Source organism: Paracoccus angustae, from assembly GCF_042648745.1.
GTDB lineage: Bacteria > Pseudomonadota > Alphaproteobacteria > Rhodobacterales > Rhodobacteraceae > Paracoccus > Paracoccus angustae.
This window is the reverse complement of the sequence record NZ_JBHRXY010000009.1, coordinates 1-55,282: the sequence shown is the minus strand read 5'-3', so window position 1 is coordinate 55,282 and position 55,282 is coordinate 1. Positions and strand designations below refer to the sequence as shown.

General features: G+C 66.9%; 52 protein-coding genes and 2 pseudogenes (1 of these 54 cut by a window edge). 21 read left to right on the top strand and 33 right to left on the bottom strand.

Annotated features, from left to right (window positions below; genetic code table 11):
• The 6 genes from fhuB to ACFOM8_RS12490 form a co-directional block, all read right to left on the bottom strand.
• Positions 1-1,699: the 5' portion of a Fe(3+)-hydroxamate ABC transporter permease FhuB gene (gene fhuB, locus ACFOM8_RS12515; protein WP_377761796.1), read on the bottom strand. 263 nt of this gene lie to the left of the window's left edge; 1,699 of the gene's 1,962 nt are visible here — the first part of the coding sequence; it begins with the start codon at positions 1,697-1,699; its stop codon lies beyond the left edge, outside the window.
• Complete coding sequence (locus ACFOM8_RS12510; RefSeq protein WP_377761794.1) at positions 1,696-2,628, bottom strand: ABC transporter substrate-binding protein; 933 nt, start codon at positions 2,626-2,628, stop codon at positions 1,696-1,698. The genes fhuB and ACFOM8_RS12510 overlap by 4 nt, the downstream gene beginning before the upstream one ends.
• Positions 2,622-4,736, bottom strand: a complete 2,115-nt coding sequence (locus ACFOM8_RS12505; RefSeq protein ID WP_377761792.1) for a TonB-dependent siderophore receptor — start codon at positions 4,734-4,736, stop codon at positions 2,622-2,624. Before ACFOM8_RS12505 ends, ACFOM8_RS12510 begins: the two co-directional genes overlap by 7 nt.
• 121 nt (positions 4,737-4,857) lie before the next feature.
• Positions 4,858-6,153 carry a glycolate oxidase subunit GlcF gene (glcF, locus tag ACFOM8_RS12500; RefSeq protein WP_377761790.1) on the bottom strand — a complete coding sequence of 432 codons (1,296 nt, stop codon included), beginning with the start codon at positions 6,151-6,153 and terminating at the stop codon, positions 4,858-4,860.
• 1 nt (position 6,154) lies between these two features.
• Positions 6,155-7,231 carry an FAD-binding protein gene (locus ACFOM8_RS12495; protein ID WP_377761928.1) on the bottom strand — a complete coding sequence of 359 codons (1,077 nt, stop codon included), beginning with the start codon at positions 7,229-7,231 and terminating at the stop codon, positions 6,155-6,157.
• 14 nt (positions 7,232-7,245) lie between these two features.
• A complete protein-coding gene (locus tag ACFOM8_RS12490; protein ID WP_377761926.1) occupies positions 7,246-8,688 on the bottom strand; it encodes an FAD-linked oxidase C-terminal domain-containing protein in 1,443 nt (480 codons plus the stop codon).
• A gap of 95 nt (positions 8,689-8,783) precedes the next feature.
• Between ACFOM8_RS12490 and ACFOM8_RS12485 the strand changes: the two genes are divergently transcribed.
• The 3 genes from ACFOM8_RS12485 (at position 8,784) to ACFOM8_RS12475 (ending at position 11,764) form a co-directional block, all read left to right on the top strand.
• A complete protein-coding gene (locus ACFOM8_RS12485; protein ID WP_377761788.1) occupies positions 8,784-9,563 on the top strand; it encodes an FCD domain-containing protein in 780 nt (259 codons plus the stop codon).
• Positions 9,560-10,819 (top strand): glycerate kinase type-2 family protein, encoded by a 1,260-nt coding sequence (locus tag ACFOM8_RS12480; protein ID WP_377761786.1) that lies wholly within the window; start codon positions 9,560-9,562, stop codon positions 10,817-10,819. The genes ACFOM8_RS12485 and ACFOM8_RS12480 overlap by 4 nt, the downstream gene beginning before the upstream one ends.
• Positions 10,820-11,092: 273 nt before the next feature.
• Positions 11,093-11,764, top strand: coding sequence for a Crp/Fnr family transcriptional regulator (locus ACFOM8_RS12475; RefSeq protein ID WP_377761784.1), 672 nt, complete (start codon positions 11,093-11,095; stop codon positions 11,762-11,764).
• On the opposite strand, the gene ACFOM8_RS12470 is transcribed toward ACFOM8_RS12475, so the two are convergent.
• From ACFOM8_RS12470 to ACFOM8_RS12440, 7 genes are read right to left on the bottom strand one after another with little or no spacing between them, the layout of a single operon-like run.
• A complete protein-coding gene (locus tag ACFOM8_RS12470; protein WP_377761782.1) occupies positions 11,765-12,931 on the bottom strand; it encodes a phenylacetate--CoA ligase family protein in 1,167 nt (388 codons plus the stop codon).
• Positions 12,932-12,941: 10 nt separating this feature from the next.
• The gene (locus ACFOM8_RS12465; RefSeq protein WP_377761780.1) at positions 12,942-13,730 is read right to left on the bottom strand and encodes an ABC transporter ATP-binding protein; all 789 of its coding nucleotides are present in this window, start codon (positions 13,728-13,730) and stop codon (positions 12,942-12,944) included.
• 4 nt (positions 13,731-13,734) lie between these two features.
• Complete coding sequence (locus ACFOM8_RS12460; protein WP_377761778.1) at positions 13,735-14,964, bottom strand: ABC transporter substrate-binding protein; 1,230 nt, start codon at positions 14,962-14,964, stop codon at positions 13,735-13,737.
• A 42-nt stretch (positions 14,965-15,006) separates the two neighbouring features.
• Positions 15,007-16,080 carry a branched-chain amino acid ABC transporter permease gene (locus ACFOM8_RS12455; RefSeq protein WP_377761777.1) on the bottom strand — a complete coding sequence of 358 codons (1,074 nt, stop codon included), beginning with the start codon at positions 16,078-16,080 and terminating at the stop codon, positions 15,007-15,009.
• A gap of 4 nt (positions 16,081-16,084) precedes the next feature.
• Positions 16,085-16,963 carry a branched-chain amino acid ABC transporter permease gene (locus ACFOM8_RS12450; RefSeq protein WP_377761775.1) on the bottom strand — a complete coding sequence of 293 codons (879 nt, stop codon included), beginning with the start codon at positions 16,961-16,963 and terminating at the stop codon, positions 16,085-16,087.
• Positions 16,963-18,912 (bottom strand): AMP-dependent synthetase/ligase, encoded by a 1,950-nt coding sequence (locus ACFOM8_RS12445; protein WP_377761774.1) that lies wholly within the window; start codon positions 18,910-18,912, stop codon positions 16,963-16,965. The genes ACFOM8_RS12450 and ACFOM8_RS12445 overlap by 1 nt, the downstream gene beginning before the upstream one ends.
• Positions 18,902-19,684 carry an ABC transporter ATP-binding protein gene (locus tag ACFOM8_RS12440; protein ID WP_377761772.1) on the bottom strand — a complete coding sequence of 261 codons (783 nt, stop codon included), beginning with the start codon at positions 19,682-19,684 and terminating at the stop codon, positions 18,902-18,904. Before ACFOM8_RS12440 ends, ACFOM8_RS12445 begins: the two co-directional genes overlap by 11 nt.
• Before the next feature lie 168 nt (positions 19,685-19,852).
• Between ACFOM8_RS12440 and ACFOM8_RS12435 the strand changes: the two genes are divergently transcribed.
• Positions 19,853-20,770, top strand: coding sequence for a LysR family transcriptional regulator (locus tag ACFOM8_RS12435; protein ID WP_377761770.1), 918 nt, complete (start codon positions 19,853-19,855; stop codon positions 20,768-20,770).
• Between the two features lie 50 nt (positions 20,771-20,820).
• Here the strand turns inward: ACFOM8_RS12435 and ACFOM8_RS12430 are convergent, their stop codons facing one another.
• A complete protein-coding gene (locus ACFOM8_RS12430) occupies positions 20,821-21,066 on the bottom strand; it encodes a hypothetical protein (protein ID WP_377761768.1) in 246 nt (81 codons plus the stop codon).
• Here ACFOM8_RS12430 and ACFOM8_RS12425 point away from each other — a divergent pair.
• Positions 21,065-21,226: a hypothetical protein gene (locus ACFOM8_RS12425; RefSeq protein WP_377761766.1), complete on the top strand. Its 162-nt coding sequence runs from the start codon at positions 21,065-21,067 to the stop codon at positions 21,224-21,226. The genes ACFOM8_RS12430 and ACFOM8_RS12425 overlap by 2 nt on opposite strands.
• Before the next feature lie 31 nt (positions 21,227-21,257).
• Here ACFOM8_RS12425 and ACFOM8_RS12420 read toward each other — a convergent pair whose 3' ends face one another.
• The 9 genes from ACFOM8_RS12420 to ACFOM8_RS12380 all read right to left on the bottom strand — a co-directional run bounded on the left by ACFOM8_RS12420 (position 21,258) and on the right by ACFOM8_RS12380 (position 32,606).
• Positions 21,258-22,037 carry an SDR family NAD(P)-dependent oxidoreductase gene (locus ACFOM8_RS12420; RefSeq protein WP_377761764.1) on the bottom strand — a complete coding sequence of 260 codons (780 nt, stop codon included), beginning with the start codon at positions 22,035-22,037 and terminating at the stop codon, positions 21,258-21,260.
• Complete coding sequence (locus ACFOM8_RS12415; RefSeq protein ID WP_377761762.1) at positions 22,034-22,837, bottom strand: PCC domain-containing protein; 804 nt, start codon at positions 22,835-22,837, stop codon at positions 22,034-22,036. Before ACFOM8_RS12415 ends, ACFOM8_RS12420 begins: the two co-directional genes overlap by 4 nt.
• Positions 22,838-22,884: 47 nt before the next feature.
• Positions 22,885-24,462: an acyl-CoA synthetase gene (locus tag ACFOM8_RS12410; protein ID WP_377761760.1), complete on the bottom strand. Its 1,578-nt coding sequence runs from the start codon at positions 24,460-24,462 to the stop codon at positions 22,885-22,887.
• Positions 24,459-25,628 carry an acetyl-CoA acetyltransferase gene (locus tag ACFOM8_RS12405; protein WP_377761758.1) on the bottom strand — a complete coding sequence of 390 codons (1,170 nt, stop codon included), beginning with the start codon at positions 25,626-25,628 and terminating at the stop codon, positions 24,459-24,461. Before ACFOM8_RS12405 ends, ACFOM8_RS12410 begins: the two co-directional genes overlap by 4 nt.
• The gene (locus tag ACFOM8_RS12400) at positions 25,625-26,413 is read right to left on the bottom strand and encodes an IclR family transcriptional regulator (protein WP_377761757.1); all 789 of its coding nucleotides are present in this window, start codon (positions 26,411-26,413) and stop codon (positions 25,625-25,627) included. The genes ACFOM8_RS12405 and ACFOM8_RS12400 overlap by 4 nt, the downstream gene beginning before the upstream one ends.
• Positions 26,413-27,429, bottom strand: a complete 1,017-nt coding sequence (locus tag ACFOM8_RS12395) for a TRAP transporter substrate-binding protein (protein ID WP_377761755.1) — start codon at positions 27,427-27,429, stop codon at positions 26,413-26,415. Before ACFOM8_RS12395 ends, ACFOM8_RS12400 begins: the two co-directional genes overlap by 1 nt.
• A gap of 29 nt (positions 27,430-27,458) precedes the next feature.
• A complete protein-coding gene (locus ACFOM8_RS12390) occupies positions 27,459-29,336 on the bottom strand; it encodes a TRAP transporter large permease (protein ID WP_377761754.1) in 1,878 nt (625 codons plus the stop codon).
• Between the two features lie 299 nt (positions 29,337-29,635).
• A complete protein-coding gene (locus tag ACFOM8_RS12385) occupies positions 29,636-31,216 on the bottom strand; it encodes a PAS-domain containing protein (RefSeq protein ID WP_377761752.1) in 1,581 nt (526 codons plus the stop codon).
• A 61-nt stretch (positions 31,217-31,277) separates the two neighbouring features.
• Positions 31,278-32,606: an ActS/PrrB/RegB family redox-sensitive histidine kinase gene (locus ACFOM8_RS12380; RefSeq protein WP_377761750.1), complete on the bottom strand. Its 1,329-nt coding sequence runs from the start codon at positions 32,604-32,606 to the stop codon at positions 31,278-31,280.
• Positions 32,607-32,696: 90 nt separating this feature from the next.
• On the opposite strand from ACFOM8_RS12380, the gene ACFOM8_RS12375 reads away from it, so the two are divergent.
• The 3 genes from ACFOM8_RS12375 to ACFOM8_RS12365 all read left to right on the top strand — a co-directional run bounded on the left by ACFOM8_RS12375 (position 32,697) and on the right by ACFOM8_RS12365 (position 34,370).
• Positions 32,697-33,326 (top strand): SCO family protein, encoded by a 630-nt coding sequence (locus ACFOM8_RS12375; RefSeq protein WP_377761748.1) that lies wholly within the window; start codon positions 32,697-32,699, stop codon positions 33,324-33,326.
• Positions 33,327-33,421: 95 nt separating this feature from the next.
• A complete protein-coding gene (locus tag ACFOM8_RS12370; protein ID WP_377761746.1) occupies positions 33,422-33,982 on the top strand; it encodes an ActR/PrrA/RegA family redox response regulator transcription factor in 561 nt (186 codons plus the stop codon).
• Between the two features lie 76 nt (positions 33,983-34,058).
• Complete coding sequence (locus tag ACFOM8_RS12365) at positions 34,059-34,370, top strand: H-NS histone family protein (protein WP_377761744.1); 312 nt, start codon at positions 34,059-34,061, stop codon at positions 34,368-34,370.
• A 42-nt stretch (positions 34,371-34,412) separates the two neighbouring features.
• Here ACFOM8_RS12365 and ACFOM8_RS12360 read toward each other — a convergent pair whose 3' ends face one another.
• From ACFOM8_RS12360 to ACFOM8_RS12350, 3 genes are read right to left on the bottom strand one after another with little or no spacing between them, the layout of a single operon-like run.
• Positions 34,413-35,021 carry an HD domain-containing protein gene (locus tag ACFOM8_RS12360; RefSeq protein WP_377761742.1) on the bottom strand — a complete coding sequence of 203 codons (609 nt, stop codon included), beginning with the start codon at positions 35,019-35,021 and terminating at the stop codon, positions 34,413-34,415.
• 6 nt (positions 35,022-35,027) lie between these two features.
• Positions 35,028-35,543 carry a protein-export chaperone SecB gene (gene secB / locus ACFOM8_RS12355; RefSeq protein ID WP_377761740.1) on the bottom strand — a complete coding sequence of 172 codons (516 nt, stop codon included), beginning with the start codon at positions 35,541-35,543 and terminating at the stop codon, positions 35,028-35,030.
• A gap of 58 nt (positions 35,544-35,601) precedes the next feature.
• Complete coding sequence (locus tag ACFOM8_RS12350; protein WP_377761739.1) at positions 35,602-36,132, bottom strand: FxsA family protein; 531 nt, start codon at positions 36,130-36,132, stop codon at positions 35,602-35,604.
• A 105-nt stretch (positions 36,133-36,237) separates the two neighbouring features.
• Between ACFOM8_RS12350 and ACFOM8_RS12345 the strand changes: the two genes are divergently transcribed.
• Together ACFOM8_RS12345 and ACFOM8_RS12340 are read left to right on the top strand one after the other, a co-directional pair.
• Positions 36,238-36,894 carry a Tim44/TimA family putative adaptor protein gene (locus tag ACFOM8_RS12345; protein WP_377761737.1) on the top strand — a complete coding sequence of 219 codons (657 nt, stop codon included), beginning with the start codon at positions 36,238-36,240 and terminating at the stop codon, positions 36,892-36,894.
• Positions 36,894-37,487: a Smr/MutS family protein gene (locus ACFOM8_RS12340; protein ID WP_377761735.1), complete on the top strand. Its 594-nt coding sequence runs from the start codon at positions 36,894-36,896 to the stop codon at positions 37,485-37,487. The genes ACFOM8_RS12345 and ACFOM8_RS12340 overlap by 1 nt, the downstream gene beginning before the upstream one ends.
• 27 nt (positions 37,488-37,514) lie before the next feature.
• Here the strand turns inward: ACFOM8_RS12340 and ACFOM8_RS12335 are convergent, their stop codons facing one another.
• The 3 genes from ACFOM8_RS12335 to hslU all read right to left on the bottom strand — a co-directional run bounded on the left by ACFOM8_RS12335 (position 37,515) and on the right by hslU (position 40,269).
• On the bottom strand, positions 37,515-38,582 hold the full coding sequence (locus ACFOM8_RS12335; protein ID WP_377761733.1) for an alpha/beta hydrolase: 1,068 nt from the start codon (positions 38,580-38,582) through the stop codon (positions 37,515-37,517).
• Between the two features lie 137 nt (positions 38,583-38,719).
• On the bottom strand, positions 38,720-38,905 hold the full coding sequence (locus tag ACFOM8_RS12330; protein WP_377761731.1) for a PLD nuclease N-terminal domain-containing protein: 186 nt from the start codon (positions 38,903-38,905) through the stop codon (positions 38,720-38,722).
• 56 nt (positions 38,906-38,961) lie between these two features.
• On the bottom strand, positions 38,962-40,269 hold the full coding sequence (hslU, locus tag ACFOM8_RS12325) for an ATP-dependent protease ATPase subunit HslU (RefSeq protein WP_377761730.1): 1,308 nt from the start codon (positions 40,267-40,269) through the stop codon (positions 38,962-38,964).
• Positions 40,270-40,478: 209 nt separating this feature from the next.
• Here hslU and ACFOM8_RS12320 point away from each other — a divergent pair, with 209 nt between their 5' ends.
• Together ACFOM8_RS12320 and ACFOM8_RS12315 are read left to right on the top strand one after the other, a co-directional pair.
• A complete protein-coding gene (locus ACFOM8_RS12320; RefSeq protein ID WP_377761728.1) occupies positions 40,479-41,063 on the top strand; it encodes a GNAT family N-acetyltransferase in 585 nt (194 codons plus the stop codon).
• 16 nt (positions 41,064-41,079) lie between these two features.
• Positions 41,080-41,574, top strand: coding sequence for a pyridoxamine 5'-phosphate oxidase family protein (locus tag ACFOM8_RS12315; RefSeq protein ID WP_377761727.1), 495 nt, complete (start codon positions 41,080-41,082; stop codon positions 41,572-41,574).
• Between the two features lie 45 nt (positions 41,575-41,619).
• Here ACFOM8_RS12315 and hslV read toward each other — a convergent pair whose 3' ends face one another.
• Both hslV and ACFOM8_RS12305 read right to left on the bottom strand, forming a co-directional pair.
• A complete protein-coding gene (gene hslV / locus ACFOM8_RS12310) occupies positions 41,620-42,177 on the bottom strand; it encodes an ATP-dependent protease subunit HslV (RefSeq protein ID WP_377761725.1) in 558 nt (185 codons plus the stop codon).
• A gap of 107 nt (positions 42,178-42,284) precedes the next feature.
• A pseudogene (locus ACFOM8_RS12305) lies at positions 42,285-43,036 on the bottom strand (IS5 family transposase).
• A gap of 79 nt (positions 43,037-43,115) precedes the next feature.
• On the opposite strand from ACFOM8_RS12305, the pseudogene ACFOM8_RS12300 reads away from it, so the two are divergent.
• From ACFOM8_RS12300 to uxuA, 7 genes and pseudogenes are all read left to right on the top strand, one after another.
• Positions 43,116-44,422: pseudogene (locus tag ACFOM8_RS12300) on the top strand (BCCT family transporter); the annotation flags it as partial.
• 977 nt (positions 44,423-45,399) lie between these two features.
• On the top strand, positions 45,400-46,050 hold the full coding sequence (locus ACFOM8_RS12295) for a GntR family transcriptional regulator (RefSeq protein ID WP_377761723.1): 651 nt from the start codon (positions 45,400-45,402) through the stop codon (positions 46,048-46,050).
• 94 nt (positions 46,051-46,144) lie between these two features.
• The gene (locus tag ACFOM8_RS12290) at positions 46,145-47,065 is read left to right on the top strand and encodes a TRAP transporter substrate-binding protein (protein ID WP_377761924.1); all 921 of its coding nucleotides are present in this window, start codon (positions 46,145-46,147) and stop codon (positions 47,063-47,065) included.
• A gap of 46 nt (positions 47,066-47,111) precedes the next feature.
• Positions 47,112-47,612 (top strand): TRAP transporter small permease, encoded by a 501-nt coding sequence (locus ACFOM8_RS12285; protein WP_377761721.1) that lies wholly within the window; start codon positions 47,112-47,114, stop codon positions 47,610-47,612.
• Positions 47,612-48,889 (top strand): TRAP transporter large permease, encoded by a 1,278-nt coding sequence (locus ACFOM8_RS12280; protein ID WP_377761922.1) that lies wholly within the window; start codon positions 47,612-47,614, stop codon positions 48,887-48,889. The genes ACFOM8_RS12285 and ACFOM8_RS12280 overlap by 1 nt, the downstream gene beginning before the upstream one ends.
• A gap of 7 nt (positions 48,890-48,896) precedes the next feature.
• The gene (locus ACFOM8_RS12275) at positions 48,897-49,967 is read left to right on the top strand and encodes an L-idonate 5-dehydrogenase (protein ID WP_377761719.1); all 1,071 of its coding nucleotides are present in this window, start codon (positions 48,897-48,899) and stop codon (positions 49,965-49,967) included.
• A 30-nt stretch (positions 49,968-49,997) separates the two neighbouring features.
• A complete protein-coding gene (uxuA, locus tag ACFOM8_RS12270; RefSeq protein WP_377761717.1) occupies positions 49,998-51,212 on the top strand; it encodes a mannonate dehydratase in 1,215 nt (404 codons plus the stop codon).
• 108 nt (positions 51,213-51,320) lie between these two features.
• Here uxuA and ACFOM8_RS12265 read toward each other — a convergent pair whose 3' ends face one another.
• Positions 51,321-51,761 (bottom strand): IS3 family transposase, encoded by a 441-nt coding sequence (locus ACFOM8_RS12265; protein WP_377761715.1) that lies wholly within the window; start codon positions 51,759-51,761, stop codon positions 51,321-51,323.
• Positions 51,746-52,042, bottom strand: coding sequence for a transposase (locus ACFOM8_RS12260; protein ID WP_377761714.1), 297 nt, complete (start codon positions 52,040-52,042; stop codon positions 51,746-51,748). The genes ACFOM8_RS12265 and ACFOM8_RS12260 overlap by 16 nt, the downstream gene beginning before the upstream one ends.
• A gap of 387 nt (positions 52,043-52,429) precedes the next feature.
• Between ACFOM8_RS12260 and ACFOM8_RS12255 the strand changes: the two genes are divergently transcribed.
• Both ACFOM8_RS12255 and ACFOM8_RS12250 read left to right on the top strand, forming a co-directional pair.
• Positions 52,430-53,815 (top strand): SLC13 family permease, encoded by a 1,386-nt coding sequence (locus ACFOM8_RS12255; protein ID WP_377761712.1) that lies wholly within the window; start codon positions 52,430-52,432, stop codon positions 53,813-53,815.
• Between the two features lie 141 nt (positions 53,816-53,956).
• Positions 53,957-55,144 (top strand): pyridoxal-phosphate-dependent aminotransferase family protein, encoded by a 1,188-nt coding sequence (locus ACFOM8_RS12250; protein ID WP_377761710.1) that lies wholly within the window; start codon positions 53,957-53,959, stop codon positions 55,142-55,144.
• Positions 55,145-55,282 lie beyond the last annotated feature (138 nt).

Here is a 55,282-nt window from a genome sequence, read left to right as displayed (position 1 = left end):
CGGCCAGGGCGATCAGCAGCAGCCGCGCCAGCCGCAGCGGCAGGCCCAGGCCGCCCGCGACCTCCGGGCCAAGGGGCAGCACCGCCAGCCAGCGGCGCGCCAGCAGCGCCCCGGTCCACAGCAGCGCCGCGACCGCCGCAAGGGCCAGCGCGCCGGGCATGGTCACGGCGGAGGACGACCCCGACACCCAGGCGAGGATCTGGAAGGACCGCGTGTCGCCCACCGCCATCGCCCCCGACAGCACCGCCGAGGCGAGCGCCGAAACCGCGATCCCCGCCAGCAGCACCCGTTCGGCGGGCATGTCGCGGCGGCTGACAAAGGCGGCGATCAGCACCAGGGCCAGGGCGCCGCCCGCCATGGTGCCCCCCGTCAGCGCCACCGCCGAGGGCGCGGCCAGCAGATAAACCGCGGCCGCATAGCCCATCGCCCCGCCGCCCGAAACGCCCAGCACCTCGGGCGAGGCCAGCGGGTTCGCGGTCAGCCGTTGCAGGATCGCCCCGGCCAGCGCCAGCGCGGCCCCCGCGGCGGCGGCGGCGATCAGGCGCGGCAGGCGCATCGGCAGGAACGCGGCGAAGCTTTGGGCATCCAGCACCGCCCAACCCCCGGGCACGCGGCCGATCCAGACCAGCGCAAGGGCGGCCATGACCAGGGCCAGGGCCAGCCCGGCCAGCAGCGGCGCCGGGCGGTCGCGGCGCGGCGCGGGGCCTTCGGCGCGTTCCGTGCCCGGCGGGGTCGATCCGCGCAGGCGCGGCAAAAGCCAGATCAGCAGCGGCCCGCCGATCAGCCCGGTCAGCGCGCCGGTCGGAAACATCTCGCCCAGGCGGTTCGCCACCAGCAGCACCAGACCGTCGCACAGCGACAGGATCAGCGCGCCGATCACCGGCGACAAGGCCAGCAGGCGGGGGATCGACTGCGCGCCCAAGGTGCGCGCCAGGGCGGGCGCGGCCAGCCCGACAAAGGCGATCAGCCCCAGTTCGGCGGACACGGCGGCGGCCAGGGTCACCGCCACCGCCACCGCCAGCAGCCGCACCCCGGTCACGTTCAGGCCCAGGCCCTGCGCGCCCTCGATCCCCAGCGACAGCACGCGCAGGGGGCGGGCCAGCAAGGCCGCCGCGAAGCCGCCCAAAGCCAGCACCCCCGCCAGCGCGCGCACGCCCGACCAGTCCCCCTGCACCAGCGAGCCGCCGTTCCAGATCACCAGCGACAGCAGATATTGGCCTTGCGCCAGCGTCATGGCCGTGGCGACCGCGCTGGCGGTCATGCCCACCAGCATCCCGGCGATCACCATCGTCACCGGCGCAAAGCCCCGCCGCGCGCCGATCAGCAGCACCAGCCCCGCGGCCAGCCCCGCCCCGGCCCCAGCCACCGGCCAGCGGCCCCCTTCCAGCAGTTCCGGCGCCAGCATGGTGGCCACAACCAGGGCCAGCTGCGCCCCCGCCGAGATCCCCAGCGTGGTCGGATCGGCGACGGGGTTTCTCAGCACCACTTGCAGGATCGCGCCCGACAGGCCCAGCACCGCCCCCGCCAGCAGCGCCACCGCGCCGCGCGGCATCAGGCCGAAGCCCAGCAGGATCTGGGGAATGTCCATCCGCGCCGGGTCCAGCGGCCAGGCGGGCCATTCGGCCAGGGGCAGCAGATGCAGCGCCGCCGCCAGCCACAGGGCGGCGGCCAGCAGGGCAAAGGGCAGCAGGCGGATCATGCGACGGCCTTTGGCCCTGCCTCGAAGGCCTGGGCCAGCAGCGTGGCAAAGCGCAGCGCGGCGGGAACGGCGCCAAAGGCATTGGTGTCGGGCAGCAGATAGCTGCGGTTCTCGGCCACCGGGGGCAGGGCGCGCCACAGGATGCTGCGCCCCAAGGCGCGTTCCGCCGCCGGGGGCAGGGCGCCGATGTTGACCAGCCGGGCATCGGGCATGGCGGCCAGCCGCTCGATCGGAACGGGGGCGAGAAAGCTGAAGGCGGTCGCCTCGGCCCAGGCGTTCCGCAGGCCCAGCCGGTCCAGCGTGCTGCCGAACAGGCTGTCGAAGCCGAAGGCCCGCATGTGCCGCCCGTCGCCGATGTTGACAAGCGCCACGGGCCGGTCGCGGAACGGCGCCAGCCGCGCGGCCAGGCGGTCCAGCCTGTTCCCGGTTTCCGCCGCCGCGCGCGCGCCCGCCGTCGGATCGCCGATGGCGTCCGCAAGCGCCGTCAGGGCGGCCAGCGCCTTGGGCAACGGCGGCTCTCCTGGCACAAAGAAGGGCAGGGACAGGACCGGGGCGATCCCACGCAGCCGATCCTCGTAGCGGGCGTAAAAAGGCGAGGACAGGATCAGATCCGGGCGGACCAGTTGCAGCAGTTCGAAGTTCGGGGCGCCGCGCAGGCCCAGGTCGGTGACATCCGGGGGGATCGCGGGCGTGATCGCATCGGCGCGGAAGCGGACCAGTTCGGCGGCGGCGACGGGCATGTGGCCGATCGCAGCGGCGGTTTCCAGCATCGCCCAGTCGATGGCGGCCAGCCGGGGCGCGGGCTGCCCCGTCGGGGACTGCCGGATCGGGGATGGGGCGGCCCGCAAAGGCAAGCCCGCCGCCAGGAGGGCCCCGGCGGCGGTCAGAAAGGCGCGGCGGTGAGGCGTGAGGGCCTCCGGGCCTACCACTTGTAGGCGACCTTCGCCGTTACGGTCCGGCCTTCGCCATACGAGCAGTACGAGAACCCGCAGGCGCCCACGTAAACCTCGTCGGTGAGGTTGGAAAGGTTCAGCGACGCCTCGACGTTGTCGCGGGTGTAGCTGCCGCCCAGATCGACCAGCGTCACGCTGTCCAGTTCGGCAGAATTGCTGTCATTGATGAAGCGAGTACCGATGTAACGGATGCCGCCACCGATGCGAAGGCCGATGCCGAAGTCACGGTCGATCCACAGGCTGGCAAGGTGGTTCGGCGCATCGGCCAGTTCCTTGCCATCGAAGATCAGCCCAGTACTGGAATCGATCGAGCGGGTAGGATCGTCCTGCTCGGTTTTGTTGTAGGCGTACCCGCCACGCAGCCTCCAGCCCTCGGCCAACTCAGCCGTAGCCTCAAGCTCGACGCCCTGCGACTTCACCTCGTCGATCTGGCGAATGACGCTTCCTGGCTGACCATCCGGGCGTTGAATCGACCGGTTCACGTCCGAAAGGGTCAGGTCATAGACAGATACGGTAATAAGCCCGTTGAATACGCTCGGGCTATACTTGACGCCGACTTCCCACTGCTTCGCTTCGGTTGGCCTGAGGATCTCATTGTTGAGATCGAAACCGGCATTAGGATCGAAGGACGTCGAATAGCTGACATAGGGCGCGACGCCGTTCGCCATGACATAGCCAAGCCCGGCACGCCCGGTCACCTTGTTGTCCTTGTATTCGGACGGGCTGCCGTACCGTTCGCCCGTCTGTTCGACCCAGTCGTAGCGCAGGCCGAGCGAGCCGCGCCAGTTGCCGTACTCGACCTCGTCCTGGGCATAGATGCCGACCTGGCGCAGGGTGGAATCGCCGGCATTGGCGGGGGCGAAGGGGGTCTGGCCGCCCGCGTAATAGTCCGGGTCGGCCAGGTCCAGATTGGCGGCCGTGCCGAACTGGCTGCTTTCGAAGGCGTCATATTTGCGCGCGTCCACCCCGAACAGCAGCGTGTGGACGGCCTGCCCGGTCGTGACCTCGCCCGTCAGGCGGGTGTCGAGGCTGATCGTGTCGCTGTCCTCGCGCTGCTCGCTCGAACCGCGGCTGATGGTGTCGGCGTCGATGACCGTGCTGGCATAGGTGCCGCGATAATCCCAGTCCAGTCCCTCGTAGCGGAAGCCCTGGCTGAGGGTCCAACCGTTCTCCAGCTCGTGGCTGACCTCGACCCCGATCGAATAGGCGGTGCGGTCGCTGTCGTCCCAGTCCTTCTGGCCGGTGTAAAGGTCGCGCAGGTCATCCCCGTCGCCCGACTGCGTCAGCGCGAAGGGCACCCCCGTCGGCGAGATGGGGGCGTCCTTGGTGTAGGTCGCCAGGAAGTCGATGGTGGTCGCCTCGGACGGCGCCCAGCGGACGGCGCCCGCCAGATAGCCGCCCTTGTTGGTCAGGTCGTCGATCTGGGTGCTTTCGTCGCGGCCGATGCCGGTGACGCGGAAGGACAGATCCTCGGACGGCGCGCGGTTCACGTCGAAGAACAGGCTGGGGCTGTCGTTGCTGTCATAGCCCAGGCCGACCTCTCCGAAGTCGAAGGACCGGGCGCGCTTCTGCACCATGTTGATGACGCCCAGGGGCGAGCCCGCGCCGTACAGCGACGAGGACGGACCGCGCAGCACCTCGATCTGCTGGAGGCCGTAGATTTCCTGGCTGATCGCGCCGAAATAGCGGCCCTGGCGCAGGCCGTTCACGTATTGGGCGTTGTCGGCGCGGAAGCCGCGGATATAGGGCGTGTCGAAGCGCGGGTCGATGCCGAACGGTTCGGCCAGGACACCGGCGGTATAGCCAAGCGCCTGCCCCAGGTTCTGCGCCCCCTGCTGGTCGATCTGGTCCTCGGTCACGACCGAGACCGATTGCTGCGATTCGGCGATGGGGGTCGAGGATTTGGTGGTCTGCGCGCCGCTGGCGACATAGCCCAACACGTCGTCGGCGGTCAGGGTGATGTCGCCCAGCACGAAGACCGAGTCGTCGGCGCCGGTCGTGGCGGCATCCTGCGCGGCGGCGGCACAAGCCATGGCCAGCGCGCTGACGCTGGCCAGAAACAGGGAACGGGGCAAGAGGGACATGGGGGGCACCTGTCGAAGGGTCACGGGCATCTGAGATTTCCCGTGAGCCTTTACCTTCGCCCGTTAGCGCGTCAACAATTTCCGACAGAAATGCTGCGACATTAACCTTTGTGTGGCATTTTCACGCCACGTCCCGCAGCGCGGGGGGTTTCGGCCCCCCGGTGGCCCAGTCCAGCAGTTCGGCGGTGTGGACGACCGGCACGCCGGTGCCCGATCCGATCTGCATCATGCAGCCGATATTGCCCGCGCTGATCACCTGGGGGCGGGTGGCCTCGAGCGTGGCGACCTTTCGGGCCTTCAGTTCGGCGCTGATGGCGGGCTGCATCAGGTTGTAGGTGCCCGCCGATCCGCAGCAGATGTGGCTGTCCTTGGGTTCCAGCACGGTGAAGCCCGCATCCGCCAGCAATTCCTTGGGGGTGGCCTTGATCCCCTGGCCGTGCTGCAAGGAGCAGGCGGCGTGATAGCCGACGCGCAGCGGCGGGGCGTGGGTGGCGTCGCGCAGCCCCAGGTCGGCCATCACCTCGGCGATGTCCTTGGCAAGACGCGCCACGCGGGCGGCGTCGGCCTCCAGCGCGCCGCCCGCGAACATGTGGCCATAGTCCTTGACCGTGGTGCCGCAGCCCGAGGTGTTGATGACAAGGGCGTCCAGGCCCGCGCCGTCGATTTCCGCCGTCAAGGCGCGGATGTTGGCGGCGGCCATGGCGTGGCTTTCGCCGGTGCGGCCCATGTGGTGGGTCAGCGCGCCGCAACAGCCAAGCCCGCGCGGGATCACCACCTCGCAGCCGTGGCGGCGCAGCAGGCGGATGGTGGCGTCGTTGATGTCGGTGTTCAGCGCCCGCTGCGCGCAGCCCGTCAGCAGCGCCACGCGCTTGCGGCGCTGTCCCTGGGCGGGAAACACCTGCGGGCGGTCGTTGAGGCTGGGCGGCGGGATGTCGCGCGGGGCCATGTCCAGCATGGCCCGCAACCGGGGGTCCGGCATCAGGCGCCGGAACAGGCGGCCCAGCCGAGCCCCCCGCAGCGCCAGCCGGAAGCGGCCCGGATAGGGCAGGATCTTGGCCAGCACCCACCGCAGCAGGCGGTCGGGCAGGGGACGGCGATAGTTCGCCTCGATGTATTCGCGCGCGTGATCGACCAGGTGCATGTAGTGGACGCCCGAAGGGCAGGTGGTCATGCAGGACAGGCAGGACAGGCAGCGGTCGATGTGCTGGACCGTTTTCGCATCCGGCACCCGGGCGTTTTCCAGCATGTCCTTGATCAGGTAGATGCGTCCGCGCGGGCTGTCGAGTTCATCGCCCAGCACCTTGTAGGTGGGGCAGGTGGCGGTGCAGAAGCCGCAATGGACGCAGGTGCGCAGGATCTCGTTCGAACGCGCGGTCAGCGGGTCGGCCAGTTGTTCGGCGGTGAAGGTGGTCTGCATCTTACGCGTCCATCAGGCCGGGGTTGAGGATGCCCGCCGGGTCGAAGCTGCGGCGCAGTCCTTCGTTCAGGCGCGCCACGGCGGGGGCCAGCGGCGGAAAGGCCGGGCCGGTCGCGCCGTCGCGGCGGATCAGCGTGGCATGGGGGGCAAGGGCGCGCGGATGGCCGGGGCCGCGATACCAGACCAGCCCAGCCCCCCAGTCCAGCGAGCAATCCCCGCCCATCGCCCGCAGCTTCGCGCAGATGCCGGGCGCGTCGGTCGGCTTGCACAGGATCCGCCACAGCGGCCCGCCGCCCGCGAAATGCGCCACGTCGCGGATCGCGTCCCACGGAGCGTCGTCCGTGACCTGCGGGCGCCATTCCGCCAGCAGCGCCAGCAGCCGGTCGCGGCGATAGGCAAGCTGCGTTTCCAGCCCCTCGATCCGCAGGTATGCCGTGCCGCCGACATGGGCCGCGCCCGACACCTCGAACGGCGTGGAGAGCGCCGCGGTGAAGATGCGCAGGGCCGTTTCCTCGGTGACGCCGGGAAAGGCCAGGGTGCAACGGGCGGGAGCCAAGGGCAGGGTCTTCAGCACCACCTCGGTCAGGATGCCCAGGGTGCCGTGGGAACCGGCCAGCAGCTTGGACAGGTCCAGGCCGGTGACGTTCTTCATCACCCGCCCGCCGTTCTTCAGCACGCGGCCCCGGCCATCGACAAAGCGCACGCCCAGCAGGTGATCGCGGCAGGCACCCGCAGCCAAGCGGCGCGGACCCGAGGCATTGGCGGCGACCACGCCGCCCAGGGTGGGCGTGCCGTTGCCGCCCCCGACGCCGCGCATGTCGGGCGGCTCGAAGGCCAGGGCCTGGCCTTCGGCGGCCAGCATCTGCTGGATTTCGGGCAAGGGCGTGCCGGGGCGGGCGATCAGCGTCATCTCGCCGGGGGAATAGGTGACGACGCCGGACAGCCGCGACAGCGACAGCGTTTCGCCGGAAGCGCGGTTTTCCACCCGCGTGCCGCCGCCCGCGATGCGCAGGGGCGCGCGGCGGGCGTGGCAATCGGCCACGATGTCCGCGACTTCGGCTTCGGTCGAGGGGGCCAGATCCAGGGCGACGCTCATTCCGCCGCCCTCGCGCGATGCGCGGCGCTGGCCTCCAGCGGAAAGACCTTGGCGGGGTTCAAAAGCCAGCCGGGGTCGAACACGTCCTTCACCTGCATCTGGATCGCCAGATCGTCGGGGGCGTACTGGCTGCCCATCAGGTCGCGCTTTTCCACGCCCACGCCGTGTTCGCCGGTCAGGCAGCCGCCGACCTCGACGCAGAGGCGCAGGATGTCGAAGCCGAAGGCCTCGGCCCGGGCCAGATCGCCCGGCTTGTTGGCGTCGAACAGGATCAAGGGGTGCATGTTGCCGTCGCCCGCGTGAAAGACGTTGGCGACCTCCAGCCCGTGCTGGCGCGACAGCTCGCCGATCCGGCGCAGGGTATAAGGCAGCCGTCCCACCGGCACGGTGCCGTCCAGGCAGATGTAGTCGCCCAGCCGGCCCATGGCGCCGAAGGCCGACTTGCGGCCCTTCCAGATCGCCAGCGCCTCGTCGGCATTGCGGCTTTCGCGGAACTCGACGGGGTTCAGGGCGTCGGCGATGGCGCGGATGCGGGCGATCTGGTCGTCGATCTCGGCGCGCGATCCCTCGACCTCGACGATCAGCACGGCGGGGCAGTCGGGGTATCCCGCCTTGGCAAAGGCCTCGACCGCGCGCAGACAGGGTTCGTCCATGTATTCGATGGCGACCGGCAAGACGCCCGACCGGATGATGTTGGCCACACATTCCCCCGCGACCTCGGGGCTGTCGAACCCGATCAGCACCGGCCGCGCGCCTTCGGGGCGGGGCAGGATGCGCAGGGTGGCTTCGGTCACGACGCCAAGCTGGCCTTCGGACCCGCACAGCACGCCCAGCAGGTCCAGCCCCATCGGGCCAAGCTCCGGGCCGCCCAGTTCCACGACCTCGCCCGTGGTCAGCACCACCGTCGCGCCCAGCAGGTTGTTGGTCGTGACGCCGTATTTCAGGCAATGCGCCCCGCCCGAGTTCATGGCGATGTTGCCCGCGATGGTGCAGGCCAGTTGCGAGGACGGGTCGGGCGCGTAGAAAAAGCCGAAAAGCTCCAGCTCGGCGCTGACCGATAGGTTGGTGACGCCGGTCTGCACGCGGATGAAGCGGTTTTCGGTGTCGATCTCCAGCACCTCGCGCAGGCGCATGGTGCCCAGGATCACGCTGTCCGCCGTGGGCAGCGCGCCGCCCGCCAGCGACGTGCCCGCCCCGCGCGGCACCACCGGAACGCCCATCCGGCCGCACACGCCCATCACCGCCGCGACCTCGGCGGTCGTGCGGGGCAGAACCACGGCCAGGGGCGGGCAGCGATAGGCGGTCAGCGCGTCGCATTCATAGGCGCGGGTTTCCTGCGGGTCGTCGATCACGGCATCGGGCGGCAGCACGGCGCGCAGGGCGGCGACGATCTGCGGGCCGCGGGCGATGATCCCGGGATCGGGCGTCGGCATGGCGATGGACATGGCTGTGCCTTTCTGTTCCGACGTTGGTAAAATAAATTGACCAAGCCTGTCAATTGCGATGAGATGGCGGCAAGGATAAGGGCCGTGCCATGACCGATTTCTCCATCCGCCCCGAACGCGCGGCCGAGGCCGTCGCCCGCCATGTCGAGACGCTGATCCTGGAAGGCTCGCTCGCCCCGGGCGAGGGGCTGCTGCCGGAACGCGACCTTGCGGCGCGGCTGAACGTTTCGCGCCCCACGCTGCGCGACGGGCTGAAGCTGTTGCAGGACCGCGGGCTGCTGGTGGGCGAAAAGGGCCGGGGCCTGCGCGTGGCGGCCCTGGGCCGGGCGGCGATCACCGACCCGCTGCTGGCTCTACTGGCCCAGAGGCCCGAGGTCGAGGACGATTACCTGGACTTCCGCGACGTGGTGGAAAGTCACGCGGCGGGACTGGCCGCCGCGCGCGCGACGGAGGTGGACCGCGAGCGCATCCGTGCCGCGCTGGACGGGATCGAGGCCGCGCATGGCGCCGCCCGTCCCGCGGACGAGGCCGAGGCCGACGCCGCCCTGCACCAGGCCATCTACGAGGCCAGCCACAACCTGGTGCTGTTGCAGATCATGCGGGCCTTGGCGGGCAACCTGCGCAGCAACGTGGCGGCCAACCGGGGGCGCATGTTCACGCTGCCGCAGGTCCGCGACCACCTGCGCGACCAGCACCGGGCCATTGGCGAAGCGATCCTGGCCGGCGACCCCGAGGCGGCCCGGACGGCGGCCCATGCGCATCTGGCCTATGTCCGCCGGGCCGCCCGCGACCTGGCCTGCGCCGAGGCCCATCACGAGACCGCCCGCCGCCGCCAGTCGGGCGGGGGCCTGGGCCAGCGCCGCACATGACCGGCCTGCACAGCGATCCCGCCGCCTTTCTGCGCCGCCTGTTCGACCGCGCGGTCGCCGCCGCCGACCCGATGCGCGTGCTGGCGGCCCATCTGCCGCCGCGTCCCCCGGGGCGGGTCTTGGTGATCGGCGCGGGCAAGGCCAGCGCCCGCATGGCCGAGGCGGCAGAGGCCGCCTGGGGCCCTTGCGAAGGGCTGGTCATCACCCGCTACGGCCATGCCCGTCCCTGCCGGGGGATCGAGATCGTCGAGGCCGCCCATCCCGTGCCCGACGCCGCCGGCGCCGAGGCCACGCTGCGGGTGCTGGACCGGCTGAAGGGCCTGACCGACGCGGACTTCGTGCTGGCGCCGATCTCGGGCGGGGCCTCGGCGCTGTTGTGCGCGCCGGTACCGGGCGTGACGCTGGCGGAAAAGCAGGCGGTGAACGCGGCGCTTCTGGCCTCGGGCGCGCCGATCGGGCAGATGAACACGGTGCGCAAGCATCTGTCCCGGGTGAAGGGCGGGCAGCTGGCCGCCGCCGCATGGCCCGCGCGGATGCTGTCGTTGATGATCTCGGACGTGCCGGGCGACGATCCGGCCTTTATCGGCTCGGGGCCGACGGTGGGCGACGGATCGGCCCCCGCCGATGCGCTGGCGCTGCTGGAACGGTGGCGCATCCCGGTGTCCCCCGGCGTGATCCGCGCGCTGCAAGGGGGCAGCGGGGTGGTTCCGCCCGGCGATCCGCGCCTGTCGAGGGTGGAAAACCGCGTCATCGCCGCCCCCGCGCAGTCGCTGGAGGCCGCCGCCGACCTGGCCCGCGCGGCGGGCTGCATGACCGAAATCCTGGGCGATTCGCTGGAAGGCGAGGCGCGCGAGGTGGCGGCCGTCCATGCCCGCCTGGCGCTGGCGCGGCAGGCCGCCCGCAGCCCAGGCGATCCGCCGCTGGTGATTCTTTCGGGGGGCGAACTGACCGTCACGCGGCGCGGGAACGGGGTCGGCGGGCCGAATGCGGAATACTGCCTGGCGCTTGCCCTGGCGCTCGACGGCGCGGCGGGCATCCACGCGCTGGCCTGCGACACCGACGGCATCGACGGCGCGGCCCCTGTCGCGGGCGCGGTGATCGGCCCGGACACGCTGGCCCGCGCCGGGCGGGATCCGGCCAGGCAGGCGCTGCTGTCGAACGACGCCCACACCCTGTTTGCGCGGATTGCCGCCCAGGTCGTCACGGGACCGACATTGACGAATGTCAATGATTTCAGGGCGATTCTGATCGTCTGATGGTTGTTTGACCGATCAAGGAAGAATTTTCCCGATTTTCCCGGGCGAAATGTCGCCTGCTTGACACTTCGGCTGCGACGAAAGGTCTAACAGTCAAGGGGCGCAGTCGTGGTGCGTAGACATTCTGGGTTCAAGTGCGAGTTTCGGCTATCCCGTCGCATCGGCCGATGCGGTGCCCTTTTCGGGTCGGGATAGCCATTTTCGCTGTTTTCTCTGGCTTCGCTCTTGGGTTTACTGACGGTCATCGCGGCTGTTGATGGACCGATTTCCACAATGATCGACCCTTCCGATTACGCCCAACTGTTCGACTCCCCGATCCTGTCCGGCTTGTCGCTGGATCAGAAGCACGCTTTGCTGGCCTCGTGCACGGCCCGCAGCCTGAAAACCCCCGCTTATATCCTGCGCCAGGGCGAGCCCACGACCGGCAGCTATTTCATCGCCTCGGGCCGGGTCGAGGTGGGCTATGTCGATTCGTCCGGCAATCAGGTGATCGTCCACATGGCCACCGCCGGCGAGATGCTGGGCGAGGTCGAGGCCCTGTCGGGGCGGCCCTGCGCGTGCAGCTGCCTGACGCTGCCCGACACCACGGTGCTGTTCTGCCCGGCCAAGGCGCTTTACGTCCATGTGCCCTCGCAGATCCTGATCCCGAACCTGTGCACGATCCTGCACGACCGGCTGATGCGGGAAAACCGCAACAAGGCGGCCGATCACTACTACAACGCCCAGCAGCGCATCCGGCTGTATCTGCGCCAGCTGACCAGCGACGCCGACAACGCGGTGCCCATCAGCCAGTCGCAGCTGGGCGTGGTGATCGGCTGTTCGCGCCAGACCGTGAACCGGATGCTGGGCGAGCTGCGCGACGAGGGCATCATCGAGCTGGGCCGCAACGCCGTGCGCGTGCTGGACCGCGAGCGGCTGGCCGACGGCGCCCCGGCGATGGAATGATCAGCGCAGGTCCGCGATGACGCGGCCGTCGTTGGGCAGGCTGCCGGGCGCCACCACATCGACCGAGCCTTTCAGGCGGGTGATCTCGGCCAGCTTCAGAGCCAGGGGGGCGGCGGCATCGCTGTCGGGATGTTCGACCAGCAGATGCATCCGGTCCTGTTCGCCCGCCCGGGTGATTTCCAGCCGCAAACGGCGGCAGCCGGGGACCGCCTTGCCGATGGCCGCGATCTGTTCGGGGCGCACGAACATGCCCTTGACCTTGGCCGCCTGATCGGCACGCCCCATCCAGCCCTTGATGCGGCGCCCGCCCGTGGCGGCGGGCAGGATCGCCGACATGTCGCCGGTGGCGAAGCGCAGCAGGGGATAGTCGGCATCCAGCCGCGTGACCACGATCTCGCCCACCTCGCCGTCGGGAACCGGATCCCCGGTGCCTGGACGCACGATTTCCACGATCGCGCCGCCGTTCAGCACCATGCCCGGCCCGCCGTCCTCATGGGCCACGATGCCCAGGTCGGCGGTGCCGTAGCATTGGCTGACCGCCACCCCGCGCGCCGACAGTTCCGCGCGCAGGGAATCGGGCAGGGCGGCGCCCGTGACCATGCCGATTTCCAGGCAGGCGCGGTCCACCCCGCCCTCGTCGGCCTTGTCCAGGATGATCTTGAGGAAATCCGGCACGCCGACATAAACGCGCGGGCGGTATTGGCGGATCGCCACAAGCTGATCGGCGGTGTTGCCCGGGCCGGCGGGGATAACCGGGCAGCCCAGGGCCTCGGCCCCGGCCTCGAAGATAAAGGCGGCGGGGGTCAGGTGATAGGAAAAGGTGTTCAGGATCACGTCGCCGGGCCGCACTCCGGCGGCGGACAGGGCGGCAGCCGATCCCCACCAGTCGGGTCCGCGCCCCTCGGGGTCGAAGATCGGCCCGGGCGAGACGAACAAGCGCCGCAGCCCCCCGACCGGCCCGCCCGTCAGCCCGCCGAAGGGCGGATCCTTGGCCTGCATGGCCGCCAGGTCCGACTTGCGCAGCACCGGCAGGCGCGCCAGCCCGGCCAGGCTGTCCAGCGGCGCTTCCGGCAGGTCCGCCCAGAAGGGCTGCGTGCTGCGCATCCGCGCCAGTTGCGCATTCAGGCGGGCCAGGGGGCCGCCCGCATCGGGAAGATCGGCAGTCATCGGGCTTTCCTCAGGCCAGCCAGCGCTTGCGCCGGCGATAGTGTTTGACGTTGCGGTAATCGGTGTGTTCCGCCCCGCCCAGATAGAAGTCCTGCACGTCGGGGTTCGACTTCAGCGTCTCGGCGGACCCCGACATGACGACCTGCCCTTGCTCGATCAGGTAGGCGCGGCCCACGATGTCCAGGGTGGCGGCGGCGTTCTGTTCGACCAGCAGGACCGACAAGCCTTCGCGGGCATTGATCTCCTGGATGATGCCGAAGATTTCCTGCACCAGCAGCGGGGACAGGCCCAGCGACGGTTCGTCCAGCATGATCAGCTTGGGTTCGGTCATCAGCGCCCGGCCGATGGCCAGCATCTGCTGTTCCCCGCCCGAAAGATATCCGGCCTTGGACTTGATCCGCTCCCTGAGGCGCGGGAAATAGGCATAGACCTGTTCGCGCAACTCGTTGAACCGCGCGATGCTGCGCCCGCGATAGGCGGCGACCAGGTTCTCGTCGGGCGTCAGGTGGCCGAAGATGCGGCGGCCTTCCAGCACATGGACCAGGCCGCCCGCCACGCGTTCCGGCGCGCCCATGTTCAGGATCGAGCGGTCGCCCCAGCGGATCTCGCCCCGGGTGACCAGCCCGCGCTCGGGGCCGAGCAGCCCCGAGATGGATTTCAGCGTCGTGGATTTGCCCGCCCCGTTCGATCCCAGAAGGGCGACCATCTCTCCCTCGCCGACCTCCAGCGAGACGCCCTTGATGGCCAGAAAGACCTTGTCATAGATGACCTCGACGTTTTCCAGGATCAGCGCGGGCATGGCGTCAATGCTCGGCTGCGTATTTGGCGGCCGATTCCTCGATCACGCGGCGGATCAGGTCGGGATAGGAGGCCTTCCATTCGCTGACCGGCACCCATTTCTCGCCGTCCCATTCCGACACCCGGCCCGCGCCGCCGCCCTGGTGGTCTTCGGCGGTATAGGTCACGGCAGGCATCAGCCCTTCGGCGTCGAAACCGCTGATCTTCTCGAAGCCCGCCTTCAGGCTTTCCCCCGTCAGGGGCTGGCCGCCCTCCATGCCCAGGCGCGCGGCCTCGACCGCGACGGCCATGGTGGCGACGCCCAGGTTGTAATAGCTGTTGCCGACATTGGCCCCGTCGCCCGAGCCCTTGCCCGGCGCGATGATCTTTTCCTGGATCCGCTGGATGATCGGGTGATCGGTGCCCGCGGCCGTCGCCTCGAACCGCTTCACGCCCTTCATCTGCGGGCCGACATTGGCGGCGTCGGTTTCGGCCAGCCAGATCACCGAATGGATCTGTTCGGGCGCGATGCCGTTCTGGATGGCGGTGCGCACCGACACGGCCTGGCCGCCGCCCGCGCCCCAGATCAGCACGTAATCGGGGCGGTACCGCCGCACCTCGGACCAGGCCGCCGACTGTTCGTTGCCGGGACTGGCATAGGGGAAGGCCTGGAACTCGAACCCTTCCTGTTCGGACAAGGCTTCCAGGATCGGCCCGGGTTCGCGGCCGAAGGGGCTGTCGATATGAACGATGGCGATTTTCTTGCCTTCCAGCCCGCCGGTTTCCTTCATGTGCTCGATCAGCGCGGCGGCCTGCGCCCAATAGGTCGCGAACATCGGGAACACGTAAGGAAAGACCGTGCCGTCCGACGCGTCGCCGCGCCCGTGGGCGGGGGTGATGACCACGTTCTTGTCGGCCTGCGCCTGGTCCAGGATCGCGGCGGATACGGGCGTGGACAGGAAGTCGAACAGAACGGCGCCTTCCTCCTTGGCGCGGTTATAGGCCTCGATCCCGCGCTGCGGCTGGTTGCCGGTGTCGCGGACAATGGCGGTCACCGTGTTGCCCTCGCCCAGGATGCCCTCGGCGTTCGCCAGCGCCAGATAGTCCTGCTGGCCCTGGTTGTACTGTCCGGTCACGAAGGTATAGACCGCCGTGAAGTCCTGAAGCAGGCCGAACTTGACGTCCTCGGCCGCGACGGGCGCGGACAGGCCCGCGACAAGGGCCGTGGTCAGCGCCAGCTTGCGCAGAAAGGTCATGTGTCTTTCTCCCATGTTGTGCGTTCCCCCTCCCCAGGGGTTTCAGCTTCTGGCGTGGCGGAACGGCCAGACCAGGAAATACTTGCGGATGTTGTCGTAGATCTTCGCCAGCCCCAGCGGCTCCAGCAGCAGAAAGCCGATGATCATCGCGCCGTAGATCATCAAGGGCAGGTGCGACAGGAAGTTCTGGCTGACCGGCACCCAGCCGGATGCCGCCAGCGACGACACCAGGTTCGTCAGAAAGATCGGCGCCAGCAGCACGAAGCCCGCGCCAAGCCACGACCCGATCACCGACCCCAGGCCCCCCACCAGCACCATGGCGACAAGCTGGATGGACACGTTGAAGCCGAACTGCTCCGGCGTCACCGCGCGATAGAAGCAAAAGGCCAGGATCGCGCCCGTCACCCCGCCCATGAAGGAGGACGTGAAAAAGGCCATCAGCTTGGTCCTGAACGGATCGACCCCGATCACGGCGGCGGCGAAATCCTTGTCGCGGATCGCGACCAGGGCGCGCCCGAACGAGGTGCGCTTGACGTTCATGAAGAACACCGTCAGCAGCACCGCCCAGGCCAGCGCCAGCCAATAGCGCGCGGCGAGGCTTTCGACCGGCAGGAACAGAAAGCTGACGGCGGGCGTGCGCAGCGTGGCGTGGGCGCCGCCGGAAATGGCGGGAACGTTCACCACCACCCAATCGACCAGATACTGCATCGCCAGCGTGGCCATCACCAGGTAAAGCCCCTTCACCCGCAAGGCCGCGCCGCCGAACACCGCGCCGATCACGGCGGCGATCAGGCCCGACAGCAGCAGCGCCAGCTCGAAGGGAATTCCCGCCCGGACCAGATGGATCGAGGCATAGGCCCCGATCGCCATCACGGCGGCAAAGCCGAAATGCAGCTGCCCCGCCAGACCCATCAGCAGCGTCAGCGACAAGGCCGCCGCCGACCAGATCACCCAGGGCAGGACATAGCTGCCGAGGTAAAGCGGCGAGACGTAAAGCGGCGCCAACGCCGCCAGAACCAGAAGGGCGATCACCAGCCAGCGGTCCGTGGGGATCTTCCACAGCCTGCGGTCGGCTTCGTAGCTGGTGTGATAGGTGCCCGAGAGGCGGTAGAACATGGCGTCAGATCCTCTCGATGTCTTCCCGGCCGAAGATGCCGAAGGGGCGGACCATGATGGTCAGCAGGATGATAAGGGACGTGACCACATCGCGCGTCGATCCCCCGGCGACGCTGTCCAGGTATCCGGGGATCACCGTGCCCAGCACGCCCACAAGGATGCCGCCCACGATCACGCCCGGCACCGAGTCCACGCCGCCCAGGATCACCACGGCGATGGCGGGGAACAGCAGCGTGGACAGCGTCCAGTCCACCCCCTGCGACGATCCCCACAGCGCCCCCGCCACCACGGCGGCGATGCCCGCGAGGCCCCAGGAGATGCCGATGGCGCGTTCCACGGAAATCCCCACCGCCCAGCTCGACACATGGTCGTCCGACACGGCGCGCAGCTTGGTGCCCAGGCGGGTGCGGAAGAACAGCAGGGACGCGCCGACCAGCAGCAGCGCGATGATGCCGCCATACAGCGAGGTGCGGTTGATGAACACGTCGCCGATGATGATGGGGGCGAAGCCGATCCCCAGGTCGATGGGCTTCGGCGTCGATCCCAGGATTCCGGGCACAAGGCCGCGCAGCAGGATCTCCAGCCCCAGGGTCAGCATCACCACCATGATGACCGGCTGGCCCACCATGCGGCGCAAGAGCAGCCGTTCCACGACCAGGCCGAAGCCGAACATGATCGCGGCCGCTATGGGGATGGCGATCCAGACGTTGAGGCCCCAGGACATCACCAGCCAGACGGCGTAGCCGGCGGTCATCACCAGCGCGCCCTGCGCCAGGTTCGGCACGCCCGCCGACTTGTAGATCAGCACAAAGCCAAGCGCGACAAGCGCATACATCAGCCCGGTCAGCGCGCCGGAAATCAGCAGTTCCAGGAAATAAGCCATCACGCGGCCCCCTTCACGTCGGACAGCCGCAGCACCCGGTCCAGCGACCCGGTCTGGCCGTTTTCATAGGTGATCCGGGCCTTGAAGTCGATTTCCCGGGCGCCCGCGTTCAGCGCCTCGATGATCGGACCGTAACGGTCGTCGATCACGTTGCGCTTGAGCTTGCGGGTGCGCGTGACCTCTCCGTCGTCGGGGTCGAATTCCTTGTGCAGGTTGACGAAGCGGTCGATCGACAGCCCGTGCGGCAGATGCGCGTTCACCGCCGCGATCTCCGCCGCGATCAGGCCGTAGACGCGGGGCTGCTGGGACAGTTCGGCATAAGAGGTATAGGCCACGCCGTGTTCCTGCGCCCATTGGCCCACCGCCTGGAAGTCGATGCAGACGATCGCCACCAGCATCTCGCGGCCCTGGCCCACCACGGCGGCGTCCTTGATGTAGGGGCTGAACTTCAGCCGGTTCTCGATATAGGTGGGGATGAAGCGGGTGCCGTCGCGCTTTTCCACCACCTCGGACACGCGGCCCAGCACGACAAGCTGGCCGTCCGGCTCGATCTGGCCGGCGTCGCCGGTGTGCAGCCAGCCGTCCCGCAGCGCCTCGGCGCTGGCCTTGGGGTTCTGGAAATAGCCGTCGAAGATGTTGTCGCCGCGCAGCAGGATTTCGCCTCCTTCGTCGATCTTCATTTCCACGCCGGGAAAGGGGCGGCCTACGGTGGTCAGGGAAATGTCCTCGGGCTTCTGGGCCACGGCCAGGGCGCAGTTTTCCGTCTGGCCGTAGAACTGGCGCAGGTTCAGGCCGATCGCGCGGAACCACAGGAACACGTCCTCGCCGATCGCCTCGCCCGCGGTATAGGCGCGCTGGACGCGGCCCAGGCCAAGCTGGTCGCGGATCGGACCATAGATCAGCCATTCGCCCAGGAACCGCGTCAGCCCGCCGCCCGCGGGCTTGCCGTCCAGCCGGGCGCGTTCCGCGGCCATCGCGCGGGGCATGAAGAAATCGTAAAGCCTGCGCTTCAACCCGGTGGTTTCCGCAATCCCCACCTGCACCCGCGTCAGCATGGCCGACCAGGCGCGGGGCGATGCGAAATAAAGCGTCGGGGCGATCTCCCGCAGGTCGTGCAGCGCGGTTTCCTGCGCCTCGGGGATGTTGACGGTGAAGCGCAGCTCGGCCGCCGCGCCGACCGAGAAGATGAAGTCGCCCACCCAGGCCATGGGCAGATAGGCCATGTGGACCTCGCCCGCCCGGAAGTAGCCGGCGGCGGCGGCGTTGCGCACGCCCGACAGGACATGGCCGTGCTTCAGGGGGATGCCCTTGGGCGCGCCGGTGGTGCCGGAGGAATGCATCAGCACCACGGTGTCGTGAACGGTGGACCGTCCGATCAGCGCCTGCGCCAGCCCGGGATCGGCCTCGAGCCGCGCCGCGCCCTCGGCCCGGATGGCGTCGAACCCGGCCACCCCGTCCGGTTCCCGCCCGGCAAGCCCGCGCGGGTCGTCGTAGATCACCAGATCCAGATGCGTCCAGCGGCCCTTGGCCTCCAGCATCTTGTCCACCTGTTCCTGGTCCTCGGCCACGGCCACGCGGATGTCCTCGCGCTCCATCTGCGCGGCCAGTTCCTCGGTCGGGGCATCGGCATAGGCGGGGGACGGGATCGCCCGCAGGCAGGCCGCGCCCAGCATCGCGAAATACAGGTTCGGGCGGTTGTCGCCGATCACCATCACCACGTCGCCGGGACGCACGCCGCGCGCCTCGAGCCCGGCCGCGAATTCCACCACGGCGCGCAGGTAATCGGCCCAGGTGTATTCCTGCCAGATGCCGCGGTCGCGTTCGCGCATGGCCACCTGGTCCGGCGCCTCGGCGGCGTTTCGCGCCAGCCGCGCCAGGATGGTGTCTTCGGCGCGCCAGTTCGGATGCAGGGCCTGGGCGCTTGCCCTGTTCACGGGATCATGCTGCATGGCGGGGCTTTCCGATATAGGCCTCGACCACGCGGGGATCGGCGATGGCTTCCCGCGCCGGACCCTGGGCGATTTCCTGACCGTTGTTCAGAACCAGCACCCGGTCGCAAAGCGCGGTAACGACATCCATGTGATGTTCGATGATCAGCACCGTCAGCCCCAGGGCATCCTGGGCGTCCAGGATGAAGCGGACCATGTATTCCTTTTCCTCCTGGTTCATGCCCGCCATCGGTTCGTCCAGAACCAGAACCGTGGGTTCGGCGCAGAGCGCGCGGGCCAGTTCGACCCGCTTTTGCAGGCCCAGGGGGATCACGTCCACATGCTCGTCGCGCGCGGGGGCCAGTTGCAGAAGGTCGATCACCTCCTCGACGTGGCGGCGATGCGCCACCTCCTCCTTTTGCGCCCACCAGGGATAGAAAAAGGACGCCAAAGGGTTCGGCTTCATGAAGATGTGCCGGCCCATCAGGATGTTGTCCAGAACCGACATGCCGTGGAACAGCGCGACGTTCTGAAAGGTCCGCGCCACGCCCATGGCGGCGATGCGGAACGGCTTCAGCCCGTTGATCTGCCGCCCGTCCAGGGTGATCCGGCCTTCCTGCGGCGGATAGAACCCGGTGATCGCGTTGACCAGCGTGGTCTTACCCGACCCGTTCGGTCCGACCAGGCCGAAGATCTCGCCCCGCCGCACGGCGACCGAGACGTTCTTCAGCGCGACCACCCCGCCGAAGCGCCGGGTGATGTCGTCGCAGACCAGGACATGATCGCCGCTCATGCGGGCGAAAATCCGTTCAGTCCGTGCATAGCCTGTCCTCCCAAACAGTCTTGCCCAAACGCTGCCCCGGACAGGCTCCTCCTCCGATCCCGGACACGGAAAGGCTAGCATCGGATTCGTTTTTCGGTAAACCGAAAAGAATAGCAAAAGTCTTTCGGGAATTTTGAAATGCACCCGAACCTGGTCGATCACCTGCGCGCCTTTTGCGCCATCGCCGACACCGGCAGCCTGACGGCGGCGGCCAGGGAGCTGCGCCGGCCCATCTCCTCGGTCAGCTATTCGCTGGCGCAGCTGGAAAGCCAATGCGGCTTTCCGCTGCTGGGGCGCGGCGCCAACCGGGCCGAACTGACCGAACGGGGCCGCGTGCTGCTGGCCGAGGCGCGCAGCGTCGTCGAGCGCGCCCGCAGCTTCGCCACCCACGCCGAGTCGCTGGAAAAGGGCGAGGAAACGCGGCTGCGCGTGCTGGTCGACGTGCTGTTTCCGCGCGCCGACCTGAACCGGGCGCTGCGGGCCTTTGCCGCCGGCCATCCGCACGCGCGGTTCCAGTTCTTCAATTCGTCCCTGGCGACGTTGTGGGACGATTTGCGGAACGGCAACTTCGACTTCGCCCTGACGCTGGCCGCCGCGATACCGTCGGACATCGCGGCCCGCCACCTGGGCAGCGAGACGCTGGGGCCGGTCTGCGCTGCCGGGCACCGGCTGGCCCGCCTGCCGCAGCCCTTGGCGATGCGCGCCTTTGACCGGGAACGGCAGATCTATTACGTGGGATCCCCGCAGATCGACATGGAGCGCGTGGGGCGGCTGTTTTCCACCGATGTCTGGACGGTCAACGACGTGGAATCCATCAAGTCCATGGTCGCGGCGGGTCTCGGCTGGTGCTTTTCGGCCAGCGGCACCTTCGGACCCGAAATCGCCCGGGGCGAGGTCGTGCCGCTTGTCTGCGAGGACATGCAGTTCCACCCGGTCCGCACCGTGGTCGTGGCTTGGCCCGCGCATCGCCGCCCCGGTCCCCTGGGGCGGCACATGGTGCAAACCCTGGCCGACCAGTTCGGCGAAGGCGCGGCGGTCAGGCCAGAAGCCCGGTGAAGCGCAGCAATGCCCCGATCAGCCCTTGGGCGGACGGCACGTTCAGCCGATTATCCGCGCCGCAGGTTGCGTCGGTCCAGGCGCTTCATCACCGCGGGGCGGGCGGGCTGGTTGATCATGTCGTCCAGCGGCGGGGCCGGAGGCGTGTCGATCCTGCGGGCCGAGCGCAGCGGCGTTTCGGCATGAACGAAGCGGTCCCATTCGATCACCCAGTTCCCGGGCAGCGAGGTCTTGGGATCCGCCCTCAGGGGCGAGGGCATCTTGCCGCTGCCGGTGAACTGGAACAGCTGCGCCATGCAGGCTGTCCAGCGCCAGCGTGCCCTCGCGCAGGTTGTCCAGGCCGTTCTCGACCGCCTGACGGTCCATGGGGGCGATGTCGCCCGCGATTTCCGACAGGCCCGCGACCTCGCGGTCGGTGTTGGCGGTGATGTGGCGGTCGATGAAGTTCTTGAATAGCCGTTTTCAGGGTTTTTCCGGCGCGGCCCGGTCAAACCGCGCGTTGCGTCCCGTCCTCGCGCCGCAGGGCTGGCAGGCCGACGCCGGTGGCGTCGAAGCCGCCGTCCACGGCCAGCGTCTGGCCGCTGACAAAGCTGGCCTTGTCGGAACACAGGAAGACGATGGCTTCGGCGATCTCGCGCGCCTCGCCGTAGCGGTTCAGGGGAATGGCGTCGTAATAGGCGCTGATGATCTCGGGCGCGTGGACGGCCATGGCAAGTTTCGTCTTGACCGGGCCGGGGGCCACGCAATTGACGCGGATGCCACGTTCGCCCAGTTCGGCGGCGAATTGCTTGGTCAGGTGGATCACTGCGGCCTTCGACGTGCCATAGGCGACCCGCAGCGTGGATGCCCTGAGCCCGGAAATCGAGGCGATGTTGACGATCGCGCCCCTGGTTTTCGCCAGTTCCGGGACGGCGGCCTGGGTGCACAGGAACACGCCGTCCAGGTTGACGGCCATTACCTCGCGCCATTCCTCGAAGCTGGTGCGGTCGGCGCGCGAAAACAGCGCCACGCCCGCGTTGTTGACCAGGGCGTCCACGCGTCCCCATTGGGCGGCAACCGTGCGGATCACGCCGTCCACGCTCTGCGGGTCGGAAATGTCGGCCTCGACGGGCAGGACGTTTTCCAGCGGGCCGCAGGCGCGGTGCAGTTCCTCGGCGTCGCGGTCCACCACGGCGACGCGCCAGCCCTGATCCAGAAAGATTTCCGTGGCGGCCAGGCCGATGCCCCGGGCGCCCCCGGTCACAATGGCGACTTTCGCGTCTGTCATGAGTCCGTCCTTTCGATCAGCAATTCCAGTGTCACGCCGACCGGGTTTGTCCCGCGTTCCAGCGTGCCGCGCATGATGGTTCCCGCGATGTCCACGACCTCGACGGGGATGGTGGCGCGGCCTTGGGCCAGGGTGGCCCTGTCCAGCCGCAATTCGGTGGCATGGCAGTCCATGCGGTGGCCTTCCGCGAAGCGGATATGGTCGATGCTGCCGACGCCGTGCAGGCGGGCGTCCGCGATGCCGTGGCGGGCGGCCAGTGTTTCGATGGCCGTCACCGCATCCTCGCCCGGCAGGACGCGGGCAAGCAGGCCGGTGCCGGTGCCGCCGCCGCGGGGGGTGAACAGGGTAAAGGCGGTTTCCGCGTCGGGCAGCGCCTCGAACCAGGCGTCCGGCGCGCCGATGCCGGCAACGGGCGCATCCGCCGCCAGAACCGAGTCCAGGGGCAGCAGATGCCCCATGGTGCCGCCCCAGGTGCCGTGGCAATGCAGGAACGGCGCGCCGTCCTTCCAGCCGACCGTGGCGGTCGCGTGTCCGATCGCGACCGGCCCGTCCGGCGCATGGGTGTCCGAATACCATGCGGCGTGGATGCCATCCGCGGAGGGCGCCGGCAGCACGAAGCGCATGGGATCGCAAACCGCGCCGTCCAGCCAGAGGACGCCGCCCTTGCAGCCCTGGGCGGCAAACAGCTGGCCCACCGCCGCCATCACCGTCCGCCCGGCGGGCAGCACCCCCGCGACGGGCCGCAGGGACGCCCGCGCCGCCACCGCCCGCGCCGTGGCGCGCGGGCCGGGATGGATCATCCGCCCCTGGTCTCGCCCCCGACCTTGCCCCCGACCGATGGAAACGCTCATGCGATCATGCCGCGGGCTTCCAGTTCGGCGCGGATCATCTTCTTGGTGATCTTGCCGTAGGCCGACTTGGGCAGCGCGTCCCAGAACAGGAACCGCTTGGGCATCTTGTAGCGCGACAGCTTGCCGTCGAGGTATGCGGCCAGGTCCGCCTCGGCCACCGGCGCGTTCGCCACGCAGACCGCCCAGCCGATTTCCCCCCATAGCGGGTCGGGGACGCCCAGCACGGCGACCTCGCTGATGGCGGGGTGGGTGAGGATCTTTTCCTCGATCTCGCGCGGATAGACGTTGGACCCGCCCGAGATGAACATGTCCGACTGCCGCCCGGTGATGTAGACGAAGCCTTCTTCGTCCATGTGGCCCAGATCGCCGGTGCGGAACCAGCCGTCGCGGAAGGATTTGGCATTGGCTTCCGGGTTCCGGTAATAGCCCGCGAAAACGGCGGGGCCGATGCAGCAGATTTCCCCGGTCTCGCCCGGCGCCGCCTCGCGCCCTTGGTCGTCCTGGATCTGGATCTCGATCCCTGTGCGGGCGTAGCCGCAGGTGCCGATGCGGGCCTGCGGGCCGTCGGCGGCCTGGTGCAGGTGGGCGGGCAGAACGGTGATGTTGCCGGTGACCTCGCCCAGGCCGAAATACTGGACCAGCACGGGACCGAGCGCCTGCAAGGCCTTCTGCTGATCCACCCGGTACATCGGCGCGCCCGCATAGATCACGTAGCGCAGCGACGAGGTGTCCGCGCTGGCGGTCGAGGGATGTTCGACCAGCAGCTTCAGGATGGTGGGCACCGTGAACATGGTGGACACGCGCCATTCCGCGACCAGATCCCAGACCTGCGCCGGATCGAACCGTTCCGTGGGCAGCAGGATGGTCTTCACCCCCCGCGCCACCTGGGTCAGCTGATGCACCCCCGCGCCATGCGACAAGGGCGCCACCACCAGCGAGGCGTCGTTCCCCGTCAGCCCCGGCATCAGGTCGGCCAGATGGTTCGTCACCACGAAGGCCATCTGCCCGTGGGTCAGGACCGAGGCCTTGGGCCGCCCCGTCGTGCCCGAGGTGAAGAAGAACCAGCAGGGATCGTCGCGGTCCACCACGGCCACCTGCGGGCGTTCCCCCCGATGCCCGGCGGTGATCGCGGTCACGTCCGGCCCGAACGCCGCCGCGCCGAAGGCCAGCGCCGGAACGCCGCAGGCCGCCGCGTGGCCGGGGAAGGCGGCGTTGCAGAACATCAGCGTGGCGCCGGACGCCTGCGTCAGATAGGCCACCTCCTCGGGCGTCTGGCGGAAGTTGGCGGGCACCCAGACCCCGCCCGCGCGCCAGACCGCGAACATCGCCTGCATCATCTCGGCGCAGTTCTGCGACTGGCACATCACCCGGTCGCCCTTCTGCAACCCGAAGCGGGTCTGGAGGGCATGGGCCAGGGCGTCGGTGCGGGCGTTCCATTCCGCCCAGGTCCAGCGGTCCTCGCCCATGACAAGGGCGATGCCGTCCGGGTCGCGGCGCGCGGCCTGCGCCAGAAAGGTCGCGAGGTTCATCACGCGGGTGGAGACAGGGACCAGCCCGCCTGCGAGGCCGGTCATTTCTCGCGTTCCAGGATCGAGCAGTAGTTGGCAACGGCGGTGCCGCCCATGTTGAAGACGCCCGCCAGTTCCGCCCCGGGCACCTGCATGGCGCCCGCGTCCCCGGTCAGCTGCATCGCGGCCATGACGTGCTGGCTGACGCCGGTCGCGCCGATGGGATGGCCCCGCGACTTCAGCCCGCCCGAGGGGTTCACGGGCAGCTTGCCGTCCCTCCGCGTGGTGCCTTCGCGGATCACGCGCCAGCCCTGGCCGCGCGGGGCAAGGCCCATGGCCTCGTATTCGATCATCTCGGCGGTGGTGAAGCAATCGTGGGTTTCGACCAGCGACAGGTCGGTGATCGCCAGCCCCGCCTGGTCCAGAGCCTGCCGCCAGACGCGATGGGCGCCGCCGAATTCGGTCGGGTCGCGGCGCGACAGGGCCAGGGTGTCGCCCGCCTGGGCGCGGGCGCGGAAGCGGATGGCGCGGTTAAGGGTTTCGGCCACCTCGGGCGCGGCCAGCACGATCGCCGCCGCGCCGTCGGACACCAGCGAACAGTCGGTGCGCCGCAGCGGTCCCGCGACCAGCGGGTTCTTGTCCGACGGCGTGTTGCAGAAGGCCAGGTCGAAAGCCTTCTGCATGTGCGCGTAGGGATTGCGGGTGCCGTTCTCGTGGTTCTTGGCGGCGATCATGGCCAGTTCCTCGGACCGGTCGCCGTTCTTCTGAAAATAGCTGTCGGTGATGCGCCCGAAAACGCCCGCAAAGCCGCCGGGCGTGTCGCCTTCCTCGGCGACATAGCTTGCCGCCAGCAGGATGCCGCCCACATCGGCGATGGGGGTGGCGGTCATCTTCTCGGCCCCGATGACCAGGGCCACCTTGCCGCGCCCGGAGGCGATGAAATCGGCCGCCGCATAGATCGCGGCCGATCCGGTGGCGCAGGCGTTTTCCGTGCGCAGAAAGGGGATGCCCGCCAGTTCGGGCGTGCCCATGGCGACCAGGGCGCCCTGGAAATCCTGGCGCGAGAAGCCCGCGTTGAAGACCCCGGTGAAGATTCCGTCCACGGCATCGGGGGTCAGGCCCGCGTGGTCCAGCGCAGGAAGGGCGACCTCGGCCATCAGGGCCAGGGTGTCGGGCGCCTCGGACTTGCCGAACTTGCTGTGCGCCCAGCCGACGATCAGGGGGTCGGTCATGCGGTGTTCCTTTCAAGATCGGCGAGGCGTCGGGCGATCAGCCCGGCCTCGCGGTGCAGCGCGCAGGCCAGGTCGGCCTGCCGCGCGGGGGTCATGCGGTTCTCGATGGCGGCAATGGACAACGCGCCCGCAGGCCGCCCGTCGGGCCAGGGGATCGCAACCCCCAGGCCCCAGGATCCCGCGACGACGCGGCCGGGGTTCAGGGCATGGCCCCGGGCACGGGCGAAGGCCAGGTCTTCAAGCAGGCCGGGCATCAGCTCGCCCACCAGGGGCGCCGCGCGGGCCAGCAGCGCGTCGGCCTCGGGCGCCGGCAGCGCGGCCAGGATCGCCAGCGCCCCCGCGCCCACGCCCGCGGGCTTGCGGTCGCCGCGCATCAGGGCATGGGTGCGGACCGGGAAATCGCCCTCGATCCGTTCCAGGCACAGGGTGTGGTCGTCCTGCGGCACGGTCAGCAGCACCGTGTCGCCGGTTTCGCGCGCCAGCCGGACCATGCCGTCGCGGGCGTGGTGCCCGATGCCGTGGCGTTCGGCGGCAAAGCCCGCCAGAAGATAGGTTTCCGGCCCCAGGTGATAGCGCCGCGTGGCCCGGTCCTGTTCGACCATGCGCGCCGCCCCCAAGGCCAGCAGCAGCCGCCGCGCCGTGGGCCGCGCAAGCCCCGAGGCGCTTGCCAGTTGCGCCAGCCCCAGGCCCTGCGCGCCGCCCCGTCCGACCAGCGACAGCAGCGACAGCGCACGCGCCACCGCCTGCGTGCCGCCGGTGTCGGCAGGGGCGGCATCGTCGCGCATCAGGCCAGCGTCCGGCCGATGGCGGCTTCCAGGATGGCCCAGGCCTCGTCGCCATAGGTCTTCTTCCATTCGGCATAGAAGCCCGCCTCGCGCAGCTTGTCCTCGAAGGCCTTGGGATCCACGTCGTTGAAGACGAAGCCGTTCCCCTCCAGTTCGCCACGCAGCGAGGCGTTCATCTGCGCGATGTCCTCGCGCTGCTTCATGGCGGCGGCGTTGAAGTTCTCGGCCACGACGCCCTGGACGTCCTCGGGCAGGGCGCCCCAGGCGCGGCGGTTGCCCAGCAGCCAGAAGCCGTCCCACATGTGGTTGGTCATGGAGCAGTATTTCTGCACCTCCCACAATTTCGCGACCTTCAGGATCGCCAGCGGGTTTTCCTGCCCGTCCACGACGCCGGTTTGCAGGGCGGTATACACCTCGGCGAAGTTGATGGAGGCGGGGGCCGAACCGAAGGCCGTGAACATCGAGGTCCAGAGCGGGCTGACCGGCACGCGGATCTTGAAACCTTCCAGGTCGGCGGGCGCCGCGACGGGCTTCGTGGACGAGGTGGTCTGGCGGAACCCGTTGTCCCAGATCTTTTCCATCACCACCAGGCCTGCGCCCTCGATCTGGCCGCGCTCATAGGCGCCAAGCTCGCCGTCCATGGCCTTCCACACGGTGTCGTAGTCGGGAAAGGCGAAGCCCACGCCGTTGATCGAGGCGTTCGGCACCAGCGTGGACAGGATGATCGGCGACAGCTGGAAGAATTCGACCCCGCCCGACCGAAGCTGGCCCAGCACGTCGGTATCCGCTCCCAGCTGGTTCGACGGGAAGATTTGCAGGTCGAACCGGCCGCCCGTGGCCTCCAGGATGGCCTTTTGCGCCTCGGCCAGGCGGACATTGCTGGGATGGTCCAGGGGCTGGTTGTTGGCCAGCTTGTAGCTGAACTCGGCCGCCATGGCCGGGCGGACCCGGATGAGCGGCGCGGCCAAGGCGCCTGTGGCGGCGCCCAGCAGGATGGTGCGGCGGTTGACGGTCATGGAATTCCTCCTCCCAAAGGTAAAAACGGTTACAGCAGTGCGGTCGAGAACCAGGGCACGGCGGCGATGGCCAGAAGGCCCACCATCAGCGCGGCCAGATAGGGCCAGATCTTCGCCATGACCTGTTCGGCGGGCACATTGGCGATCTTGCAGGCGATATAGAAGCCGATGCCGATGGGCGGGGCCATCAGGCCGATGTTCATGGCCGTGACGATGACCATGGCATAGTGGATGTCGTGGATGCCAAGCCCCCGCGCGATGGGGAACATGATCGGCGCCAGCAGCACGATGGCGGGCAGGCCTTCCAGCACGCAGCCCAGCACCAGAAAGATCGCGATGGATGCCAGCATGAACACCAGCCAGCCGCCCGGCAGGCCCGTGACCAGCACCATCAGGTCGCGCGCGAAACCCGATTGCGTCAGCGCCCAGGCCATCGCGGATGCCGCGCCCAGGATCAGCAGGATCGCCCCCGACATGGCGGCGGTTTCGACCAGCATGGTGCCGGCGCGCTTCAACGGGATGCCGCCATACAGCACCGCGCCGATGACGAATGCGTAAAGGGTGGCGATGGTGGACACTTCGGTCGCGGTGGCCACGCCGCCGCCGACCAGGCTGCGGATCATGAAGGGCAGCACCAGCGCGGGCGCGGCGATCAGGGCGGTCTTGCCGATCACGCCCGGCGTGGCGCGCCGCACGCCCTCCATCCGCTCGCCGCGCGCCTTCCAGCGGGCCAGGATCGCCAGCACCACCAGCAGCACCATGGCGATGGCGAAGCCGCTGGTGAACAGCCCGGCGATGGACACGCCCGCGACCGATCCCAGCACGATCAGCACGATGGACGGCGGCACGGTGTCGGCCATGGCCGCCCCGGTGGCCAGCAGCGCCGTCATTTCCGGCGCGGAATGGCCCCGGCGGCGCATCTCGGGGAACAGCGCGGGGGCGACGGTCGCCATGTCGGACACCTTCGACCCCGAGATGCCCGACACCAGAAACATGGATCCCAGCAGGACATAGCTCATCCCAGCCTTCACATGGCCAAAGAGCGAGGCGAGGAAGCCCACGATGGCCCGGCCCATGCCGGTCGCGTCCAGGATGCAGCCCAGCAGCACGAAAACCGGCACCGACAGCAGGATCAGGGACGACATGCCCTCGTCGATGCGGCCCATCATCACGAAAACCGGGGCGTTCGTGGCGAAGGTCAGGTAGCCCAGCGTGGCAAGCGCAAAGCAAAAGGCGATCGGCACGCCGACAACCAGCAGGAAACCCGCGAACAGGCCCAGAAACAGCGGCAGGTTCCAGTTGCCGAGCGCCAGCACGGCGGGCTTGGAAAACCACAGCGCGGCGGCAGCGGCCGCCGCCACGGCCAGCGTGCCGAGGATCGCGCCCCATTCGCGGGTGCGGACCACCGACAGCAGCATCAGCAATGCCATCAGCCCGATCCCGGCGGGCAGGGCCGAGGCGCGCCAGGACATCGGCAGCCCAAGCGCGGGCGAGGTGACGAAGGATTCCTCGTAAGCGTATTCGACGGCCACGGGGAACAACCGGACCAGCAGCGCGCAAACCAGCACGCTGCCCGCGATTTCCAGAACCCGGGCCAGCCGGGCGGGCAGCAGCGGCAGGAAGACGGTCAGCTTCATGTGCTCGTGCCGGTCAACGGCCAGCGCCGCGCCCAGCATCGCCATCCAGATGAAGCCGATGGAGGCGACCTCGTCCCCCCAGATCAGCGGCTTGGCCAGAACATAGCGGAAAAAGACGTTGGCCAGAACGGTGACGATCATCACCACCAGCAGGCCGGCGGCGGCGATCTCCACCGGGCGCATCCAGGCCTCGGCCCGTTTCGGCTCGGTCAGCGCCTCGATCCCGCCCAATGCCAATTCAGCACCGGCATGTGCATCCGTCTGGTGCATCCTGTCCCCCATCGGGCATAGCGGCCCCCTCTTGCCGCGGTCCGGGTCCACATGGTGGATCCGGCAACTGCCCCTCCGCCGTCAGGGATAGGGGGGGACGGATCGGTTTGGCAACTGAAAACTGCATGGTCATCGGCCGGGTCAGGCCATTGCGGCTGTTCTTCATTCCATCCCGTGGAACGGGCGGCAGGCGGATCGCCCGATTGCCGGGCCTGGTCATTGCCGGGCCTGGTCGTCGCCGGGCCTGGTCGTCGTTGGCGCCGGTCAGCGCCCCGCGGGCCGCAGCGGGCAAGGGGGAGTCAAAGCGCCGTTCCCGCGGTCAGCAGGCGCTGTCCGGCAGGATCGGACTGCGTCGCGGGGTCGGGCAGGCGGAAGCGCACCATTTGCCGCCCGCCGGGAAGCCGGGTCACCGACCAGCCCAGCAGCTGCCCGCCGGGGCCCTTGATCAGCCCGGTGTCGCGCAGCGCCCCTTCGGAACCGGCAAGCCGCGCCCGGAGCGCCTCGAACCCCGGACCGGCCTCGGCATGGGCCTGCCAAGAGGCCAGCGCGCCGCCCAGGCTGTCGGGCGCGGCAGGCCAAAGGTCGCGGTAGACCTGGTTCGTCATCGCCATCTGGCCTTCGGGGGAAAAGACCGCCACCGCTTCGCCGATATTGTCCAGGATGTTGTGGCCCAGGGACATCTCGGCCCGGAACTTGCGGGTCAGGCTCATTTCCGAGGTGATGTCCTCGAACAGAAAGGCCACGGCGCCGTCGGGATGGGGGCGGCCCGTGACGCGATAGGTCTGGCCGCCGGGCAGGGACCATTCCTCGACATGGTGGCCGGTGGCGGCGGCGCTTTCGAGATTGCTCATCTGCTGGCGCCAGGAACGGAAATCCTTGGGTTCGGGGACCATCCGCAGCTCTCGCAGCTTGTCCAGCAGGTCGAACAGCGTGGGCCGCGCGGTCAGAAAGCCGGTGGGCAGGCTGGTCAGGTCGATCAGCGCGGGGTTGAACAGCTGCAACTGCCGCTGGCGGTCGAAGATGGCAAGGCCGATGGGCAGGTCGGCAAAGGTCTTGGTCAAGGTCTGCACGAATTCGCGCAAGCTGCGTTCGGCGCGCACGGCGGCGTCGGCGGGCAGGGCGAACATCATCACCTGATCGCCCACATGGTGGCTGTGGCAGTCGTACCAGGACACCGCGCCGTTCTGGTTCAAGGACGCGCGCCGCGTCCGGGTGCCCGCGCCTGGCACGGGCCGGGGCGACTCCAGCAGGCGCGGCAGGGGCCAGCCGATGGGTTCGTCCCCCTGCGCCTCGGCCCGGCGCAGATAGGCGGCATTGGCCCAGGTCACGCGCTCCTCGGCGTCCTGGCGCCAGACCAGCATGGGCGTCTGGTCCAGCGAGCGGCGCAGCAGATCCAGTTCCTCCTCCATCGCCTGCTGGGACATGGAATCGACGATGATGCCCGCGTATTCCGCCTGGGGATCGGTGATGGTGATGCGCAACAGGCCCGCGTCGATGCCTTCGGCCACCAGCCGAAGCGCCGCGCTGCCCGATCCGGACTGGCCCAGGGATTCGAAGCGGCCCAGCCGGTCGATGCGGCCCAAAGCCTCGATCGCGTCGGGAAAGCGCGGCCCGATCCATTGCAGAAGGCGCGCCCAGTCCCCTTCGGGCGCGGAAAAGCGGTCCAGAAGCGCGCGGGCGGGCGGCGTCGCATCGACCAGAACCCCGTCGCGGAACAGCATCACCATGGGCTTGAGGCTGCTTTCCAGCCCCTGCGGCAGGCGCGGCCGGTTCCGACCCGGCCCCCGGTCCCACCACCGGACCAGAAGGATCGCCAGCAGGACCGAGGCGGCCCCGGTCAGGACCACCATCGGGATCAGCGCGGCGCCGTGCAGGGACATCCTTTGCTCCTTCGCGTTTTCAAGACCATAGGAGCGCCGGGATTAAGGAACAGTTAAAATCTCATGCCCCCTGCGCGGGATTGTCGCCCAGTGGCGCGCGCGCGTCGCTGGCGATGCGCTCCAGCGGCCAGCGCACCGTCACCACCGCGCCCGGGCCGCCGTTGGCAAAGCCGAGCCGCGCGCCCGATCGCTCCAGCAGGGTCTTGGCGATGAACAGGCCAAGTCCCATCCCCTCGTATCCTTCCCGCTGGGCGCCCCCGCGCCGGCTGGTCAGATAGGGATCGCCGATCCGCGACAAAAGCGCGGCGGGATAGCCGGGCCCGTCGTCGCGGATCGTCACGCAAAGCCAGTCGCTGCCCCGCTGCGATTCGATCACGACCTTGCCCGCCGCGAAATCGACGGCGTTCTGGATCAGGTTGCGCAGCGCATGGATGATGGCGGGATCGCGGCGGATGTCCAGGGCGTCGGCCCTGATCTCGACCCGGGGGCCGCGTCCGGCATGGGGTTCGGCCGCGTCCTCCAGGACCGCGCGCAGGGGGGCCGCGCGCAGGTGCAGGTCGTCCTTGCCCGCCCGGCCCATCGAGCGCAGGATCTGGGCGCAGCGCACCGCCGAATCGCGCAGGGCGATGGCATCGGCTTGCAGGTCGGGACGGTCGTCCAGCTCGTCCGCCAGCTCGGCCGCGATCAGCTTGATGGTGGCCAGGGGGGTGCCCATCTCGTGCGCCGCCGCCGCCACCACGCCGCCCAGGTGTTGCAGGCGCTGTTCGCGCGCCAGCGCCATCTGCGTGGCAAACAGCGCGTTCGAGGTCGCCTGCAATTCCGCCGTCACCCGGTGGGCATAGCCCGCGAAGAACACCACGCCGATCAGCAGCGCCGTCCAGTGCCCAAGGGCCAGCGTGGGCGCCAGCGTCAGTTCCCGCCCGTCCGCGCCATGCAGCGGCAGGGCGACCAGCGCCGCGACCGAGATCAGCGCCATTGTCGCCGCGCCCAGGGCCACCGTTTGCCGGGTGTCCAGCGAGGTCGCGGCCACCGTGACCGGCGCCAGAACCAGCAGCGCAAAGGGATTGGCCAGCCCCCCGGTCAGCGCCATCAGCGCGGAAATCTGGACCACGTCAAAGGTCAGCTGCACCACCGCCCTGCGGGCCGAGGTCCGGCGCGGCGGCGACAGCACCTGCCACAGGTTCATGGCGATCGCCGCCGCGATCAGCGCCAGCACGGGCTCCAGCGCAAAGCCGATGCCCATGATGCGGGCCACGATCACCGCCGCAAGCTGGCCTGCGATGGCGAACCAGCGCAGCAGAACCAGGGTGCGCATGCGGATCGGCTCGGCCTCGGGCGGGGCCTGGGGGCCGATCGGGGAATCTGAGGGGGGAAAGGAAGGATCGGCCATGCGCGCCCCGTTGCGACGATGCGGACCTTGATACGCGGGCCGGGATGGGCGATCAATGCGCCGCTTTCGCCCCTTGGAGGAGAAAAAACCATGGCCGACCGGAAAATCCTGCTGATCGGAGGCATCGCCGCCGCGGCCCTGCTGGCGGCGGGCGGGCTGTACCTGGCAAGCCGGGGAGGGGACGACCAGTTCGCCGGATGCGGCGGCAGCGCGGTTGCGGGCGGCATGGAGGGCTTCGGCACCGACTTCACCCTGACGCGGCAGGACGGGCAGCGCGTCACGGCCGGCCAGGTCTTCGACAAGCCCTCGCTTCTTTATTTCGGCTATACCTTCTGTCCGGATGTCTGCCCCATGGACAGCGCCCGCAACGCCGAGGCCGCGGCCCTGCTGCGGGAACGGGGCAAGGACGTGCAGACCGTCTTCGTCACGGTCGATCCCAAGCGCGACACGCCCGAGGTGGTGGCCGATTTCACCAGCCTGTTTTCGGACGACATGATCGGCCTGACCGGCACCGAGGAGGAGATCGCCGCCGTCAACAAGGGCTGGCGCAACTATTACAAGGCCAATGACGCGGGCGACGGGGACTATTATCTGGTCGATCACATGACCAACACCTATCTGGTCCTGCCCGGCAACAGGACGGTCGATTTCTTCAGCCGCGACACCCCGCCCGAGGCGATGGCCGAACGCGTCGGCTGCTTTGTCGACGCCCTTGGCTGAGGCGGCGCCCGCCCGGATCCGCCCCTGACGGGAAATGATTGCCCCTGTCCCGCCGTTGCGGCACTGTTACCGTTCACGCAAGCTGGGACGCGCCCATGGAAGCCGAAACGCCTGCCCGGACGGATCCGGGTTCCGATCCCTCGTTGATCCTGGTCGACGACGACGAGACCTTTGTCACGCGCCTGGCCCGCGCGATGGAACGGCGGGGCTTTGTCCCCCGCACCGCCACAAGCGTCGCCGATGCCCTGGCGATGATCCGCGCGGCGCCGCCCGCCTATGCCGTGATCGACCTGCGGCTGGAGGACGGCAACGGCCTGGACGTGGTCGAGGCGCTGCGCGACCTGCGCGCGGACGCGCGCATCATCGTGCTGACGGGATATGGCGCCATCGCCACCGCCGTGGCGGCGGTGAAGATGGGCGCGACCGATTACCTGGCCAAGCCCGCGGATGCGAATGACGTAACGTCTGCGTTACTGTCGCAAGGGGAGTTCCTGCCGCCGCCGCCCGACAACCCGATGTCCGCCGATCGGGTCAGATGGGAACATATTCAACGGGTTTACGAACAATGCGACCGCAATGTCAGCGAAACCGCCCGGCGGCTGCATATGCATCGCCGCACGCTTCAGCGTATTCTGGCCAAGCGCGGGCCTCGGTGAATTAAATTGCCCATCTTGTAATTCGCAGCAGTCTATATAAGATTACTTTTATCAATTCAGGATGGATGCAGACGAAATGAACTTCGACCTGGACAAGATGACGCTTAAAGAGTTGCGTGATCTTCGGGCAAAACTGGATCGCGCAATTAGCTCTTATGAAGATCGCAAGCGGCGCGAAGCCCTGGCGGCGATCGAAGAAGCGGCGCGCGAACATGGCTTCAACCTTGCCGACCTGACAGGCGCGAAACCGCGGCGGGCCGGAACGGTGGCGCCGAAATACGTCAATCCCAACGATCCGACCATGACCTGGACCGGACGCGGCCGCAAACCCCGCTGGGTTCAGGAAAGCCTTGAAAGCGGCAAGCAACTGGACGACCTGCTGATCTGACCCGGTTTTTGCAAAAGGCCGTTCTGCTGGAATGGCCTTTCCTTATGCAGGCCCGTCCGTGCCTGCAATCAGCGTCCCGAACCGTTCAAGGAATGCCGCGCGCGCCTCGGCCGGGGGACGCAATTGAATATGCAATTCAGACAAGATAAATTCGTTTTGCAGCGGAAACAGGCGTCTTGCCTCGGACAGGCTGAATCCCGCGATTTGAACCGCCTCCAACCGCGCTGAAATGCGGTCGGCTGCCTTGATTTTCGTCTTGATCGCCGCGGGCAAGGCCGCGGGCAAACCGAAACGGCGGTGGATGGCCGCCGTCAGCCGTTCGTCCATGCGGCCATATTCCGCGCCAAGCGCCGCCTTGACCGGGGAAATCATGTCTCCGATCACATATTCCGGCGCGTCGTGCAAAAGCGCCGCCAATCGCCAGCGCATCTCGATACCGGGATAAAGGCGGGCCAATATATTCTCGACAAGCAGGGAATGCTCGGCCACCGAATAGGGCCAGTCGCCCCGGGTCTGGCCGTTCCAGCGGGCCACAAAGGCCAGGCCGTGGGCGATGTCGGTGATCTCGATGTCGACGGGCGTCGGATCCAGCAGATCCAGACGCCGGCCCGACAGCATCCGCTGCCAGGCCCGGCGCGGTCGGGCCGCCATCGCGGGTCAGGACAGCCGCTGGTCGGCGGGCGCGCCCTGCTGCTGCGCCTGCGCGCGGCGGGCGAGCTCCTGGCGGTACAGCGCCACGAAATCGACCGGGTCCATGTTGAAGGGCGGAAAGCCCCCGTCCCGCGTCACGTCCGAGATGATGCGCCGCACGAAGGGAAACAGCATCCGCGGGCATTCGATCATCAGAAAGGGGTGCAACTGATCCTCGGGCACGCCCTCGATCAGGAAAACCCCGCCGTAATCCAGCTCGGCCAGGAACAGGGTCGTGTTGTCGCCCTTGTTGGTCGAGGTGACGCGGAACTTGGAAATCACCTCGTACTGGTTGTCGCCCGCGCGCTTGCGGGCGTCCAGGCTGACCTGGACGGTGATCTCGGGCTGGACCTCGCCCTGGGGGGCGCCCTTGGTGGCGACGGCGTTCTCGAAGGACAGGTCGCGGATGTACTGCGCCAGGATCTGCATGCGCACCTGCGGGGCTGCGGGCGCGGTTCCGTTGGCGGTGGTTTCGTCGGCCATGGATTTTCCCTTGAAGGATGAGAGCTGGCCCCGGTTCTATCAGGCGCGGGTCACGGCCTCAATGGCGCGTCCAGCCCGAGCCGCCGCGCCGCGAAGGCTGGTCGTCGGTCACGTCCTCGGGCAGGTCCAGGGGCGGACGGGGATGGGGAGGCGTGTCCTCGACCACGAAATCCGCGTCGATCACCCCGTCGCCGTAAGGCGGCCGATGCGCCTCGCGCCGGGTCGCCACGCGCACCGACCCGACGCGCATCCGCCGGCCGGCCCGGCGCATCACAAGATCGCGCACCGGCGGGATCAGCAGCAGCAGGCCCATCATGTCGGTGAAAAAGCCCGGCACGATCAGCAGCGCGCCCGCGATCATCAGCATCATGCCGTGGGCCAGGGGCCGCGACGGATCGCGCAGCTGCGCCAGGCTGCGCTGCGCCTCGAGCCAGGCATGGGCGCCCTGGCTGCGGATCACGGCCATGCCCAGAAGGGCGGCCAGCACCACCAGCCCCAACGTCGCCCAGACCCCGATCAGCCCGCCCACCTGGATGAACAGCGCGATTTCCACGATCGGCAAGGCCACGAACAGCCACAACAGCCACATTCCGATTCCTTTCCCGGCCAGGGGATAACTGGACTTGCCCCGGCCCAGTCCCTACATAATGGCGCAGATCGCAGATACCAGCCAGGACCAGATGAGGCCAATCGCATGAACAACCCGCTGTTGCAGTTGCTTGTCCTGGCCGGGATCGCGATCTTTCTCATCCTGCGGCTGCGCAGCGTGCTGGGCACCCGCGACGGATACGAGCCGCCCCAGGTCGAGGCCCCCGACCGCCCCCGCCCGCGCTTCGACGTGATCGAAGGCACGGCCGAGGAGCCCGACCACGACATCCTGGACCATGCCGAGGCGGGCAGCCCGACCGCCCGCGCCCTGGCCGCGATGAAGGCCGTCGAGCCGTCCTTCGGCGTGATGGATTTCCTCAACGGCGCGAAATCGGCCTATGAGATGATCCTGATGGCCTTTGAACGCGGCGACCTGACCGAGGTCCGGCCCTTTCTGGCCGAACCCGTGGCCGCGGCCTTCCAGTCGGTGATCGACGCCCGCGCGGCCAAGGGCCAGACGGTCACGGCGCAGTATATCGGGACGCGCGAAACCGCCCTGGCCGGGGCGGAATACGATCCCGCCACCGGCATGGCCGAGATTTCGGTGCGTTTCGTGGGCGAACTGATCGCGGCCACCCGCGACGCGGCGGGCAATGTGGTCGAGGGCGATCCAAAGGCCGCCCGCAAGCAGCGCGACACCTGGACCTTTGCCCGCCGCATGGGTCAGGACGACCCGAACTGGCAGCTCGTCGCGACCGGCTGATGGCGCGGCGCCGGGGCCTGACCCCCGAGGACAAGGATTTGTGGGCGCGCGTCGCCCGCACCGCCGCGCCCCTGCATCCCGAACGGCCAAGGCCGCCCGAGCCCGAGGCGCGCATCGTCCCGAAGCCTGCCCCGCCGCGCCCCCGCAGCGGCGAATTCAGCATCGGCGAATTCAGCATCGGCCAGGCGGCACGACCCAAGCCCTCGGCCCCGCCCGCGCCTTCCAGCCCTGCGCAACGGCTGGCGCAGCAGGCCCTGCGCATGGATCACAAGGTCCATCGCCGCATGGCCCAGGGAAAGCTTTCGCCCGAGGCCAGGCTGGATCTGCACGGGCTGACGCTGGCCGCGGCCCATCCCGCGCTGATCGGCTTTGTCCTGTCCTGCCATGCCCGGGGGCATCGTCTGGTGCTGGTCATCACCGGCAAGGGGCGCGGCGATCACGGCCCCCTGCCGACCCGGCCCGGCGCCCTGCGCCACCAGGTGCCGCACTGGCTGCACATGCCGCCCTTGTCGGCGGTCGTCCAGCAGGTCGCCCCTGCCCATCACCGCCACGGCGGCGAAGGGGCCTATTACGTTTACCTGCGCCGGGCTTAGGGCGGGGTTCCGCCCCGCCATGCCAGCCTAGAACGCCGGCGACAGCACCACCTGCACCGCCTGCTCGACCCGGCTGACCGCGCCGCCGATCAGGCCCGGGCCGACCCCGCCTTCGTCGGGCAGGATGCGGTCCAGGTCGCGCATCCGCGTCAGGATCCGCTGCAAGGCCGGGGAATCGGCCACGTCGAAATGCCCGTAGCCGGTGCTGAAGGCGCCGGTATCGACCACCACGACATTCAGATCCGCCACGGGCCGCGCGTCCGGAATGTTGCCCAGCCGAAGCGGCTCGTCCGAGATCAGCGCCGACAGTTGCAGCGCCCGGTCCCGGGGCGAGGTGGTAATCACGAAGGGCTGCGGCAGCGGCCCGATGGCGCGGACCTGCGACCGGAACAGCCGCAGATCCAGATCGGGCGACATCAGGATCACGCCGTCGATCCGGTCCAGCAGGTCGCGCCTCCCGGACAGGGCGATCTGGCGCAGCGCCTCCATCAGCAGCTGGCCGCCCATGGAATGGGCCATCAGCACGATCCTGCCGCGCCCCCGGGTCCGGGCCAGCAGGTCGATCGTCTGCACCAGCCCGTCGCGGGAATAAAGCGCGCCGTCCCGGTCGCCCGAATAGGCATAAGGCTTCATCCGCGAAGGCCAGGAAAAATGGGCGTGGATCCCCGGCAGTTGCAGGTCGTGGGCCAGCTGCGCGGTGCGATAGACCCCTTCGGCGAAGCTGTGGTTGTAGCCATGCACGAACAGCATGATGTCGCGGTCGTCCGGGGCGCGGCCCGCCAGATCCCGCTCGATGGCGCGGCGGAAGGCCCGGGCATCCGCAATCCGGCCGCCGCCCGCGACCAGGAACTGCCGGTCGGGATCGCCGCCCGGACGGGGATAGGCCAGCCGCCCCGCCGCGCGGTCCGGCGGAACCGACACGTCGATCCGCGAAAACCAGGGCTGCGGCACATGGTCCCCCGACAGGCTGCGCTGCGAGGCGATCCAGACCGGCTCGGCGATGCGGGGCTGGTATCCGGCGGGGGCCATCATCAGGACGCCGCGCGGACCGCAGGCCGAAAGGCACAAGGCGAGACACAACAGAAAATGCCGCAAGCGTCACCTATCCGGAAACGGTCGCGGCAAACCTGTCAGAGAAATCGCCCGCGGGCCAGACCCAACCTCAGCGAGCCAACCTCAGCGGGCCGGCCTCAGCAAGCCGGCCTCGGCGACCCGATCTGAGCGACCCGATCTCAGGCCGGGCCGCCGTAATTCGCCTTGGGGCCCATGAAGTACCAGATGATCAGGCCCAGCACCGGCAGGATCGCGATCAGCGCGATCCACAGGATCTTGGTGCCCAGGCTGACATTCGTGTTGATGACCGAGGCGATGGCCCAGACATCCAGCACGAAGATGATGATCCCGAAGACGTAACCCATGACACGGACCCCCTTGTTGCGAGGGGCCAACCCGGAACCGCGCGGGGCGGTTCCGTTCACAGGACGTAGCGCGACAGATCCGTGGACCGCGCCAGATCGCCCAGGTGACGCTCGACATAGGCCGCATCGACCTCGATCGTCTCGCCCTCCTTGTCGGGGGCGCTGAAGGACAGTTCCTCGAAGACCCGCTCGATCACGGTGTAAAGGCGGCGGGCGCCGATGTTTTCCACCGCCGCGTTCACCTCGGCGGCGATGCGGGCCAGGGCGGCGATGCCGTCGGGGGCAAAGCCCACGGTCACGCCCTCGGTGGCCATCAGGGCGGTGTATTGCCGGGTCAGGGCGTTGTCGGTCTCGGTCAGGATGCGGATGAAGTCGTCTTCCGTCAGGGCGCGCAATTCGACCCGGATGGGCAGGCGGCCTTGCAGTTCGGGCAAAAGGTCGCTGGGCTTGGCGACGTGGAACGCGCCCGAGGCGATGAACAGGATGTGGTCGGTCTTCACGGGTCCGTATTTGGTGGAAACCGTTGTGCCCTCGATCAGCGGCAGCAGGTCGCGCTGCACGCCCTCGCGGCTGACATCGCCGCCGCGGGCATCGGACCGCGCGCAAACCTTGTCGATCTCGTCGATGAAGACGATGCCGTTCTGCTGCACCGCGTCCAGCGCCGAGGCCTTCACGGCGTCGTCGTCCAAGAGCTTGTCGGCTTCCTCGGCGATCAGCAGGTCATAGCTTTCGGCCACCGTCATCTTGCGCCTGACGCGCCGCCCGCCAAAGGCCTTCATCAGCCCCGACAGATCCATCATGCCGCCCAAGCTGGCGCCCGGCTGGCCGGGGATCTCCATCGCGCCGAAGGGATTGGACGTGTCCTGCACCTCCAGCTCGATGGCGGTGTCGTCCAGCTCGCCCCGCTTCAGCTTGTCGCGGAACATCTGGCGGGTGCCGTCGCGGGCGTCCTTGCCGGCCAGTGCCTCGATCACGCGATCCTCGGCCGCCTTGTGGGCGCGGGCCTTGACCTCCTCGCGCATCCGTTCGCGGGTGTCGATCATGGCGGCGTCCGTCAGGTCGCGGACGATCTGTTCCACGTCGCGGCCGACATAGCCGACTTCCGTGAACTTGGTCGCCTCGACCTTGATAAAGGGGGCGTTGGCCAGTTTCGCCAGGCGGCGGCTGATCTCGGTCTTGCCGACGCCGGTGGGGCCGATCATCAGGATGTTCTTGGGATAAACCTCGTCGCGCAGGTCGTCGCCCAGCTGCTTGCGGCGCCAGCGGTTGCGCAGGGCCACCGCCACGGCGCGCTTGGCGTCCTTCTGGCCGATGATGAAGCGGTCCAGCTCGGACACGATTTCGCGCGGGGTCAGGTCGGTCATGGGTCTGCCTTTCGTTTGACGGGCAGATAAACAGTCGGGCGGGGGATTTGAAGGGATGCGAAAAGCAGCTACGATACGGATGTACTGGAACGGACTTCCAGGCGGATCGCCACGGCGCGGAGGGCGCCACGCCATGAGCGGGAAGACGTCAGCGCCCTGCACGCCGGAGGAAACCCGCCGGGTGGCGAAAAGGGCGGGATGACGGCCCCATGACACCGCCGCGCCCGGATTTGTCCTTCATGCCCGTGACCGCCGCCGACCTGCCGCTGCTGGCGCGCTGGCTGGACCAGCCGCATTGGCGCGACGGGTGGAGCGCGGATGTCGAGACCGAGCTTGGCTATCTCCGCGACATCATCGACGGGCGCGACAGCACGCGGGCCTTCCTGTTTCGCCTGGACGGCCAGCCCGTCGGCTATATCCAGGTCTGGCGGATCGCCGATGCGCGGGTCGAGCCCTGGCTTTCGGACGCGCCCTGGGTGATGGATCTGCTCGACGATGCGGTGGGCGTGGACCTTTCCATCGGTCCGCCCGATCAGCTGGGGCGGGGGATCGGATCGCGGGTTCTGGCGCGGTTCGTGGCCATGCTGCGGGCCGAGGGGCGCCATTGCATCGTCATCGACCCCGACATCTCCAACCGCCGCGCGATCCGCGCCTATCATAAGGCCGGGTTCCGCCAGATCGCGGAGCTGGCCGGGCGCACGGGCCACTGTCTGCTGATGCGCCACGAGGCAGCGGATCCCCGGATGCCCGCCGGGGAACAATCGGGCGGGCGCGACGTTGGCCCGGGCACCTGATACCGGAGGATCCGAGATGCCCACGCCCGACGAACTGAAAGCCCGCCTGTGGAAGGCCCTGCGGTCCGACATGACCGTGATGCTGGGCCTTGTCGGCGGCGAACACGGCCATGCCCGGCCCATGACCTCGCAGATCGAGGAAGGGGACCACGGGCCGCTGTGGTTCTTCACGTCCAAGGACAATGCCCTGATCCAGAAGCTGGGCGGCGGCGGCGCGCAGGACGCGGGCGTGCAGTTCGTGTCCAAGGGCCACGACCTTTGGGCCTCGATCGAGGGGACGCTGCGCGAGGACACCGACAGGGCCGTCGTGGACCGGCTGTGGAACCCCCATGTCGCCGCCTGGTACGAACACGGCAAGGACGATCCCAAGCTGGCTCTGCTGCGCTTCGATCCGCAGAAGGCCGAAATCTGGCTGGACGCGTCCAGCATCGTCGCGGGCGCCATGGTGGCCCTTGGCATCAGCGATCCCAAGGAAAGCTACAAGGACAACGTGGCGACCGTCCGCCTGTAGCCCTTGCCGGCGGATGCCGGGCACCGGCCCGGCATCCGCGCGCGTTCAGGCGCCGATCTGTTCGACCGTCAGGTTGCCGTTGGTATAAACGCAGATGTCGGCGGCGATCGCCATGGCCCTGCGCGCCACGGCCTCGGCATCGAGGTCGCTTTCCAGCAGGCCGCGCGCGGCGGCCAGGGCGAAGTTGCCGCCCGACCCGATGGCCGCCACGTCGTGCTCCGGCTCCAGCACGTCGCCCGCGCCGGTCACGACGTACAGCCCCTGCCCGTCGGTCACGATCAGCATGGCCTCCAGGTTGCGCAGGTACTTGTCCATGCGCCAGTCCTTGGCCAGATCGACGCAGGCCCGCTGCAACTGGCCAGGGGCGGACTCCAGCTTCTTTTCAAGCCGTTCCAGCAAGGTAAAGGCGTCGGCGGTCGATCCGGCGAAGCCCACCACCACGTCGCGCCCGCCCGGCGTCAGGCGGCGCACCTTGCGGGCGGTGCCCTTCATCACGGTGGGGCCGACGCTGACCTGCCCGTCGCCCGCGACCACCACCTTGCCGCCGCGCCGCACCGCCAGGATCGTGGTGCCGTGCCAGCCGGGAAATCTGTCATCCGCCATGAGGGTCTTTCCTTCCGTTTCGGGTTTGCAGATAGGACCGCGCCCCGGCCTCCGCAACCCATTGCCGCCCCCCGCCGTCCGCCCTAGGGTCAGGACTCGTTCTGCATTCATAGCCAGAACATGACGGTAGCGGCGCGAGCGACGGCGGAGAGGAAAACCTTCGGGCTCCTGTCGTGGCGTGTTGCGATGCGTCGCCAGTCCTTCAGGCGCCCGAACATGATCTCAATCCTGTTTCGCCGTTTGCAGCGGCGCTTGTCGTGCTTCACGGGTCTGCCACGCGACTTCCTGCCCGGGATGCATGGCTTTATCCCTTTGGCTTGCAATGCTGCTCTGAACCAGTCGGCATCATGGCCGCGGTCAGCCAGCAGCCATTCCGCCTTTGGCAAGCTGCCCAGCAAGGCTGCGGCGCCGGTATGGTCGCTGACTTGGCCTGCGGTCATGAAGAAGCGGATCGGGCGCCCATCAGCATCGGCGACGGCGTGCAATGTGGTGTTCATGCCGCCCTTTGCGCGGCCGATCAAGCGGCCCTTCTGGTCGCCGGGTCACCCTTTTTCGACCGCAGGCTTGTCGCCGTGCGGTGCGCCTTCAGGTCGGTGGCGTCGATCATTACCGTCTTCGGAACGGCAGCCTCGGCGGCCAGCCCGTCCATCATGCGGGCGAAGACCCCTTTGTCGCTCCACCCCTTCCAACAGTCGTAGAGGGTCTTTGCCGGACCATACTCCTTCGGCGCATCGCGCCACCGCAACCCATTCCGATTGATGAAGATTATTCCGCTCAGCACACGAAGATCATCGACGCGCGGCTTGCCATGGCTTTTGGGAGAGAACGGCTGAAGCCACGCTATTTGCGCGTCCGTCAGCTAGAAAAGATCGCTCACCGATCAGTCTCCTTGCGGAGGCTGAACCATGCCGCAAGAGGATGATCAATGGGTCCTGACCCTAATAAGCGGCAATGTTTTCGTCCTTGTCTGTCTGGGCTTGATCCTGTCGCCGCTCGGTTCCGTGCGCCTCGGCGGGCTGGAGTCGTCACCCGATTTCAGCCTGACGGGGCTGGTTTTCGATGCTGTTTGCAGCAGGCATGGGCATTGGCCTGATGTTCTATGGTGTCAGCGAGCCTTTGGGCCATTTCACCGCCGCCCTTGGCGGGCCGGTTGTCGAAAACGAGGTGCGCACGGATTGGGCGCCGCTGGACGGTGCGCCGGGCGATGAGATGGGTGCCCGCAGGCTGGCCTTGGCGCTGTTCGCCTATAACAAGGGGCTGCCGCTGACGCTGCGCTCGGTGTTTTACCCCATCTTTGGGGAACGTGTCTGGGGATGGCCGGGACATATCATCGACGTTCTGGCGGTTCTGGCGACGTTCTTCGGGCTTGCCACGTCGCTGGGCATCGGTGCCGAACAGGCCGCCGCTGGTTTCCACTTCCTCTTCGAGTGGAGCACATCGACGACTGCAAAGATTGTGCTGATCATGGTGATCACGGCGATCGCGACGGCATCGGTCGTGCTGGGCGTTGAAAAGGGCGTCAAGCGCCTGTCCGAGATCAACATGGTGCTCGCAATCCTGCTGCTGTTGTTCGTGATTGCCTTCGGGTCCACCACCATGATCCTGACCAGTTTTTTCGGCGACCTGCGCGCCTATGCGGCCGAGCTGATCCGCTGTCGAACCCGTTCGGGCGCGACGATGACAACTTCCGCCAGGGCTAGACGGCCTTCTACTGGGCCTGGTGGATCAGCTGGTCGCCGTTTGTTGGCATGTTCGTCGCCTGCGTCAGCCGTCCGTGCGTCAGTTCCTGGTCGCTGTCCTGATCGTGCCGTCCCTGATTTCAGTCCTGTGGATGACAGCTTATGGTGGCTCGGCGATCACGCAGACGCTGGACGGCTTTACCGGCGTGGCCGACGCCGCGCTGGAGCTGCAACTGTTCCAGATGCTGACCCAGATCCCGCTGACTGCAGTTACCAGCTTCGTCGGCATCGTGCTGGTCATTGTGTTCTTTACGACCTCGTCCGACTCCGGCTCGCTGGTGATCGACACCATTGCGGCGGGGGGCAAGATCAATGCACCCATTCCGCAGCGGGTCTTCTGGTGCAGCTTTGAGGGGTTGGTTGCCATTGCCCTGTTGCTGGGCGGCGGATTGGCGGCCCTGCAGGCCATTGCGGTGTCCACGGGATTGCCGTTCACGCTGGTGCTGTTGGGCGCCTGCTGGGCGACTGTCAGAGGCCTGATCGCTGAAAAGCGCGAGCTGTCCTGACGGCAGGAAGAACAAGCAGGGGCGGATGCGGTCCGCCCCACGGTGCTAAAGCGGATTGCCTTTGGACGGGATCGTGGAATTCCCGGACGGTCCTTTATCGGCTTCATTTCCGTGAGGAAGTGTCAGATGGACAAGCCTTGCACGATGGATCTTTGCGAACGGATCTTCGGCCATATTGCCGCCGGTCACTCGTGCTGGGCTGTCGACCGTGTGTCTGGGAGCCGCGCCAGAACGGCTGCTGATTGGCAGCCGAATACCGGGACCGGTGTGCCATTATACCAAGCGGCACAGCCGTGTGCCTGGCACCGCAGGCAAACTCGCGCCCCACATGTCCTTTCTGCCGGAGATTATCCGGGCCGGGCTGGGCATCACGTTGAAGGAATTGGCCGGGCGTTGGAGGAGACGCATGATGTATTGGTCCAACTCTCCTCATTCCACCGGGTGATTGTTCGGGCCGAGTTCTCATATAAAAAAGGCTTGATCACACGGGAACGCGCCCGGGCGTATATTAAGCTTGTCCGGCATAAGATGGATCATCTGGCGTCAGCCCTTCATCGATGAAACATCAATGAGGGCGAACATGACCTGCCGGCGAGGCCGCAGCGCTGCCTATTCACTCAGCCTGAATCCTGCCGAGATCGTCGCCTTCTCGAAGCTGAAAGCCCACCTCCGCCGCAGCGGTGCCAGAAACTGAGACCAACTCGCCAAAATCCTGGGAAACATCTGTGGTATCTTCGACCCTGGTGGGCGCTGGAACTTCTCCAAAGCCGCCGGATATGCGTCATGATAAACGCAGACGGCATCAGGGCGGTGCCCATACATGGGCGTCGATCCCCATAACCCTGCTGTCCGCCTTATGCCGCCAAGGAACCTTCTAACTGGAGATTATTGACATTCTACTTTACAAGATTACTAGTATGGTACAATTTAGAGCTTAGGGAGGCGCATTGATGGGAAGATCGGATGTCCTGCAGCCGATGGTCGTGAGTGTGGTGGACCAGCTTTACGCAAAGCTGCGCTCTGCCATCATCGACAATGTGCTCATGCCCGGCGCTCGTTTGTCCGAGGCGGAAGTTGCGATGCAGCATGGCATAAGCAGGCAGCCTGTGCGCGAAGCCTTTATCAAGCTGGCCAACGAGAACCTGCTGGAGATCCGCCCGCAGCGCGGCACCTTTGTGGCCAAGATATCCTTGCCTGATGTGATGGATGCACGATTTGTGCGCGAGGCGGTCGAGGCAGACATCGTCAGGCTGCTTGCCATGACGCCTGATCCCGCCTTGATAGCGAATTTGCGGGCACAGTTGACCGCCCAGGAGACGCTGATCGGCGGCTCGGCCCGCGACTTCATGGAAGCAGACGAAATCTTTCATCGGACGCTTGCTGAGGGGGCCGACAAGGGCAGGGCTTGGCACGTCGTGGTCGAGATGAAGGCCCAAATGGACCGTGTCCGCTTTCTGTCGAGCATGCACTTTCCCGTTGACCGGCTGATCGAGCAACATCGGGCGATTGTGGACTCCCTTGAGGCCGGCGAGGCCGCAGGCGCCGAGCGTGCGATGCGCCTGCACCTGCAGGGCATTCTGCAGGATCTGCCGGTTATCAAGCAGGAACGGCCCGAATATTTTCTGTGATGCCGGTCGACCCGGCCCTTTGTCCTTGGAGGAGGAACCCATGACATTCAATAGATTTACCAAGCTGGCTGCGTCCTGCACGGTCGCGGTGCTGATGAGCAGCGCCTCTTTTGCGCAGGAGGTCACGCTGAAGCTGGGCCATCTCGCGAACGAGGACAACATCTGGCACAAGGCCGTGACGAAGTTTGCTGAAGAGGTCAACACCCTGACCAAAGGTCGCGTCGCGGTCGAAATCTATCCCAACGAGTCGCTTGGCAAGGAGATCGACCTGATCAACGGCATGCAGCTGGGCACGGCGGACATGACGATCACCGGCGAAAGCCTGCAAAACTGGGCCCCCACCGCGGCGCTATTGGCGCTGCCCTATGCCTACAAGTCGCTTGAACACATGGACGAAGTCGCCTCGGGCGAGATTGGCAAGCAGATCGAGGCCGAGATCATCGAGAAGGCCGACATCCGTCCGCTGACCTACTTTGCGCGCGGTCCGCGCAACCTGTCCGCCAACCGCGAGATCACCACCCCTGCCGACCTGAATGGCTTCAAGCTGCGAGTGCCGAACGTGCCACTGTTTGTGGCGGCATGGCAGGCCCTTGGCGCAAACCCCACGCCCATGGCTTTCTCTGAGGTCTTCACATCGCTGCAGAACGGAACGATCGAAGGGCAGGAAAATCCCCTGGCGCTGTTCAAGTCGGGTGGCTTCTACGAAGTGCAGAAGGTCGTCAACCGAACCGAGCATGTGCGGTCCTGGATCTATCTGGCGATCTCGGAGCGCAGCTGGGGCCGCCTGTCCGAGGAGGACCAGGCCGCGCTGATGGAGGCGGCCGAGCGCACGCAGACCTATGAGCGCGAATTGTTCCTCGCCGACGAAGAGGCGCTGGTCGCGGATCTGGAAGGACGCGGCGTGACCTTCCACGACGTCGATCAGGCAGCCTTCGCCGAAGCGGCACGCGATGCCGTTATCGGGGCTGTGGCCGAGGAAATCCGCCCGCTGGCGGAACAGATCTTCAACAAGTGACATCGCACGGCCCTGCCCGTCGGGCAGGGCCAACCGGGAGGGGTCGATGACAAAGGCGTTCAAGGGACTGGAGGGGCTTTGCCGCCTCCTGATATTTGCAGGCTTCGTGGTGCTGATGGCATCGGTGCTGCTGCAGGTATTCTCGCGCACATTTCTCAGCACGGCCCCGGTCTGGACCGAGGAACTGACGCGGTTCTGCCTGATCTATATCGCCGCGCTTGGCGCCGGCCTGGCACTGCGCAGCGGAGACATGGTCAACGTGGATCTGATCTGCGAAAGCCTGCCGGGTCGTGCTCCACGGGCGCTGCGGCTTGTGTCGGCGCTGGTTACGGCGGGCTTTGCCCTGGCGCTGCTGCCGGCGGCTTGGGAATTTACCCGGATTGGGGTGCGGCAGACCGCGCCATCGCTGGCCTGGCGGATGGATTTCATTCACGCCTCGATGATCGTTCTTTTTGTCGCCTTGATCCTGTGGGCCGCGCTGCGCGTTTACGAGATGCTGACCGGCCGCCACGATGGCCGCCCGATCCCGACCTCGGAGGACAACTGATGGGTCTGACCCTGCTTCTGGGCACCTTTGTGCTGGGCCTGGTGATCGGACTTCCGGTCGCGGTCACCCTTGGCCTGTCGTCGATGGCCTATCTGATCTTCGCCGACATTCCGCTCGTCGTCATTCCGCAGAAGATGTACGCGGGCATGGACAGCTTTGTGCTGCTTTGCATTCCGGGCTTTATCCTAGCGGGCAATCTGATGAACTCGGGCGGGATCACTGAACGGATCGTGCGCTTTGCGAATGCCCTGGTAGGCTGGATGCGGGGCGGCCTGGCGCAGGCCAACATTGCGGCATCCATGCTGTTTGGCGGCGTGTCGGGAACGGCGGTGGCCGATGTGGCTTCGGTCGGAGGCATGATGATCCCTGGCATGAAGAAGGTGGGTTATCCCGGCGACTTTTCGGCGGCGGTCACGGCGGCTTCCTCAACCGTGGGGCCGATGATCCCGCCAAGTGTTCCCATGATCATCGTGGGCTCGCTGTCGGGCCTGTCCGTCGGCAAGCTGTTTCTGGCGGGTGCGATCCCGGGCCTGCTGCTGGGCTTTGCGATGATGGTCACGACCTATTTTCTAGCCCAAAGGAAGAACTTCCCGCGCGAGCCATGGAGAGGGGTGTCCGAACTGTTTTCATCCTTCATGGGCGCCGTCTGGGCGATCGCCATGACCGTGCTGATCGTGGGCGGACTGCTGATCGGCATCACCACGCCGACCGAAACCGCGGTGGTTGCTAGCCTCTATGCCGTCGCTGTCGGGCTTTTCATCTATCGCGAGCTGCCCCTGCGCCGTATTCCTAAGATCATCATCGACAGTGCCATTAGTTCGGCCGGCATCCTGGTGCTGGTGGGCACTGCCAATGTCTTTGGCTGGATTCTGGTGGCCGAGCGCATCCCGCAAATGCTAGCGGACAGCGTACTGTCGGTGACCGAGAACAAGTTCCTGGTGATCTTGTTGATCAACCTGCTGCTGATTTTCGTGGGCATGTTCATGGAAACGATCGCGGCGCTGATCATCCTGTTCGTGCCGCTGCAGGCGCTGGCGGTGGCGGTGGGCATTGACCCGATCCACTTTGCCTGCTTCGCGGTGTTGAACCTGATGATCGGGCTGACGACGCCGCCGGTGGGGGTGTGCCTGTTCGTTGCATCCAACATCGCACGCCTGCCCCTGTCGCCGGTGATCCGCGCCATCACTCCCTACATCATTACTAACGTCATCGTCCTGCTGATGGTCAGCTATATCCCGCCGCTGGCGACCTGGCTGCCCAACACCTTGATGCCCTGAGGCCAACATGACGCAAGAACAAGAAAACCGGGTGGTCTGCCTGCATTCGCAGGAGGACCTGAGACTGGAAACCTGTCCTGCCGAGACCCCCGGCCCCGGCGAGGTGCAGATTGCGGTGCGGGCCGGTGGCATCTGCGGATCGGATCTGCATTACTGGCTGGAAGGGGGCATCGGCACCATCCGCGTACGCGAGCCGATCATCCTCGGCCACGAGGCAGCAGGCACGGTCGTGTCCTTGGGGGAGGGCGTAACCGGGCTGGAGATCGGGCAGCTGGTCGCGATGAACCCCTCGCATCCCTGCGGCACCTGCGAGTTCTGCCGACAGGGACTGGAGCGCCACTGCACCGCGATGAAGTTCAAGGGCTCTGCCATGTACCTGCCGCACCAACAGGGCATGTTCCGCGACCGCATGGTGATCGGGGCTGGCCAATGCCATCCGTTGCCTGCAGGGATCTCTCCTGGCGCTGCCGCCTGTGCCGAACCGCTGGCCGTATGCCTGCACGCGGCCAACAGGGGCGAGGCAATTGCGGGCCCTTTGGCCGGGAAGACGGTGCTGGTGACGGGCGCCGGACCGATCGGCGCGCTGTGCGTGGCAGTAGCGCGCCAACGCGGCGCGGCCCGGGTCATCGTGACCGACATCCAGGACGCGACGCTTGAGGTCGCGCGCCAGATGGGTGCCGATCACGCTGTCAACACCATGACCGATCCCGAAGGACTTGCACCGTGGCAGGAGGGCAAGGGCCAAGTCGATCTGGTCTTCGAATGCTCGGCTGCGGCGCCTGCCATTCGTGACGCGGTGGCCTGCCTGCGTCCCTTGGGCACACTGGTCCAGGTGGGTGTGGCCGGACCTACGCCGATGCCGCTGAATGTCATGGTCGGCAAGGAAATCCAGTTCGTCGGATCGCAGCGCTTCGATGTCGAGTTTGCCCAGGCAGTCGGGTTGATCGGCTCAGGTGCCATCGACCCCCGTCCGATGATCACCGCAACCTTTCCCCTGACTGAGGCGCTGGACGCCTTCAACGCCGCCAAGGATCGCTCGCGGTCGGTCAAGGTGCAGATCTCCTTTGCCGGTGCCTGAGGCCCGGCGCGCTTTCGGAAAGATAAGACCATGAGACAAACCTGGCGCTGGTTCGGACCCAAGGACCTGGTATCGATCGACGACATGCTACAGGCCGGCGTAGAGGGGGTGGTGACCGCGCTGCACTACGTGCCGACCGGGGCAGTCTGGAGTCCCGAAGAGATCGCGCGGCGGCAGGCCGAGCTGGCGGTGATGCGCGATGGCGCGCCTTCGGGGTTGGAATGGGAGGTGGTGGAAAGCCTGCCCGTATCTGAAGATATCAAGCGCCAGAGCGGCGACTGGAAGGGGCATGTCGAGAACTGGAAGACCTCGATGCGCCACCTGCGCGAGGCCGGGATCGAAGTGATCTGCTATAACTTCATGCCGATCCTCGACTGGACGCGCACCGATCTGGCCTACCGGCTGCCGAATGGCGCAACCTGCATGCGGTTCGATGCGATCGACTTTGCCGCATTCGATCTTTTTTTGCTGCGTCGCAAGGGGGTGGAGGAAGATTACAGTCCTGAAGTCACCGAGGCTGCGCGAAAGCGCTTTGCTGGCATGAGCGATGCTCGCAAGGAGGAGCTGTCCGGCAACGTCGTCTTCGGCCTGCCAGGCGCTGCCGAGCGGATGTCGATGGAGGACGTGAGGACCCATTTGGCGCGCTATGACGCCATCTCGCCCGAGCGGTTGCGGGGCCACCTGATCGACTTCCTTGCTGAAGTCAGCCCGCTCGCGCAGGAACTTGGGATGCGCCTCTGCTGTCATCCGGATGATCCGCCCTTTTCACTGCTGGGCCTGCCACGGATCATGTCGACCGAGGCGGACTACAAGGCCCTCATGGACGCGGTCGACATTCCCGCGAATGGCATCACCCTTTGCACCGGGTCGCTGGGGGCGCGGGCGGACAACGATTTGCCTGGGATGATGCGTCGGCTCGGCGATCGGGTACATTTCCTGCACCTGCGTAATGTCGCATTGGAGGAGCCGCATCTGGGCGGATCGTTCCACGAGGCCGCGCATCTTGAAGGCAATACTGACATGGTGGCCATGATCGCCGCCATCTTGGCCGAGCAGGATCGCCGCAGGGCCGAAGGTCGCGCCGACTGGCAAATCCCCATGCGTCCCGACCATGGGCAGGACATCTTGGACGACCTAAACCGCAAGGCACAGCCGGGGTATCCAGCCATCGGTCGCTTGAAAGGACTGGCTGAACTGCGGGGCATCATGACTGCGCTGTCGCATCCGAAAGTTGCTACCAGTTAGCACTTGGCGCAAGGGCCACACCACAATGGCCAAGTGCACCAAAGGAAAGGCGGATTAAACCGCCCCAGGTTTACCAGAGAGTAGAACACTCAAAGGATGAGCCCTATGTCAAAGCGGAGATTCACCCCCGCTGACCCGGCCGAACTTCGCGAACGCGGCGTTCGGTTGTTTTGAGAGCATCGCGCGGAATACGCCAGCGATACGGCTGCATACAAGGCGATCGCGCGTGAGGCTTGGCTGTTCACCCGACAGCCTGCGCGTCTGGTAGATCGGCATCAGGCGCATGAGCCGCATCAGCCGCCGGATGCGTTTAGGGTTCACACCGTGCCCCTCGTTCCGCAGATGCCAGGCCATCTGCCGGACGCCGTAGAAGGGCGTGTCGAGGAACTGCTTGTCGATGAGCTGCATCAGGCCGAGGTTCTGCTCCGTCTCTCCGACCGGTTCATGATAGAAGGACGAGCGCGAGATCGACAGCAGGCGGCACTGTGCGCCGATCGACAACGCCGGATGGCCCCGCTCAACCATCCCGCGCCTCACTTGCCGGTCCACGGCTTGAGCTTTCGTGACAAAAAATCATTGGCGATAGCCAGTTCTCCGATCTTGGCATGCAGTGACCGGACCGTCTCCTCATCCACCTCCGCAACGGGCTTTCTGCCGCCGCGCCCGAAGATATCCACAGCTCCGTCGAGCAGCGCCTTCTTCCATTGATGGATCATCGTCGGATGCACGCCGTATTCGGCCGCCAGCTCCGACACAGTGCGCTCGCCCTTCACGGCCTCGAGCGCCACGCGCGCCTTGAAGCTCGCGTCATGGTTTCTGCGTTTCCGCATTCCTGATCTCCTCGTTCTTGGAGACCAACAAACGTCAGATCGTAGCTTCCGTCACTGTCCGATTTCCGGGGAGTAGCTCAGGTCTTCCAGTTCTGGAACAGCGAAGGTCACCCTCTGCATAGTGGGGGTCAGGCGACGCGAGCCTGTGACGCGGACCTCGCAGAAGAACGGCGGAACGCCATGGGACTGTCTGTCGCGCTTCCGCTCTTATATCAAGCGTATGTAAAGAATATAGATTTTCTTGAGTTCAGGCATTGGAGATAGGGCTTCTATGCTCTCAACACAAAAATCGCTATGCAAATTCATAATTCATAATTAAATTTATCATTACCTACGGCCTGGGGAGCGCCGTCATATGATTTCATGCAAGGAAAAGGGAGGCCGCGCATGACACAGCACTACATTGCCATTTCTCTACTGGTCGCGATGTTTGTGATCGCTACAGCCCTACCCATTAACATCGGCGTTCTTGCCTTTGTCGGTGCGTTCATTGTGGGATCGCTGATTGTCGGAGACAGTGCCAAGGAGATCATCTCGGGCTTTCCAAGCGGGTTATTCCTGACGCTCGCGGGAATCACCTGGCTGTTTGCTCTTGCGCAGAATAACGGAACAATTGACTGGCTCGTAAGAAGTGCAGTACGTGCGGTAAAAGGGCGTATCGGGCTGATCCCCTGGATCATGTTCTTCATTGCCGCCCTGCTGACTTCGGTAGGTGCCGTAACCCCTGGCGCTGTCGCTATCGTCGCGCCGATCGCGCTGAGCTTTGCCTTCCGTTATCATATTTCTCCGCTCTTGATGGGGATGATGGTGGCGCAGGGGGCTTCGGCCGGTGCGTTTTCACCCCTCGGGATCTTTGGTGGGATCACCAATGGCGTTGTAGTCAAGGCAGGCCTGCCGCTGAGCGAAATGACGACATTTGCGGCCAGTTTCTTTTGCAATGCCGTCTGTGTCTTGATCCTGTTCTTTGTCTTAGGCGGTCGTCAGCTCATGCAAAAGCGCGTCGATCTTGGCAATGGCACCATCACCGTGCCGCACATCGAAATTGCGAAGCCAGCGACAGGTCCTCAAATCTTTGGGGACAGCGAGGCGGAAGCCCTGAGCAGCCGCATCGCTCGGGAGGGAGGAGGCGACTCCAATCGTCTGCTTGCCGAAGTTCCTGAAGGTCAGGTGCCAGATGGGAGCCCGATCCAGATGTTGACCATTGCCGGCCTGGCGGCGGTTGCGACCATGGTCTTGGCGTTCAATCTCGATATCGGCTTCGTGTCGCTGACAGTTGGCCTTGTCATCGCTCTCTGCCAGCCGACGTTGCAAAAGCGTGCGATGGCTCAGGTAGCATGGCCCGAGATCATGCTGATTACCGGCGTCGGCACCTATATTGCCGTGCTTGAGAAGATGGGAACCATCGACTTTATCGGCGACAGCGTCGCCTCCATGGCGTCACCGATGCTTGCGGCATTGCTGCTTTTTTACATCGGCGGTGTCGTATCGGCGTTTGCATCGTCGACAGCTCTGCTGGGAGCGCTGATTCCCCTTGCAGTTCCATTCCTACAGGCTGGTACAGGCGTAGGTGCGATAGGCTTCATCGCGGGCATGGCCGTCGCTTCAACCATCGTCGACGTGAGCCCGTTCTCGACCAGCGGGGCACTTGTTCTTGCCAACTCAAAAGGCATCGACAAGCAGGTCTTCTATCGTCAATTGCTTGGATATGGTGCCCTAATCACTCTTATTGCACCCCCCGTCCTTTGGCTGATCTTTGTGGTGCTACCAGGCTGATCCCTTGCAGTGGACGACTTGGCGCCGGGTCTGAATTCGTCCACTTGCATGCAAAAACATGAATGTTCCTGCAATGCAGCTTGACATTCAAAGTGTAATAATGAATTCATTATTCAAACATCGATCATCCGAGGAGGGATCATGACTCACGTTTCCGGGCGGCACTTCTTGCAAATCCCTGGTCCCAGCCCTGTGCCGGATCGGGTATTGCGCGCCATGTCGGCACAGGTGATCGACCACCGCAGCCCCGAGTTCGCCGATCTTGGCTTGAAGTCGTTGTTGGCGATTAAGACGATCTTCAAAACAGAGCAGGACGTGATCATCTATCCGTCTTCCGGTACCGGGGCATGGGAGGCTGCTCTTGCCAACGCCCTGCAGGAAGGCGACCGTGTCCTGATGTACGAGACGGGTCACTTCGCCACCTTGTGGAAGAAGATGGCTGAAAAACTTGGTATCCAAGCCGAGTTCATCGTGGGCGACTGGCGCTCCGGTGCCGATCCTGACCAGATTGAACAACGCCTGCGCGCAGATACCGCTCACGAGATCAAGGCAATTTGTGTGGTTCATAACGAAACCTCGACTGGATCGGTCTCGCCGATTGCCGACGTGCGACGCGCCCTTGATGCAGCCGGGCACCCGGCTTTGCTGATGGTGGATACGATCTCGGGATTGGGTTCGGTTGATTTCCGCTTTGACGAATGGGGCGTGGATGTCGCGGTCTCAGGCTCTCAGAAGGGCTTGATGCTGCCGCCCGGGATCAGCTTCAATGCTGTCAGCAAAAAGGCGCTGCAGGCATCGAAGGCCGGCGGCATGCGTCGTTCCTACTGGGACTGGCAGGATATGGTCGACATCAATGCCAAGGGCTACTTTCCTTATACACCGGCGACCAACATGCTCTACGGCATGGTCGAGGCGATCGAGATGATGCATGAAGAGGGTCTGGAAACCATCTTCAACCGGCATCAGCGCCATGCCGCTGCGACCCGCGCAGCCGTCCGGGCCTGGGGACTGGAAGTGTTGTGCAACCACCAGGGCCATGAAAGCGGCGTGCTGACCGCTGTCCTCATGCCTGAAGGCCATAGTGCGGATAAATTCCGTGCAGAGGCTCTGCGGCACTACAACATTTCGCTGGGTAGCGGCTTGTCCAAGGTTGCGGACAAGGTCTTCCGCATCGGCCATCTCGGCGACATCAACGACCTGACGCTGATCGGAGCGCTGAGCGGGGTGGAAATGGGCCTCTCGAAAGCGGGCGTGCCGCATGAGCGAGGCGGTGTCGCTGTGGCGATGCAGTACCTGCATGATACTCCCGCTCCTGGCATCGATGCTTGATGGCAGGATGGCGCGATCTTTGATGGAGCGCGCCTCGTCTCCATATTGGCCAAATCGCGAGGCCGCGTGATGAAGGACGCCATGTATATTCCCACATACGAGGACATGCTGGCGGCGCATGAGCGCATCCAGCCCTAC

Bases quoted from the DNA above. Each gene is read 5' to 3' on its own strand.
- ACFOM8_RS12505 (WP_377761792.1), bottom strand. From the start codon at position 4,736: ATGTCCCTCTTGCCCCGTTCCCTGTTTCTGGCCAGCGTCAGCGCGCTG.
- glcF (WP_377761790.1), bottom strand. From the start codon at position 6,153: ATGCAGACCACCTTCACCGCCGAACAACTGGCCGACCCGCTGACCGCG.
- ACFOM8_RS12485 (WP_377761788.1), top strand. From the start codon at position 8,784: ATGACCGATTTCTCCATCCGCCCCGAACGCGCGGCCGAGGCCGTCGCC.
- ACFOM8_RS12480 (WP_377761786.1), top strand. From the start codon at position 9,560: ATGACCGGCCTGCACAGCGATCCCGCCGCCTTTCTGCGCCGCCTGTTC.
- ACFOM8_RS12475 (WP_377761784.1), top strand. From the start codon at position 11,093: ATGATCGACCCTTCCGATTACGCCCAACTGTTCGACTCCCCGATCCTG.
- ACFOM8_RS12470 (WP_377761782.1), bottom strand. From the start codon at position 12,931: ATGACTGCCGATCTTCCCGATGCGGGCGGCCCCCTGGCCCGCCTGAAT.
- ACFOM8_RS12465 (WP_377761780.1), bottom strand. From the start codon at position 13,730: ATGCCCGCGCTGATCCTGGAAAACGTCGAGGTCATCTATGACAAGGTC.
- ACFOM8_RS12460 (WP_377761778.1), bottom strand. From the start codon at position 14,964: ATGACCTTTCTGCGCAAGCTGGCGCTGACCACGGCCCTTGTCGCGGGC.
- ACFOM8_RS12455 (WP_377761777.1), bottom strand. From the start codon at position 16,080: ATGTTCTACCGCCTCTCGGGCACCTATCACACCAGCTACGAAGCCGAC.
- ACFOM8_RS12450 (WP_377761775.1), bottom strand. From the start codon at position 16,963: ATGGCTTATTTCCTGGAACTGCTGATTTCCGGCGCGCTGACCGGGCTG.
- ACFOM8_RS12445 (WP_377761774.1), bottom strand. From the start codon at position 18,912: ATGCAGCATGATCCCGTGAACAGGGCAAGCGCCCAGGCCCTGCATCCG.
- ACFOM8_RS12440 (WP_377761772.1), bottom strand. From the start codon at position 19,684: ATGAGCGGCGATCATGTCCTGGTCTGCGACGACATCACCCGGCGCTTC.
- ACFOM8_RS12435 (WP_377761770.1), top strand. From the start codon at position 19,853: ATGCACCCGAACCTGGTCGATCACCTGCGCGCCTTTTGCGCCATCGCC.
- ACFOM8_RS12425 (WP_377761766.1), top strand. From the start codon at position 21,065: ATGCAGGCTGTCCAGCGCCAGCGTGCCCTCGCGCAGGTTGTCCAGGCC.
- ACFOM8_RS12430 (WP_377761768.1), bottom strand. From the start codon at position 21,066: ATGGCGCAGCTGTTCCAGTTCACCGGCAGCGGCAAGATGCCCTCGCCC.
- ACFOM8_RS12420 (WP_377761764.1), bottom strand. From the start codon at position 22,037: ATGACAGACGCGAAAGTCGCCATTGTGACCGGGGGCGCCCGGGGCATC.
- ACFOM8_RS12415 (WP_377761762.1), bottom strand. From the start codon at position 22,837: ATGATCCATCCCGGCCCGCGCGCCACGGCGCGGGCGGTGGCGGCGCGG.
- ACFOM8_RS12410 (WP_377761760.1), bottom strand. From the start codon at position 24,462: ATGACCGGCCTCGCAGGCGGGCTGGTCCCTGTCTCCACCCGCGTGATG.
- ACFOM8_RS12405 (WP_377761758.1), bottom strand. From the start codon at position 25,628: ATGACCGACCCCCTGATCGTCGGCTGGGCGCACAGCAAGTTCGGCAAG.
- ACFOM8_RS12400 (WP_377761757.1), bottom strand. From the start codon at position 26,413: ATGCGCGACGATGCCGCCCCTGCCGACACCGGCGGCACGCAGGCGGTG.
- ACFOM8_RS12395 (WP_377761755.1), bottom strand. From the start codon at position 27,429: ATGACCGTCAACCGCCGCACCATCCTGCTGGGCGCCGCCACAGGCGCC.
- ACFOM8_RS12390 (WP_377761754.1), bottom strand. From the start codon at position 29,336: ATGCACCAGACGGATGCACATGCCGGTGCTGAATTGGCATTGGGCGGG.
- ACFOM8_RS12385 (WP_377761752.1), bottom strand. From the start codon at position 31,216: ATGTCCCTGCACGGCGCCGCGCTGATCCCGATGGTGGTCCTGACCGGG.
- ACFOM8_RS12380 (WP_377761750.1), bottom strand. From the start codon at position 32,606: ATGGCCGATCCTTCCTTTCCCCCCTCAGATTCCCCGATCGGCCCCCAG.
- ACFOM8_RS12375 (WP_377761748.1), top strand. From the start codon at position 32,697: ATGGCCGACCGGAAAATCCTGCTGATCGGAGGCATCGCCGCCGCGGCC.
- ACFOM8_RS12370 (WP_377761746.1), top strand. From the start codon at position 33,422: ATGGAAGCCGAAACGCCTGCCCGGACGGATCCGGGTTCCGATCCCTCG.
- ACFOM8_RS12365 (WP_377761744.1), top strand. From the start codon at position 34,059: ATGAACTTCGACCTGGACAAGATGACGCTTAAAGAGTTGCGTGATCTT.
- ACFOM8_RS12360 (WP_377761742.1), bottom strand. From the start codon at position 35,021: ATGGCGGCCCGACCGCGCCGGGCCTGGCAGCGGATGCTGTCGGGCCGG.
- secB (WP_377761740.1), bottom strand. From the start codon at position 35,543: ATGGCCGACGAAACCACCGCCAACGGAACCGCGCCCGCAGCCCCGCAG.
- ACFOM8_RS12350 (WP_377761739.1), bottom strand. From the start codon at position 36,132: ATGTGGCTGTTGTGGCTGTTCGTGGCCTTGCCGATCGTGGAAATCGCG.
- ACFOM8_RS12345 (WP_377761737.1), top strand. From the start codon at position 36,238: ATGAACAACCCGCTGTTGCAGTTGCTTGTCCTGGCCGGGATCGCGATC.
- ACFOM8_RS12340 (WP_377761735.1), top strand. From the start codon at position 36,894: ATGGCGCGGCGCCGGGGCCTGACCCCCGAGGACAAGGATTTGTGGGCG.
- ACFOM8_RS12330 (WP_377761731.1), bottom strand. From the start codon at position 38,905: ATGGGTTACGTCTTCGGGATCATCATCTTCGTGCTGGATGTCTGGGCC.
- hslU (WP_377761730.1), bottom strand. From the start codon at position 40,269: ATGACCGACCTGACCCCGCGCGAAATCGTGTCCGAGCTGGACCGCTTC.
- ACFOM8_RS12320 (WP_377761728.1), top strand. From the start codon at position 40,479: ATGACACCGCCGCGCCCGGATTTGTCCTTCATGCCCGTGACCGCCGCC.
- ACFOM8_RS12315 (WP_377761727.1), top strand. From the start codon at position 41,080: ATGCCCACGCCCGACGAACTGAAAGCCCGCCTGTGGAAGGCCCTGCGG.
- hslV (WP_377761725.1), bottom strand. From the start codon at position 42,177: ATGGCGGATGACAGATTTCCCGGCTGGCACGGCACCACGATCCTGGCG.
- ACFOM8_RS12295 (WP_377761723.1), top strand. From the start codon at position 45,400: ATGGTCGTGAGTGTGGTGGACCAGCTTTACGCAAAGCTGCGCTCTGCC.
- ACFOM8_RS12290 (WP_377761924.1), top strand. From the start codon at position 46,145: ATGAGCAGCGCCTCTTTTGCGCAGGAGGTCACGCTGAAGCTGGGCCAT.
- ACFOM8_RS12285 (WP_377761721.1), top strand. From the start codon at position 47,112: ATGACAAAGGCGTTCAAGGGACTGGAGGGGCTTTGCCGCCTCCTGATA.
- ACFOM8_RS12280 (WP_377761922.1), top strand. From the start codon at position 47,612: ATGGGTCTGACCCTGCTTCTGGGCACCTTTGTGCTGGGCCTGGTGATC.
- ACFOM8_RS12275 (WP_377761719.1), top strand. From the start codon at position 48,897: ATGACGCAAGAACAAGAAAACCGGGTGGTCTGCCTGCATTCGCAGGAG.
- uxuA (WP_377761717.1), top strand. From the start codon at position 49,998: ATGAGACAAACCTGGCGCTGGTTCGGACCCAAGGACCTGGTATCGATC.
- ACFOM8_RS12260 (WP_377761714.1), bottom strand. From the start codon at position 52,042: ATGCGGAAACGCAGAAACCATGACGCGAGCTTCAAGGCGCGCGTGGCG.
- ACFOM8_RS12255 (WP_377761712.1), top strand. From the start codon at position 52,430: ATGACACAGCACTACATTGCCATTTCTCTACTGGTCGCGATGTTTGTG.
- ACFOM8_RS12250 (WP_377761710.1), top strand. From the start codon at position 53,957: ATGACTCACGTTTCCGGGCGGCACTTCTTGCAAATCCCTGGTCCCAGC.